Raw genomic sequence first — 55,292 nt, forward strand, 5'->3', positions numbered from 1 at the left:
TCGTGCCCGAATACGTGGTGAAGGGCGATCCGGCGCGCAACATCAAGCCGGTCGCGCCGGGGCTCGTGTCGATCGACGATCTGCCGAAGTACAAGCAGGTGTTCGCCGACGAGGAGGAACCGGACAAGGGGCGCTTCCTGAACTGCCCGACGGGCTGGGACTGCGAGCGCGTGAACACGCGCCTGTTGCGCGTGCTGAAGCTCGACCAGTCGTATACGAACTTCCATCCGGGCACGGGCGCGGCGCTCGACGCGGCGATCGCGTCCGCGTACCAGCGCGGCGCGCCGATCGTGTTCTATTACTGGGGTCCGGCCGCGCTGATGGCGAAATACAAGTTCGCCGCGCTGAAGATGCCGGCCTATAACGAAGCATGCTGGAAGACGCTGCGCGACGAGAGCAGCACGCACCAGTGCGCGTCGTCGTACATGGTGTCGCGGCTGACGGTCGGCGTGTCGAAGCCGTTCGCCGATGCGAACCCCGATCTCGTCGGCGTATTCGGCAAGGTGCGTTTTCCGATGGACTTCCTGAACCAGACGATCCTCGAGATGACGACGAAGAAGATCGACGGCGCGGCGATGGCCACGCAGTTCCTGAAGACCCGCCAGGACATGTGGAAGCAATGGGTGCCGGCCGACGTCGCGCAGAAGATCGCCGGCAGCCTGAAGGGCGCGTAACCTGCGCGCGGCGGCGGGCCCGTGCCCGCCGCCGCCGTCACGCGCCTGCGCGGCGCGACGGAGAATCAATATGAACGGCTTCTTTCTGCACCTGTCGATCGCCGACTGGGTCAACAGCGCGCTCGAGACTTTCGTCGCGCAATACGGCGACAGCTTCCATCACTTCAGCACGTTGCTGCTGCGCTACCTGCTCGTGCCGCTCGAAGGCGCGCTGCGCGTGGCGCCGCCGTGGCTCGTGCTGCTGGTCGTCGGCGCGATCGCGTGGAATGCGACGCGCCGCATCGGCCTCGGCGCGCTCTTCATGCTGCTGCTCTACGCGATCGGCTGCTTCGGCCTGTGGGACAAGCTGATGCAGACGCTCGCGCTGATGCTCGTCGCGACGGTGCTGTCGGTCGCGATCGGCGTGCCGGCCGGCATCCTCGCATCGCGCAGCGCGTGGCTGCGCCGGATGCTGCTGCCGGTGCTGGACGTGATGCAGACGCTGCCGAGCTTCGTGTACCTGATCCCGGTGCTGATGCTGTTCGGCCTCGGCAAGGTGCCCGCGATCCTCGCGACGATCATCTACGCGCTGCCGCCGCTGATCCGCCTGACCGATCTCGGCATCCGCCAGGTCGACCCGGACGTGACGGAAGCCGCGCGCGCGTTCGGCACGACGCGCTGGCAACTGCTCGTCAACGTGCAGTTGCCGCTGGCGCGGCCGAGCATCATGGCCGGCATCAACCAGACGACGATGATGGCGCTGTCGATGGTCGTGATCGCGTCGATGATCGGCTCGCGCGGGCTTGGCGAGGACGTGCTCGCGGGCATCCAGACACTCGACGTCGGCAAGGGCACGCAGGCCGGCCTCGCGATCGTGATCCTCGCGATCGTGATCGACCGGATCAGCCAGGGCTTCGGCCAGGAGCGGCGCACCCGGCGGCGGCTCGCGCAGCAGCGCCGGCAGAAGGGCGCGTCGCGCGTGCCGTACCGGCTGCCGCGCAAGGCGCCGTCGGCGGGCGTCGATTCGAATCAGGCGACGCAATCGTCGCGCGCATAGGAACGGAGGCAGACATGGCGACCATCGACGTCAAACACGTGTACAAGCTGTTCGGGCCGCAGGCGGCGCATGCGCGCGTGCTCGACCTGCTGCGGGCCGGCAAGCGCAAGGCCGACGTGCTGGCCGAAACGGGCTGCAACGTCGGGCTCAACGACGTGAGCCTCGGCATCGAGTCGGGCGAGATCTTCGTGATCATGGGGCTGTCGGGTTCCGGGAAGTCGACGCTCGTGCGGCATTTCAACCGGCTGATCGAGCCGACGGCCGGCGAGATCGTGATCGACGGCAGCGACGTGATCAAGCTCGACGCGCATGGGCTGCGCGAGCTGCGCCGCTTCAAGGTCAGCATGGTGTTCCAGAACTTCGGGCTGCTGCCGCACCAGACCGTGCTCGACAACGCGGCGTATGCGCTGCGCACGCGCGGCGAGAAGCGCCACGACGCGGCCGAAGCGGCGCGCAACTGGCTGACGAAGGTCGGGCTCGACGGCTACGGCGATCATTATCCGGACGAGCTGTCGGGCGGGATGCGGCAGCGCGTCGGGCTGGCGCGCGCGCTGGCGGCCGACACCGACGTGCTGCTGATGGACGAGGCGTTTTCGGCGCTCGATCCGCTGATCCGCACCGAGATGCAGGATCAGCTGCTCGAGCTGCAGGCGACGCTGTCGAAGACGATCGTGTTCATCACGCACGATCTCGACGAGGCATTGCGGATCGGCGACCGGATCGCGATCCTGCGCGACGGCACGCTCGTGCAGGTCGGGACGCCGGAGGACATCCTGTCACGGCCGGCGGACGACTACGTGCGAAGGTTCGTGGAGAAGCGCACGAGCATGAACTGACGCGCGTCGCGCCGCTTGCCCCGCTCAGGCCGCGCGGTGCACGGCCGTCGTCAGCACGATCTTGCCGATGTGGACGCCCGAATCGATCAGCACGTGCGAATCTGGATGGTCACGCACAAGGATCTGCGGCATACCGCGCGCATGAGCGCGATGATCGATCACATCGTGCGGGTGTTCGGCGACGCGTCGGCGTCGCGTCGAACGAAAAACGACGCACCGCGATGAGCGGTGCGCCGTTTTTCGTCGTGACTGGCTGTTTCGCCTGCAGCCGTCGCGTCAATGCGCGACGGTTGCCGGTTCGCTCGCGCGCACGCCGGCCATCTCGCCGCGCAACGCATCCGCCAGGATCAGATCCGCGCCTTTCTCAGCGACCATCATCGTCGGCGCGTTGACGTTGCCCGACGTGATGTTCGGGAACACCGACGCATCGACGATCCGCAGCGCCTGCAGCCCGTGCACGCGCAATGACGCATCGACGACCGACGTCGCCGCATCCGGCCCCATCGCGCACGATCCGCACAGGTGGTAGATCGAACCCGACTGCTCGCGGAAGTATTGCAGCATCGCTTCGTCGGAGTCGACCTGCGGCCCCGGCGAGATTTCCTCGACGGTCATCGACTTCAGCGCCGGCGCGCGCATCAGCGCACGGATCACCTTGCTGCCCTGCACGGCCTCGTCGAGATCCTTCCGCGTGGTGAGCGCGTTGATGCGGATCTTCGCGGCGTCTTCCGCGCGGTTCGACGCGATCTCGATCGTGCCGCGGCTCGTCGGCCGGCACGGGTTGAACGCGATCAGGAACCCCGAATACGGCTCGGGCTTGATGCTCGCGCGGTCGCTCTTCGGAATCCGGTACGACAGCGGGTTGAAGTAGATCTGGATGTTCGGTTCCCGCGCGTCGGCCGTGCCGCGGAAGAAGCCGCCGGCCTGGTTCACGCTCATCGCGAGCGGCCCGCGCTTGGTCAGCAGGTAGCGCAGCCCGATCTTCAGCTTGCCGACGAGCGTGCCCATCTCGTCGTTCAGCGTCGGCCGGTTCGCCCTGAAGTAGAAGCTCACGCACAGGTGGTCCTGCAGGTTGCGGCCCACCGCCGTCAGCGCATGCACGAGCGGCACGTGCATGCGTGCGAGCAGCGCCGGATCGCCGACACCCGACAACTGCAGCAGCTTCGGCGTATCGACGGCGCCGGCCGCGAGGATCACCTCGCGCGCCGCGACGAGCGTTTCGTCGCCGTTTGCGCCGGCCACGACCACGCCGGTCGCGCGCGTGCCGTCGAACGTCACGCGCCGCACCAGCACGCCCGAGCGCAGCGTGAGGTTCGCGCGGCCCAGCGCGGGCCGCAGGTACGCGAAGCTGCTCGAACTGCGTTCGCCGTTCTTCGTGTTCAGGTCGTAGATGCCCGCGCCTTCGAACTGCACGCCGTTGAAATCGTCGGTGCGCGGCAGGTTCAGTTGCGCGCAGCCCTTCAGGAATTCGTGGACGATCGGATGCACGTCGGCCTTCATCGACGTGATGTGGATCGGCCCCGTCGTGCCGTGATGCCGCGGATCGGTCGCGCCGGCCGCATGGGTTTCGAGCTTGCGGAAATACGGCAGCACGTCGTCGTACGCCCAGCCCGGATTGCCGGCTGCCGCCCAGTCGTCGTAGTCGCTGCGCTGGCCGCGCACGTAGACCATCGCGTTGATCGAGCCCGATCCGCCGACCACCTTGCCGCGCGGGCAGTACAGCTTGCGCCCGGCGAGCTGCGCTTCGGGCTCGCTGTAGTACATCCAGTTGTAGCGGCGGTTGTAATACGTCTTCGTGAAGCCGACCGGCACCTTGAACCAGAACGACGCGTCGCGTTCGCCCGCCTCGAGCAGCAGTACCGAATGCCTGCCCGATTCGCTCAGGCGGTTCGCGAGGATGCAGCCGGCCGAGCCCGCGCCGACGATGATGTAGTCGTAAGTCATGGTCGCGTTTGTCCTGGTCAGCCTTTCGCGGGGGCGAGATCCTTCACGTCGACGGGCTTCTCGCCCATCTGCAGGTGCAGCCGTTCGCCGGTATAGGGCGTGTGACGCTTCACGACGTCCATGTCGAGCTCGATGCCGAGGCCCGGCTCGTTCGACGGGACGATGTAGCCGTCTTCCCAGCGGATCGGCGTCTTCACGACTTCGGCATGGAAACCGCCCCACGTCATGATGCTTTCCTGGATCAGGAAGTTCGGCGTGCAGGTCGCGAGCTGGATGCTCGCGGCCGCGCCGACCGGCCCGTTGTACAGGTGCGGCGCGATCTGCGCGTAGTGCACTTCGGCGAGCGTCGCGATCTTCTTCGCTTCGAGCAGGCCGCCCACGCGCGCGACGTTCAGTTGCAGGATCGACGCGCCGCCCGCCTGCAGCAGCTTGTGGAATTCGTACTTGGTCGTCAGGCGCTCGCCGGTCGCGATCGGAATCGACGTGTGCTTCGCGACTTCCGCGATCGCTTCTTCCTGGCCCGGCGGCACGGGCTCCTCGAACCACAGCGGATCGTATTTCTCGAGCCGCTTCGCGAGCCGGATCGCCGACGACGGCACCATCTGCCCGTGTGTGCCGAAGAGCAGGTCGGCCTTGCTGCCGACGGCCTCGCGCACGCGGCGGCAGAACAGCTCGCAACGGTCGAGCACCTCGAGCGACAACTGGTGGCCCGAATAGGCCGTGTACGGGCCGGCCGGGTCGAACTTGACGGCCGTGAAGCCGAGCTTCACGTTCTCGGCCGCGCATTCCGCGGCCAGGTCGGGATCGTCGTAGTCGTATTCGCCGTTCGCGTTCTTCGGATACAGGTACGTGTACGAGCGCAGCCGCTCGTGGATCTTTCCGCCGAGCAGTTCGTACACGGGCTTGCCGGCCGCCTTGCCCATGATGTCCCAGCACGCCATCTCGAGGCCGCTGACGACGCCCATCATCGTCAGGTCGGGCCGCTGCGTGAAGCCGCTCGAATACGCCTGGCGGAACAGCCGCTCGACGTGGTGCGGATCGTGGTTCAGCAGGTAGCGGTCGAACACGTCGTCGATGATCGGGCCCATCGCTTTCGGATGGAACGTCGCCGAATAGATCTCGCCGACGCCTTCGATTCCGTCGTCGGTCTTCAGCTTCACGAAGATCCAGTACATCCCGCCGACATGCGGCGGCGGCACGGCGACGATGTGGGTTTCGAGCGAAACGATCTTCATGCGGACTCCTTGAGGCGGTTGAGGCGGTATTTGAGGAACGCGGCGGCGCCCGCGCCGCAGAGCGCGATCGCCGCGATATAGCCGAAGTAAAGCTGGTAGCCGTGCGCGCCCGGCCAGGTCTGCGTCACGTAGCCGTTGATCAGCGGCACGAACACGTCGGGCGAATAGCCGAGCACCGAGATCAGGCCGATCGCGAGGCCCGCGCAATGCGTCGGCACCTTGCAGTCGTCGAGCAGCGACCAGTACAGGCCGCGAATCGCATAGGTGAGGATGCCGATAAACAGCACGAGCACGACGAGCATCGCCTGCGGGCTGTGCGGCGGCGCGGCGATCAGCCCGACGAGCGCGAGCGCCGCGAGCACGAGCGCCCAGAACAGCACCGACAGCTTCGATACGCGGTCGCCGAGGAAGCCGCCGCCGATGCCGCCGACGGGGCGCATCCACAGCTTGAGCGTCGTGATGAAGCCGGCCGCCGTCGCGCTCAGTCCGAAGTTGCCTTCGTGCAGGTACGCCGAGAAGCTGTAAGTCGCCCAGAACACCTGATAGCCGCAGAACACGATCGCCGCGACGAGCCACAGCTCGGGAATCGCCGCGAGCGTCTTCAGGTCGGTCAGCACGTTGCCCGTTCGGCGCTGCGTGGCCGCCGCGCGATCGCCCGCGCGCGCCGGATCCTTCACCAGCGCAAGCAGCACGCCGAGCGCGATGCAGAAGAACGCATACAGGTGCACGACGAGCTTGAAGCCGGCCGCATCGGTGCCGCCGCGCGCTTGCGTCACGTACGCGAACAGCGTGATCGCGATCGTCGCGAGCAGCGCCTCGACGAGCCCGCGGCCGCCGTCGAGCAGCCCGAAGAAGCGGCCCTGTTCGTCGGGGCCCGCGATCATGTTCACGCGCTTGATCACGGCCGCCCAGAACGTGAGGCCGGTGGTCAGCCCCCAGCCGCCGAAGATCAGCACGAGCGTGTCGAACGACGGCCCGGTCGCGTAGACGAGCCCGAGCGCGCCGGTCGCGAGCAGCGAGAAGCAGATCAGCCAGCGCGGCGACAGGCGGTCGGCGAGCCAGCCGCTCGGCAGGTAGCTGACGAGGAAAATCGTGCCGAGCGACGAATACAGGTAGCCGAGCTGCACGTCGTCGATGCGGAAGAACTGCAGCATCGTCGGCTGGTACACCTGTCGCAGATACAGCATCGGGTAGATCGCGCCCGCGGCGATCACGAGCAGCAGCAGTTGCAGGTAGCGTTGCGGGCGCGAGTTTGGCGACGCGTGTGCGTCGTCGTGCAACGCGAGCGACGCGGCGTGCGTCGACGGTTGGGTCGGCATGATGTCTTCCTCCATCAGACTTCCTTCAGGCGGAGGTCTGTAGATTTGTTTTGTGTTCGATCGGATCAGAGGCGGCGCGCGCGGCGTGGTGCCGGGATGCGCGCGCCGGAAACGGTGTGTCGGTGTTGCGTCAGTACTTCATGACGACGAGGCGCGTCTGCGTGAATTCGAGCATCCCGTGCTTGCCGTCGTCGCCGCCGAGGCCCGAGCGCTTCCAGCCCGCGTGGAAGCCCTGGTACGGATCGGCCGGCGTGCGGTTCACGTACAGCTCGCCTGCCTCGATCGCGTTCGCGACGGTCATCGCGGTGCGGTAGCGCTCGGTGTACAGCACCGACGACAGGCCGAACTGGTGGTCGTTCGCGAAGCCGATGGCCTCGTCGATCGTCGTGTAGCGCAGCACGGGCATGATCGGGCCGAAGGTTTCCTCCTGCACGATCTCCATGTCCTGCCGGCAGTTCGTCAGCAGCGTGGCCGGGTAGAAGAAGCCGGGGCCGTCGGGGATCACGCCGCCGGTTTCGAGCGTCGCGCCTGCCGCGATCGCGCGTTCGACCATCCCGTGGATGTGCGCACGCGCCGACGCGCTGACGAGCGGGCCCATGTTCGACGGATCGGCCGCGCGGCTGCCGCTGCGTACGGCGCCCATCTTTTCCTTCAGCAGCGCGACGAAGCGGTCGTGCACGCTTTCGTGGACGTACACGCGCTCGATGGCCGTGCACAGCTGGCCGCAATGGGTTGTCTTCGACGCGACGAGTGCGGCGGCCGCGCGTTCGAGGTCGGCGTCGGGCTCGATGATCGCGGGCGTCTTGCCGCCGAGTTCGAGCGACGGCTTCGCGATGTTCGCCTTGCAGTAGTCGAGTACCTTGCGGCCGGCGTTCACGCTGCCCGTCAGCGTGATCATCCCGACCGCCGGATGCGTGCACAGCGCCTCGGCCGTCGCGTGGTCCATCGTCAGGATGTTGACGACGCCCGGTGGGAAGCCTGCGTCGTCGGCGGCCTTCGCGATCTCGAACGCCGATACCGGCGTGTGGTTGCTCGGCCGCACGACCACGGTGTTGCCGGCGATCAACGCGGGCGCGACCTTGCGCAGCAGCGTGTAGACGGGATAGTTGAACGGGATCAGGCACGCGACGACGCCGATCGGTTCGCGCTGCAGAAACAGGTTCTCGTCGGGCGTGTCGCTCGGGATGATCTCGCCCTCGATCCGGCGCGCCCACTCGGCGTGGTAGCGCGTGATCTGGCCGGCGTAAACGGCTTCGTTCGACGCGTCCTCGACGCTCTTGCCGGATTCCTGCGCGAGCGCCGCGCCGATGTCCGGCGCGCGCGCGGTCAGCGCGTCGGCGAAGCGGTGCAGGTACGTGGCACGCTCGGCGCTCGGCAGCTTGCGCCACGCCTTCTGCGCCGCCGCGGCGGCGTCGACGGCGGCGAGCGCGTCGGCCGGTGTCGCGGCCGGCACGCGCGCGAACGGCGCTTCGGTGGCGGGATCGTGGACGACGATGAACGCGTCGCTTTCAGGGGCGACGAAATGGCCGTTCACGTAGTTGCGTTCGGTACGCATGAAGAGACTCCTCCGATGATTGCGGGCGGATCGCTTCGGGCGGCGATCTCGCGTCACGGGACAGAGGTCATTCTGTTCATGCGTTTAGCGCACGACAAACGACTTATTTTCTCGTCGAGCATGAAAAAAACGCACGTTACTCGGCGAAACGGCCGGAATCGCCCGTCCGGCAAGGCGGCTGCGGTCGTGGCGCGGCGCGGCGCGGGCGGCGGCCCGGCCGCGTTTCACGACGGGTCGGAAAGACGGCGGGCGCGGGCGCCGGCAAGGTGTCGCCCGAGGTCGCGGTTCGGGGCGGGTCGGGGCCGGATCGCGCGCTAGGCCAGCGGCACCTGTGGCAGCGGCGACGAAGGTTCGAGGTGGCGCTTCGCGAGCCACACTTCCTGCTGCAGCCAGTCGCGAAACTGCACGATGTGCGGCAGGTTCGTCTGCTCGGGCCGCGTGACGAACCAGTACGACTGGTGGCCGTCGACGTGGACGTTGAGCACCTGCATCAGTTGCCCGGTCGCGAGCTCGCGCGCGACCATGTGGCGGTCGGCGATCGTGATCCCGAGGCCGTCGATCGCCGCGCGGATCGCGTGGTCGAGCAGGTCGAATTCGTAGCCGCCGCGCGTGTCGACGTCGGCGATGCCGGCTGCCTTCAGCCAGTGTTGCCAGGTCAGGTAGCGCTGGTCGTCGGTCGCGAGAACGTGCAGCAGCGTGAAGCGGTTCAGGTCGATCGGCGTGCCGTCCTGCCGCAGCCGCGCATACAGCGCGGGCGCGCAGACGGCAATATGCTGTTCCTGCATCAGCAGCGCGTTGTCGAAGCCGTCCCATTCGCCGTCGCCGAACCGGATCGCGCAGTCGAGCACGCGCGATTCGCCGAGGCTGTCGTGAATGCGGGTCGTGAGGCTCAGTTCGAATTCGGGATGCGCATCGCGCAGCCGGCCGAGACGCGGCATCAGCCAGCGCGCGGCGAAGGTCGGCGGCACGTTCGCGCGCAGGCGGTTCAGGTGGGTTTTCTCCTGCAGGCTGCGCACGGTCAGCTCGATCTTGTCGAACGATTGCTGCAGCGCGCGCAGCAACACGCGACCGGCCGCCGTCAGTTCGAGCTGGTGATGGCGGCGCTCGAGCAGGGTTTCACCGAGCTGGCCTTCGAGCTGGCGGACCTGGCGGCTCACCGCGCTCTGCGTCACGTTGAGCAGTTCGGCCGCGCGGGTGAAGCTGCCGGTGCGGCCGGCCATCTCGAAGGCTTTCAGCGCATTCAGCGCTGGCATCTTGCGTCTCACGGGGCGGTGTCGTGTTTGGTGCGGGATGCTTATTGTAGGCGGGCGGCCGGAAGCGAGGGGGCCGTGATGGCGTCGGCGGCCGATGGCCGGAATCGCGCGCGCCGGACATCGGGGTTTTCACGGCCTGCCGCGCGGCGAGCTTTTCTGCCATAAAGCTGCCCGCAAGCTTGCCGGCGGGGGTGGCCGGCTGCAACACGAACGAGAGGAACACACATCATGCGACGCCTGCCATCGTTGATCGCGCTGCGATTTTTCGAGGAGACCGCGCGTCACCTGAGCTTCAATCGCGCGGCGGTCTCGCTGTGCGTGACGCAAGGCGCGGTGAGCCGGCAGATCCGGCTGCTCGAGGACGCGCTCGGTGCGCGGCTGTTCGAGCGCGATCACAAGGGCGTGCGCCTGACCGATGCCGGCCAGCGGTTGCTGCCGTTCGTCGCGCAGGCGTTCGACACGATCGAGCGCGGCGTCGGCGAAATCGCTGCCGCGCGGCCGGGCGCGAAGCGGCGCCTGACGGTGTCGCTGCCGCCGACGTTCGCGACGCAGTGGTTTTCGCCGCGACTCGGCACGCTCGCGGAAGCGTTGCCGGACGTCGAGCTGTCGATCCGCACGGAGCCGGCCGACGATGGCCATTGCCACATCCGTTTCGGGCGCGCGGCGCGTCCCGGGATGCAATCGGAGCTGCTGATGATGGAGCGGCATGCGCTCGTCGGCGCACCGCGCTATCGCGGCGACGCGCTCGATGCGTTGTTCGGCCGGCTGCCGTCGCTGCACGTGCTGCACGAAGGCCAGCGCCTGACGCTGTGGGCCGACTGGTGCGAGCAGGCGGGCGTCGACGTCGAGCGGATCGGCGACGGCATCGAATTCTCGACGCTCGAACAGGCGATCCGCGCGGCGCGCAAGGGGGCGGGGCTCGCGGTGGTCGACCTGAACATGATCGAGGAGGAGATCGGCGAGGGCAGTCTCGTGCGGCTGTCGCCGGTGCAGCCGATCGGGCCGTTCGGGTATTGGCTCGACGTCGAGCCGGAGAGCGTCGCGGTCGAGCAGGTGATCGCGTTTGCCGCGTGGTTGCGGGAGCAGGCGGCGAGGAGGGGGTAGGGGGGCAGGCGGGTGGCCCTTGGATCGTGATGCGGCGTCGATCACGACGACGATGTTCGTTGACCGCTCCTGAGCGATTTCGCGAATCCCGTCCCGCCGGGCATGCGAAGAACTTCCGGCCAACATGCAAGAACCCGGCCCCTGCCGGGTTCGTTCAAATCGAATTCCGCATCGCCGCGGCGCGCGCGCTGTGTGTCGATACGAAAGCCACGAGCGCGACGCCGCGGGCAAGCACGAAGCCTGCCTCCATCGTCAATGCCCCGACGCCTCCTCCAGCGTCAGATGCTTCGTCTCCGGCGCCCATGCAATCGACACGATCGTCCCCACCAGCAGCACGCCCGCCAGCGCGAACATCGTCGCGTGAAAGCCGAGCGTCGCGATGCCGACCGGCAGCAGGAACGTGCCGATCGCCGAACCGAGCCGGCTGCACGCGATCGCCAGCCCGACGCCGCACGCGCGTACTTCGGTCGGGAAGCACTCCGGCGGGAACACGCCGACGAGGTTGCTGAACGCCGACATCGTCAGCGTGAAGATCGCGAACGCGACGATCATCGCGAGCGCGGCCGACGACGGCAGCACGGCCAGCGCGACGAGCGACGCGCACGTCACCGCGAACGAGCCGATCAGGAAGCCGCGCCGCGACAGCCGGATCGTCAGCCAGATGCCGATCAGCGCGCCCAGCACGAGGAACGCGTTCAGCAGCAGGTCCGCGCCGAAGCCTTCGGCGAGACCGATCGTCTTCAGGATCGTCGGCAGGAACGTGTAGATCGCGAAATACGGAATCACGAGACATACGAAGAACGCGCAGTTGAAGACCGTCCGGCGGATCAGGTCGCGCCGGAACAGCCGGCCAAAGCCCGCGTTCGCAAACGGCTCGGTGGCGCCATCGAGCATCACGTGCGGCCCGAAATGCTTCGCGACGATCGCGCGCGCCTCCTGCACGCGCCCCTTGCCGAGCAGCCAGCGCGGCGATTCGGGCGTGCCGATCCGCAGCACCAGCACGATCAGCGCGGGCAATGCGGCCGACGCGAGCAGCCAGCGCCATGCGTCGGGCGCCGCGTCGCTGTACGCGAGGCCGAGCACGTTCGCGGCGACATAGCCGATCGTCCAGATCACGCTGAACGAACCAAGCAGCGCGCCGCGATGCTTGCGCGGCGAGAATTCGGCGAGGATCGCATGGCCGACCGTGAAGTCGCCGCCCATCCCGAAGCCGATCAGCACGCGCAGCACGCACAGTTCGAGCGGCGAGCTCACGAAGCACTGCGCGAACGCGGCCGCGGTGATGATCACGAAGCTCGTCAGGAAGATCTTCTGCCGGCCCATCCGGTCGGACAGCCAGCCGAACACGAGGCTGCCGAAGAAGATGCCGATCAGCGCCGAGCTGCCGATCATCCCCATCCAGAACGCATCGATCGGCATTTGCCTGCCGAGCGCGGCGAGCGCGTAGCCGATCGTGCCGAGCGTGTAGCCCTCGGTGAAATGCGCGCCGAACGTGAGGCCCGCGATCTTCACGTGGAAGCGGTTGAGCGGCACGTCGTCGAGCGCGACGGGGCGATGCGGCGCATCGGCGCCGCGCGGGAGCGGCAACGCGTGCGCGGTGCCGGATCGAACGTTGGCTTGAGTCAAGCTGGCTCCGGATTTGTCATGCATGGGGCGCGCACGCGTCGAACGACGTCGCGAGAGCCGTGCGAGGCGCCGCGCGGCCGGGGGCGCGCGGCGCGGATCGACCGCGCAGAGCGGTCAGCGGTCAGCGGCCGAGGCCGGCCATCAGCGTGTACTTGAGTTCCACGTATTCGTCGAGGCCGTACTTCGAGCCTTCGCGGCCGAGCCCCGATTGCTTGACGCCGCCGAACGGCGCGACTTCGGTCGAGATGATCCCGTCGTTGATGCCGACCATCCCGCTTTCCAGCGCACCCGATACGCGCCACGCGCGGCCGAGGTCGCGCGTGTAGAAGTACGCGGACAGCCCGAACGGCGTATCGTTGGCCGCGGCGACGGCTTCGTCCTCGGTCGCGAAGCGGAAGCAGCCCGCGACGGGGCCGAAGGTTTCCTCTTCGGCGACCAGCATGTCGGGCGTCATGCCGGTCAGCACGGTCGGCTCGTAGAACGTGCCGCCGAGCGCGTGGCGCTTGCCGCCGGTGAGCACGTTCGCACCCTTCGCGGCTGCATCGGCGACGTGCCGCTCGACCTTGCCGAGTGCCGCTTCGTTGATCAGCGGACCCTGGTCGACGTCGCCCGCGAGCGCATTGCCGACGCGCAGCTTGCGCACGGCGTCCGCGAGCTTGCGCGTGAACGCGTCGTACACGCCGTCCTGCACGAGGAAGCGGTTCACGCACACGCAGGTCTGGCCCGTGTTGCGGAACTTCGACGCGATCGCGCCTTCGACGGCCGCATCGAGATCGGCATCGTCGAACACGATGAACGGCGCGTTGCCGCCGAGCTCGAGCGACAGCTTCTTCAGCGTGTCTGCCGACTGCTTCGCGAGCAGCTTGCCGACCTGCGTCGAGCCCGTGAACGACAGCTTGCGCACGACGGGCGAGCTCGTCAGCGTCTCGCCGATCGCGACCGCGTCGCCCGACACGACGTTGAACACGCCGGCCGGCACGCCCGCACGTTCGGCGAGCACCGCGAGCGCGAACGCCGACAGCGGCGTTTCCTCGGACGGCTTCAGCACCATCGTGCAGCCGGCCGCGAGCGCGGGGCCGGCCTTGCGCGTGATCATCGCGAGCGGGAAATTCCACGGCGTGATCGCCGCGACGACGCCGACCGGCTCGCGCGTGACGACGATCTGCGCGTTCGGCTTCGGGCTCGGGATCACGTCGCCGTACATGCGCTTCGCTTCTTCCGCGAACCATTCGAGAAAGCTCGCCGCGTACGCGACTTCGCCGCGCGCTTCCGCGAGCGGCTTGCCCTGTTCGCGCGTCAGCAGCTCGGCGAGCGCGTCGCGGTGTTCGAGCATCAGCTCGCCCCAGCGCTTCACGCGGGCGCCGCGCTCTTTCGCGGTCAGCGCGCGCCACGCGGGGAACGCGTGCGCGGCCGCATCGATCGCGCGCTGCGTGTCGTCGGCGCCGCCTTTCGCGACCTTCGCGATCGTCTCGCCGGTCGCGGGATTCAGCACCGGGTAGGTCGCGTCGCTCGCGCCATGCGATTCGTGCCATTCGCCGCCGATGTAATGGCCGGTCCTCAGAAATTCGTTCATCGTGTGTCGTTCCTTCCGTGCTTCAATGCTTCATTCGGCCGCGAAACTGCCCTGCGCCGGACGCGACGCGCGCGCGATGCGCTTGCCGGCCGTGTAGTCGTTGATCAGGTCGCACGGCGTGTAGTTGCGTTCCAGTTCATGCAGTTCTTCGTCGGTCAGCCGCGTTTCGAGCGCGCCGAGTGCGCTGTCGAACTGCGCGACGGAATCCGCGCCGACCAGCATGCTCGCGATGCCGGGCCGGCTCAGCACCCACGCCTGCGCGATCAGCGCGGGTGGCACGCCGCGCCGCTTCGCGACCTTCGCGACCGATTCGGCGATCGCGAGCGACGACGCGTCGCCGTACATCTGCGCGGTGAAGAAGTCGGTCTGGTTGCGCGTCGATTGCGGCTCGCAGGTCAGCAGGCCGCGCGCGAGCGGGCTGAACACCGACACACCGACGCCCTGGTCGATGCAGTACGGCACCATCTCGCGCTCTTCCTCGCGATAGGCCAGGTTGAGTTGCAGCTGCATGTTGATCGGCTTGTCCCAGCCGTTGCGCTCGCACGCCTGCATGATCTTCGCGAACTGCCACGTGTACATCGTCGACACGCCGATGTAGCGCGCCTTGCCCGCGCGCACGATGTCGTGCAGCGCGCTCATCGTTTCCTCGACGGGCGTGTTCACATCGAAGAAGTGCAGCATGAAGATGTCGACGTAATCCATCCCGAGGCGCTTCAGCGACCCGTCGATGCCGTCGAGCACGTGCTTGCGCGAATGGCCGCCCGCGTTCGGGTAGTTGCCCATGTCGTAGCCGACCTTGGTCGTCACGACGAGCTCCTCGCGGCGCGCGTTGCGCTTCAGGATGCGGCCGACCACTTCCTCGCCGACGCCCGTCGAATAGAAATCCGCGAGATCGATGAAGTTGACGCCGGCGTCGAGCGCGCGGCGCACGATCGGCTCGCTCTGCGCTTCGTCGAAGATCCACGGCTTCCATTCGGGGGTGCCCATGTTCATCGTGCCGAGACACAGGCGGGACACCTTCAGGCCGGACTGGCCGAGGCGGACGTATTCCATGCTTCCTCCTGGTGCGGCCTGACCGGCCGCGCGTTGTCCGTCAGTTCTTTTTCGGCGTGTAGAACGGGTTCGACACGTCGCGCGCGGCGGCGAACACGGCGTCGCGATGCGGCAGCCCTTCCATCGCGGCGACGATCGCGTTTCGGCACGCGCGGTAGTTGTTCTCGAACACGGCGTCGAGGTCGTCGGTCTGCGGGTTCACCCAGTTCGCCGACACGACGACCCAGTCGTTCTCCGCTTCGGGCGGCAGCGTGCCGTTCTCGAGCGCTTCGGCCACGGCCTTCGCGATGCCGGCCTGCGACGCGCCCCACGTGGCGTTGCCGTGGAAGTCGCCGGCGATCTGCGCCTTGTTCACGTACAGCGTGAGCGGCTTGGTCGGCACGCCCGGCTGCGCGATCACGACGAACGGCGCGTGGCCGGCCGACGGCGTCGCGAGCGCGGTCGCGAACGCCTGCCCGGCCGGGCCGTTGCGCGGGCCGACCAGCACGTTGATGTGCGCGAGGTTGACGCCGGGGCCTTCGAAGCCTTCGCCGATGTAGAGCTGCCTGGGTTGGGATGCGGTCATTGCGGTGTCTCGTCGATGAGGTTGGGTGTGAGGCGATTGTGGTGGGCCGCGGCGCGGCCGGTGAATCGATGTTTTCTGATCGAGGTATGCGTTTTCGTCGTCTCCGGGAAAGCCCTGGGCCCGGCGCGCGAACGCCCGCCGGGCGGGCCGCGGCCGTCGCCGTGACGGCATGCGGGGCGGGATCGGCGGGTGGGCGTTCGCGTACCGGCTCCGGGTTTGTCATACCCGGGCAGGGGTTGGAGGGCCGAGCGCATCTGGACAACAATCGGCGTACTCCGAGCGCTATCCGTACTCCGAGCTCTATCTTTCGTCTTCCCTTTTCTTTTCGAAAGCGAGTAATTCCGATGGCTGCCATTCAGAAGCCCGATTGGTCGAAGCTGAGTTCGCTCGATCCGGAGCTGATCCGGGCATTCGTCGCCGTCGTCGAAAGCGGAGGCTTCACCGCGGCGGCCCGGCAACTGCATCGCACGCAGTCGACGATCAGCCTGCGCATCCGCACGCTCGAGGAGCGGCTCGATACGCACCTGTTCATGCGCAACAGCCGGCGGCTCGAACTGTCGCGCGACGGCGAGAATTTCCTGATCCACGCGCGGCGGATCATCCAGGTGCAGAACGACGCGATCATCGCGTTGAAGCAGACGAGCAGCGACCGCGGCGTCGTGCGCTTCGGGCTGCCCGAGGACTACGCGGAGCTGTGGCTGCCCGACCTGCTGAAGTCGTTCTATGCGATGCGGCCGGGCGCGCGCCTGCACGTGCAATGCCGGACGTCGCTCGAACTGCTCGAACGGCTGCAGGCCGGCGAGCTCGACGTCGCGCTCGTCGTGCGGCACGGGCCGAACGCGGGCGGGCGGCTGCTCGGCCGTCACGACGTCGTGTGGGCCGCGCATCGGGACTTCGCGCTCGGCCCACATGCGTCGGTGCCGCTCGCGCTGTTTCCCGAGACCTGCTGCTACCGGCAGCGCGGGCTGCAGGCGCTCGCGGCGGCCGAGCGGCCGTATCACGTCGTCTATACGAGCCAGAGCCCGACCGGCATCAAGATCGCGGTGAACCACGGCGCGGCCGTGACGATGATCGATCGCTGTACGCTGCCCGAGAACTGGCGCGTGCTCGACGCAACGGACGGGTTGCCGCCGCTGCCCGCGGCCGATCTCGAACTGCATCGCTCGCCCGGCATCTGCGATCCGCTGACCGACGATCTGGTGTCGCTGATCGAATCGATGGTCGACGAGCGGCGGCGCGCATCGCTCGAGGCGTTCGCGTAGCGGGGCGAGCATGAAGCGGGTGGCGCGCGCCGCGCCCCGCATGCCGTTTTTTGCACCGACGTACCGTTTTTTTGCACGACGTTTATGCGGTCTCTTCTAAGCTGGGGACGTGTCGAACAGCCGAGACGGCTTCCGTCCGCTCCATGACCTTCATCCATCCCGCTCCCGCCTTCGATGTCGCCGGCCGCCAGTTGCGCGCCGGCGCACGCAACAACGTCATTCCGTTCCCGCCGCCGCGCCCGCGCCTGCAGTTGGCCGTCACGCTGACGGCCGACTCCGGCGAACGCGCGCGCGCACGCCTCGCGGCGCTGCTGCATTCGCCGCTCGGCGTGTATGTCGTCAGCGCGCGCACCGTGCGCGACGTGATCCATGTTCACTTCGAGATCGCGCCGGAGGATCTGGATTTCACGCTGCACATGCTGATCGCGCAGCAGGCCGATGCAGTGATCGGGCCCGTCGCGCGCCGGTTGCGCGTCGGGCCGCGGGCCCGGTGAGCCGGGGAACGGTTATTGCGCGTTCGTTGCTTGTTGCTCGTTTGATTCGCCGCCGGATCGCCGGTCGCGGTGCCGATCCTGAATACGGAGTATCCATGTACCTCACGGAAGAAGTGCATAGCGCGCGGCCGGCAAGCCGCCGCGCGCGGACGGCGTCGCTGCCGTCGGGCCGGCAGCTCGCGCGGCAGCTCGTGACGACGGTGCGCGTGGCCGAAATGTTGCTGCATCAGGCGATCGTCGTGCCCGACGGGCATCAGTGGTCGGTCGACACCGAGCGCGTCGATGCGGCCGGCGGGCCGCTCGCGGCGTGGGAAACCTGCGTGACGTTGCGGATCGGCAAGGTGTTCGCGCCGGCGGTCAACCCGGCCGCGCGGGTCAACGATCCCGATCAGGTCGCGGTCGAGATCCATCTCTGCCTGCCCGAGCAGGCGTATCTGGACGCGCGGCGCGTGAGCATCTTCGGCCGCCGTCACGGCAACCGGTTCGGCGCGACGCTGTCGGTCGCGTCGGGCGCGCAGTGGGGCTGGCGACGTGCGGAGCATGTCGCGCCGGAACACGCGCACTTGCGCGGCGATACGCTCGAGGCGCTCGTCGATGCGGTCGCGGCGAACGTCAACGCGGCGCTGGCCGCGGCGGGGTTCGGCGCGACGCGCTGATCACGCGTCGCCGGTTTGCCCGGTCTGCCGCTGCAGATCCTCCATCAACTGTTCCGCGAGAAAGTCGCACGGCGGCCGCTTCGATTTCGTGCTGCGCGCGAGAATCAGTTCGAGCGGCGGCAGGTCGGGCAGCCCGTGCGAGCGGCCAAGCATCGACAGTTGCGCGGGAATCGCGCAGCGCGCGAGCGGCGCGACCGCGAGGCCGGCCTCGACCATGCTGAGCAGCCCGAGCAGGCTCGGGCTTTCATACGAGGTGCGGTACGGCACCTTCGCGCGTTCGAGGCTGCGGATCGCGTTCTCGCGCGCGACGCTGCCCGGCATGAACACCGCGATCGGCAGCGGCCGCTCCTCCCACACGCGCGGCCCGTTCGTCATCGCGGCCCACGCCATCGGCTCGTGGCGGATGAAGTCGCCGGTCAGCCCCTTGATGCGCGTGCCGCACACGAGATCGACGGTGCCTTCCTTGATCAGCGGCGCGAGCGCGCTGCTCGGCAGCCCCATCACCTGGATCTCGACCTTCGGGTAGGTCGCCGAGAATTTCTTCAGGACCGACGGCAGCAGCGACGACGCATAGTCGTCCGGCACGCCGATCACCACTTTACCGGTCACTTCAGGCCGCACTACGGCCGCCCACGCCTCGTCGCGCAGCGCCAGCATTCGTCTGGCGAATCCCAGCAGCACCTCGCCCTCGCGCGTCAGCACGATGCTGCGCGGCTTGCGCACGAACAGCGGCCGCCCGATCGCGTCTTCCAGGCTCTTGATCTGCATGCTCACGGCCGACTGCGAGCGGTTCACGGCTTCGGCGGCGCGGGTCATGTTGCCGGTTTCCGCGACGGCGACGACGGTGGCCAGCACGTCGTGATCGAGCATCTTCATGGGTATCAGGAAAACTGAACGTAACGATCAGCATTATGCGTTTTTATTGTTGCTGTGTGTCTGCCATAGTGCAATTACGCTGGCGTTTTGCCCGGCACGCAGGCTTGAACAGGGAAAAGTGGTGTATCGATGATGGACCATCCGTTGCGCGCCGCATTGGCCGCGGAATTGCATGCGCGGCCGTTCCTGCGGCTTGCCGAAGCCGTGTCGCTCACGCATTACGCGATCTACGCGGACGGCCAGCCCGACATCCACGAAACGCTGCTGCACGCGCTGTGCCGCGATACCGGCATTGCCTCGCCGCACGAAGGCGCGACGCACTACGCGGTGCAGTCGCCGTGCGGCTGGCACCTGAAGTGGGAACGCCACACCGAATTCTCGACCTTTACGTTCGTCGCGCCGCGTCGCGACACCGGCTATTTCGACGATCTCGCGATCGAAGGCATTCCGGCCGCATGGTTCGCGCGGCTGGCCGGCATCCGTTTCGTCGCGGTGCGGATGGAACTGCTGTCGGGCGACGCCGCGCGGCTCGTCTGCGGCGACCTGCGCCGCTGGATCGACGGGCCCGCGCTCGTCGGCAGCAACGTGCTCGGCGGCGGCAAGGTGTTCTGCGACTGGCATGTGCGTGACGACGGCTTCATGCGCTTTCTCGTCGTCGACGAGGATTTCCGCGAGGAGCAGGGCGGCCGCCTGTTGCAGCGTCTGTACGAAATCGAAACGTACCGGATGATGGCGCTGCTCGCGCTGCCCGTCGCGCGCCGGATGAGCCGCGAACTCGACGAGATCCACGCGGCACTGCATGCGCTGATGCAGCGGATGGACGCGAGCGGCGCCGACGGCGACGACGCGGCGCTGCTCGTCAAGCTCACGCATCTCGCGGTGCGGGTCGAATCGCTGTCGGGTTCGGGTGCGCGTTTCAGTGCATCGCGTGCATACGAAAAGCTCGTGCTGGCGCGCATCCACGAATTGCGCGAGGAGCGTATCGAAGGAATGCCGACGATCGCCGAATTCATGGAGCGGCGTTTTGCGCCGGCGATGGAGACGTGCCGCAGCGTGTGGGCGCGCCACGAGCAGATCGCCGCGCGGATCGCGCGTGCGGTCGACCTGTTGCGCACGCGCGTGAACCTCGCGCAGGAAAAGGACGTGACGCGCCTGCTGGCCGGAATGGAGCGCACCGCGCGCAATCAGCTTCATCTGCAGCACGCGGTCGAAGGGCTGTCGGTGGCGGCCATTTCGTACTACGTGCTGTCGCTCGCGACGGCGGCGTTCAAGGCGCTGCACGTGATGAACCTGCCGGTCGATCCGGAGCTGGCGGAAGGCCTGCTGATCGCGCCGGTGGTATTCGCGGTGATTCACATCACGCGGCGCACGCGCGCGCAGCTTGCGCGATCGGAGGCCGTGCATGACGGCACGCATGTGCATGAGGCGGCGTTGAAGCAGGTCAGTTAGAACATCAACGACATATCAAAGGAGTGGAGATGACTTTTTCGCAGAAGCAGTCGGGGTTCTTCAGCGGTTTCGACGCATTCGACGAACCGGAACCGGAAGACGCGGGCGTCCCGGAAGAGGCGCGCGTGACGTCGTATCAGGCCGTGCTGCAGGAGCCGATGACGTCGCTCGTCGGGAATACGCACGATCGGCCGGACGTCGCGGCGGTGGCGATTCTTGGCTACAACTGACGCGTTTCTTCGCGTCGATTCGATGTAATTCAGGCGTTCATTTGCCGGCCGCCCTTTGGCGCGCCGGGTGTGAATCGCCTTCCCGCTTTCCCTTTCCCGCCCCTAGCGCGAGCGCCAGCTCGACGAACGCGCGCGCGGCCGCGCTCCGGTATGCGCCCTTGCGCTGCAGCAGCACCGCCGTGCGTCGCAGCACGGCCGGGTCGAGCGCGACGGCGACGAGATCGTCGTGCCCGGCCGCGATCGTCGCGGGCAGCAGCGTCGCGAGATCCGTGCGACGCACGATCTCGATCACCGCACCAAGCGAATTCGCCTCCATCAGCACACGCGGCCGCACGTCGTGCTCGCGGAAATAACGGTCGATCTGCACGCGCGTCGCGAACTCGGCCGTGAGCAGCACGAGCGGCGCGCCGTGCAGCGCGCGCAGGCCGGCCTTGCGTTTCCCGGCGAGCGCGTGCCGGCGGTTTACGACGAGCGCGAGCGTCTCGACCAGCAGCGTCTCCACTTCGATATCCGCCGTTTGCACCTCGTCGAACGCGATGCCGACATCGAGCTCGTCGTCGACGAGCAGCGCCTCGATGCGTTCCTGCGACATCTCGCGCACCGACAGCGACACTTCCGGATAGCGGCCGTGAAACGCCTCGACGAGCGGCCCGACGAGATAGCTCGTGAAGGTCGGCGTGACCGCGATCCGCAGCGAGCCGCGGCTGAGATCCTGCACGTCGTGAATGGCGCGCCGTCCTTCCGCGAGATCGTGCAGCGCCTGGCGCGCATAGCGGAAATACACGTCGCCGGCGTCGGTCAAGCGCGTGACACGCCCGGTGCGGTCGAACAGCTGTGCGCCGAGCGTCTCCTCGAGCTGGCGGATCTGCTGCGACAGCGCGGGCTGCGACACGTGCAGCGCGGCGGCCGCGCGCGTGAAGCTGCGGTGTTCGGCGACGGCCAGGAAGTAGTTGATATGGCGCAGCAGCATCGCGTTTCCTATAAATTTTGCTTATCCACTGGATCATAAATCAGTCTTTTACGTTATTGGAAGTCCGGCGTAACCTGCCCTTCATCGATTTCACCCACACCGGAGGACACGCGATGAAGGACATCATCGAAGGCTTTCTGAAGTTCCAGCGCGACGCCTACCCGGAGCGCGCCGCGCTGTTCCGCGATCTCGCGCGCAGCCAGAACCCGCGTGCGTTGTTCATCTCGTGCTCGGACAGCCGGCTCGTGCCCGAACTCGTCACGCAGCGCGAACCGGGCGATCTGTTCGTGATCCGAAACGCCGGAAACATCGTGCCGTCATACGGCCCCGAGCCGGGCGGCGTGTCGGCCTCGGTCGAATACGCGGTGGCCGCGCTGCGCGTGACCGACGTCGTGATCTGCGGGCATTCCGATTGCGGCGCGATGACCGCGATCGCGACCTGCCAGTGCATGGACCACATGCCGGCCGTCGGCCACTGGCTGCGCTACGCCGATTCGGCGCGCGTCGTGAACGAGGCGCGCACGCATTGCAGCGAACGCGAGCGGATCGATTCGATGGTGCGCGAGAACGTCGTCGCGCAACTCGCGAACCTGAAGACGCACCCTGCCGTGCGGCTCGCGCTCGAAGAAGGGCGTCTCGCGCTGCACGGCTGGGTCTACGACATCGAATCCGGCTGCATCGACGCCCATGACGGCGCGACCGGCCGGTTCGTCTCCCTGGCGGAACATCCCGACGTCCGCGCCACGCCCGCGACGCTTCCCGTCGCGGCCTGAATTGCTCCCACCCAACCACGAGGTATTGCCATGATCCAGTCCCAGCTCAGTCAGACCGCCCGCCACGCGCTTGCGGAGACCGTCGTCCTCGCGAAGGCGCGCAAGAACCTGTCGTTCGCGCAGCTCACCGAAGGCACGGGCCTGAGCGAAGCATTCGTCACGGCCGCGCTGCTCGGCCAGCACGCGCTGCCGGCCGGCGCCGCGCGCGTCGTCGCCGACAAGCTCGGCCTCGACGACGACGCGGTGCTGCTGCTGCAGACAATCCCGCTGCGCGGCAGCATCGACGACCGCGTGCCGACCGACCCGACCATTTACCGCTTCTACGAAATGCTGCAGGTGTACGGCACGACGCTGAAGGCGCTGGTTCACGAGAAGTTCGGCGACGGCATCATCAGCGCGATCAATTTCCGGCTCGACGTGAAGAAGGTCGACGATCCCGAAGGCGGTTCGCGCGCGGTGATCACGCTCGACGGCAAGTATCTGCCGACCAAGCCGTTCTGACTGTTCCGACGCCGGCGCGGTGCCGCAATGGCGCCGCCCCGCTGGTTCGCCCGACGTGCGTCGGCCGCCGGCCCGTGCACGTCGGGCCATTCCGTTTCTACGAGGACACAGCCATGGATTTTGTGAAACGCACGATCGATCTCGCGATGAAGAACGTGGAAGAGGGCGGCCGCCCGTTCGCGACGGTGATCGTCCGCGACGGCGAGATCGTCGCGCAGAGCCCGAACCTCGTCGCGCAGACCAGCGACCCGACCGCGCATGCGGAGATCCTCGCGGTGCGCGACGCGTGCCGCAAGCTCGGCACCGAGCACCTGACGGACTGCGAGATCTACATCCTCGCGAGCCCGTGCCCGATGTGCCTCGGATCGCTGTACTACTGCAGCCCGAAGCGCGTGATCTAAATCACGACGCGGGAGGATTACGCGCCGTTCTACCGCGACGACCGCAAGTACTTCGAACTCGACACGTTTTATGCCGAGTATGCGAAGCCGATCGGGGAACGCCGGCTGCCGATGGTGCAGCAGAAGCACGGCGACGCGATCGGCGTCTACCGGCGCTGGAAGGAACTGAACGCGAAGTGACGTGATCCGCGCGACACACAGGTCGCACGGCGCAGCCGCCTCGGCTGCTCGTTTCTCCATCCTTCGGTCCACCCGGCGGCTTTCGTGCCGCCGGGTAGATCGTGCGCGAGCGGCGCAGCGTGACCGACATGAAGGCGGCGTTCGCGATGGCGTGCGCCGACGCAACGCGACAACGTGCAACGAAGCGGCGGCCGCGCGATGCGCTCGCCGTTCGTGCTGTTGCAGCGGCAGCGCCGGTCGCACTCGATCCGAGCGCATGCCGGCGCGCGGGCGACGCGCTATAGTCGTGCGACGCCCGCAGCGGGTGCTGCACGCCCGGCGGCCTTTTCACGCACGCGTTCGCCCGATGACAACCCATCCCGACGTTACCCTTCGACTGACCGACACCGAGCAGCCGGCCGCACGAGACTTCATCAGCCGCAAGCTCGGCGAATTCAACCACGCGATGACGGGGCGCGCCGACGCGGCCGCGCTCGACGTCTACGTGACCGATCCCGCGACCGGCGAGGTATTGGGCGGCCTCACCGGCCGGACTTCGCTCGGCCTGTTCTTCATCGATCTGTTCTACCTGCCCGAATCGCTGCGCGGCGGCGGATTCGGCAGCCGGTTGCTGCGCGAGGCCGAAGCCGAAGCAAAACGGCGCGGGTGCGCACGCGCGGTGTTGTACACGATCTCGTTCCAGGCGCCTGACTTCTACCGGAAGCAGGGTTACGAGACCTTCGGCGAAGTGCCGTGCGAGCCGGAAGGGACCGCGCGCGTGTTCATGGTCAAGACGCTTTGAGCGCGTTGTCGCGGTTACCGGCCCGTTCCTGACATCCGCTGACATCGTGAGCGGGTGGCGGCAAGCGCAATGCCCATCCCGCTCGCGAATCGCCGCCCAGGCGTCGCGCGTTCGACGATCATGTCGTAGAGCGCCCGCGCCGCGGGCGACAGTTGCGCACTCTTGCGCGTGACAAGCACGAGCGTGCGCGATACCGACGGCTCGACGAGCTCGATCGTGCGGATCATCGGATATGCGTTCTTCTGGATCGCGAGCTTCGGCACCACGGCCGCACCGAGTCCTTCGGCGACGAGCCCGAGCGCCGTCGAGCTGCGCTGCACTTCGTAGAACGAATGCAGCGACACGCCGCTGGTTTTCAGCGCGCCTTCGAGCAGCCCGCGGTTGCCGCTCACTTCGCCGGCGAAGATCAGCGGATGCGGTTGCAGTGCCGCCCAGCGGATGCGCCGCCGCTTCGCGAGCGGATGATCGTCGCGGCAGACAAGCACATACGGGTCGTTCGTGAGCGGCACGCTGACGAGTTCGGGGTGCTGGTCGCCGGCTATGCTGATGCCGAATTCGGCTTCGCGCCGCAGCACGGCCTGCAGCACCGACGCCGATGCGTGATCGAGGATCTTCACGCGATCGTGCGGCCGGTGCCCGGAGAACGCGCGCAGAATGCGCGGCAGGTATTGCACGCCGACCGTCGGCACGCACGCGATCGTGACGTCGCCGCGCTGGCTCAGGCCCGTCTCGCGGATTTCGGTCAGCGCATCGGAAAGTTCGTTCAGCAGCCGCCGCGCCTGCGGCAGGAAACGCCGGCCGATTTCGGTCAGCGTGGTGCGGCGCGTCGTGCGTTCGACCAGCGCAACGCCGAGATACGACTCGAGCTTGCGCAGCCGTTGCGTGATCGCCGTCTGCGTCACGTGCAGCGCGTCGGCCGCCTGCCGGAAGCTGCCGCCGTCGGCGATCGCGACAAAAGCCTGGACACCGAGCGTATCGATTTTCATCAGAAATTTGAATCAATAACGATATTAAATTCATTTTACTGAAGTGCCGTGTCAGTCGCAGAATGCGCTGCATCGGCGGCCGCATGCGTCCCGCGCCCGGATGCGGCGGCGCCGCCCATGCCGACAAGGAGAACCATCGTGACGACCCCACTCGATCAATACGCGAGCCAGTACGTGCAATTCGAGGACGAGCGCACGCGGCCGGTGCGCGACCTGCTGGCCGCCGTGCCGCGCACGCCGATCCGCACCGCGATCGACATCGGCTGCGGGCCCGGCAATTCGACGGAAGCGCTGATCGCACGCGCGCCCGACGCGACGATCCACGGAATCGACGCGTCGGCGGACATGATCGCGGCCGCGCGCAAGCGCCTGCCGGCACTGCGTTTCGATATCGCCGATGTGGCCGCGTGGGACGATCCGGGCGGCTATGACCTGATCCTGTCGAACGCGGTGCTGCAATGGGTGCCCGCGCACGACACGCTGTTTCCGAAGCTCGTCGGCCGGCTTGCGCCGGGCGGCCATCTCGCGGTACAGATGCCCGACAATCTCGACGAACCCGCGCACCGGCTGATGCGCGAAGTCGCGGCGGCCGGGCCGTGGGCGGACAAGCTGAAAGGCGCGGCGCGCACCGAACGGTTCGACGCGCGTTATTACTACGCGCTGCTGTCGCCGCTGTGTTCGCGCGTGGACGTGTGGCGCACGACCTACTACCACCCGCTGCGCGGAGGCGCGGACGCGGTCGTCGAATGGTTCAAGGGCAGTGCGTTGCGGCCGTTCCTCGCGGCGCTCGACGACGGCGAACAGCGTGCGTTCCTCGCGCGTTATCGCGAGGCGCTCGCCGGTCCGAACGGTTATCCGGCACTCGGCGACGGCACCGTGCTGCTGCCGTTCCCGCGCCTGTTCGTCGTGGCAACGCGGAAGTGACGAGGCAACGACGCGATGGGCGGCGCCGCGTCAGCGCACCGGCCGCACCGATTCCGGGTCGACCGTGCGGCTCCGGGCGGTCTGCCCGTCGCGCAGGTCCTTGTACCCGAACAGCGCGACTTCGCCGTCGTTGTCGCCATCCGCGTACAGGAAGCGGTCGTGGCCGCCGAGCACGAAGCCTGAGCGTGCATACGTGCTGCAGGCCGCGACATTGTTCGCCTGCGTTTCCAGCCGCATGAAGCCGAACCCCTGGTTTCGTGCCCATGCCTCGGCAGCCGCCAGCAGGAACTGCCCGATCCCCTGGCGCCGGCAACGACGGTCGACGGCCAGCTCCGCAACTTCGGCCATGCCGTTCCAGCTTTGCGCGATCGCCACGAACCCGGCGAGCCGCCCGCCGGCCTGTGGATCCTCGAGATCCAGATCGCGCATCCGACGCGGCCGTTCGGCGCGTTCCACGAAGACCTGCTCGTGTAAGCGAGGTGCCCGGCGACGCGCAACATGCGTGCGCGCCGGCCGGGGCCCTTGGGCAACGGCGGGACCGCCGCGATCTCAGATGCTGATTGCGATCGGGCCCGCGAGCGGCGTATAGCCGTCGTCGAACAGATACCACGCGTCGTACTGGCCCGACGCGAGTGTGCTGTTCGCGGTCGACGAGAACAGCAGCGAGCCGGTGCTCTTGGGCAGGTATGCCCACGACTTGTAGCCGCCCTTGGTCGGCTGCGCGCCGCGCGCATAGATGCCCACCCAGTTCTTCGGGCTGTGGCGCCACGGCGGCACGACGTAGTCGAACCGCAGCGTGCCGTACGACGACCCCTGCGACGCCAGCGCCGCGACGAATTTTCCGTTCGTATTGCCGATCGCCGAATCCGTCAGCAACGTGCCGGATTGCGCCTGTACGCAGCCGGCGATACGGCGCAGGAAATTCGAATCGCTCGCGTCGCGGATGCTCGCGTCGTACCAGCCGGCGTCGCCGTACCACGTGACGGCCTGCGTCGCGCCCGCGGGCACGCTGACCGACTGCGCCGCGTTCATCCCGTACGCGTTGTCGACGAGCTGGAACGTGGTCGCGCTCGACCCGGCGGAGTTGTCGAGCGTGATCTGCACGTTGCCGTTCTGCACGTCGTAGCAGAGGCTGACTTCGGCCGCCGATCCCGTGTTCCCCGACGCGCCGATGTTGCCGCGGAACGTCTGCAGGAATCCGTTCGGGCCGTAGATCGAGTAGTCGTAGCCGCCGCCCGAATTCAGCGCGAGCGAATCCGACAGGTTCGTGCACGCGCTCGTGCCGGCGCCGATCGTGTATTGGCGCGGGATCGTGCTCGTGCCGTCGACCCACGCCTGCAGATGCACGCCGGCCGCGCCGGTGTTGGTCATCGTCAGCGCTAGCGTCTTGCCGGACCGGTTGACCTTGCCCTGGACGAAGAACTCGTACGGCAGCCGGCACGCGGTGTTGCGGCCGGCCGTTTGCGCCGGGACCGCGGTGGTGGTCGGGGCGGGGATCAGTACCGTCCAGCCGTTCGGGTCCATGTTGCTGGCCGCACCGGGGATCGCCGGAATCGTCTGGTCGGGATTCGTGAAGTCGAACGCCGACGTGAGATCGCCGCATACCGTGCGGCGCCACGGCGTGATGTTGGTTTCCTGAAGCCCGAAGCGCGCTTCCAGAAAGCGGTTCACCGACGTGTGATCGAAGACCTGCGAGTTGACCTTGCCGCCCTTCGACCACGGCGAGATCACGAACATCGGCACGCGCGGGCCGAGCCCGATCGGCACGTCGCCGCTGGCCGAGCCGTCCGATGCGCCGCCGCCGCTGGCGACGAATTCCGCCGCGGTCGACACCGTCGACTGGCCGGTGCCCGCGTAGGCGCCAGACGGGACGGCCGGCGGCACGTGATCGAACAGGCCGTCGTTCTCGTCATACATCACCAGCAGCACCGTGCTGGCCCACACCTTCGGATTCGACGTCAACGCATTGAGGACGTTGCTTACATACCATTCGCCACCGCTCGCGGCCCACGACGGATGCTCGCAATACGCATACGGCGCGGCGATCCACGACACCTGCGGCAGCGTGTCGTTCGCGACGTCGGTCTGCAACTGGCTGAAGAGGTTCGTATCGTATTCCTTGCCGCCGCCGGTGGGATCGATCTGCGTGCCGTTGAGCGCCGGCGCGAGCGGATCGCCGGCGCCGAGGTTCTGGTACTGCCTGAAGTTCAGGATGACGTTGTCGCCGTAGTTGCCGTTCCACCAGAGATCCTTGCTGGAACCGTTGTATTCGCCGTAGCCGTGGCTGGAATCCAGCCCGTTACCCTTGTCCTGGTAGAACTTCCACGTGACGCCTGCCGCGTTCAGTCGCTCCGGCATCGTGGTCCAGCCGGTGCCGGTCATCGTGTTCGTCGTGTACGGCGAATAGCCGGGGACATTGCCGCAGCAACCGGTCCACAGATACAGGCGGTTCGGGTCCGTCGGGCCGAGCATCGAGCAGTGGTAGCTGTCGCACACGGTGAATGCGCTCGCCAGCGCGTAATAGAAAGGAATGTCGTTCTGCGTGAAGTAGTACATCGTGCCGCTGGTCTTCGCCGCGACCCAGTTGTCGTAGCGGCCGTTGTTCCACGCGCTGTGCGTACCGCTCCAGCTGTGATCGAGATCGTTGTAATAGGTGTCGCCGTTCGCGACGCCGGAGACGGGCGGCGACGGGTTGAACGGAAACACGTACGACAGCAGCGAAGGCTGGCGCCATACCGGATAGCCGCTGGAAATCACGACCGGCCGCGGATCGCCGAAGCCGCGCGCGCCGCGCAGCGTGCCGAGGTAATGGTCGAAAGACCGGTTTTCCTGCATCAGGATCACGACGTGCTTGACGTCCTGAAGGGTGCCGGTGACGGTCGCCGCCGGAATCGACTGCGCGCGCAGGATGCTCTCGGGCAGCATGCCGGTGACCGCGGTGGCGCCGGCGAGCTTCAGCGCATCGGCGAGGAACTGACGTCGTGTCTTGGGTTGGTTTTGCATGATCGCTCTCTGTCTTGGATTGCCGGTCGGACTTGCCGGACGCTGCGGTTCGCCGCGCATCGCGCGGGCAGTCGGCCGGCCGAGGGGCCTGCGTCGGTCAGTGGCACGCGCTCGCGCAGTGCAGGACCGGCGTGGAGGCCGAATCCGGTGCCGACGCGCGGGCGGCGGCGACATTGCCCGCCGCACCCGAGCCGCCGTCGCCGCAAGCGGCCAGCGTGCAAAGAAACGCGATCATGAAAACGCCGCGCCAGTGCGGAAAGCGGCTTTCCGACCGTGGCGGCGGTACGACATCCTTTCGATCCGATTCGAATCGGATTCCTGATTGATCAGGATCGTTGCTGTTTACTCCGGATTTCATTTCCCCTCCGAACATGAAATGGACAGCAGAGCATATCGCCCGAATCAGAACAACTTCATGACAGGCCACCCGCGCGTACCTGCCACCTGCGAAAGCCGAGCGTCGGGATTGGTCGCGACCGGATGCGTGACGTAGTCGAGCAGCGGCACGTCGTTGATCGAATCGCTGTAGAAGTAGGTCCGCTCGAAATCCGCCGGCGCGTAGCCGAGCGAATCCAGCCACGCCGCCGTGCGCACGATCTTCCCTTCGCGGAAACTCGGCACGCCGGTGCTGCGCCCGGTGAATTTCCCGCCGGGCGTGCCGTCGTCGGTATCGAGCTCGATACCGAGCAAGTGCTCTATCCCGAACTCGGCCGCGATCGGCCGCGTGACGAACACGTTTGTGGCCGTGACGATGCAGCACAGATCGCCGTTCTCGCGATGCTGGTCGACCAGCGCACGCGCCTGCGGCGTGATCGCCGGCCGGATCACCTCGTTCATGAACTGCGCATGCCAGCGTTCGAGCTGCTCCCGCGAGTAGCGGGTGAGCGGCGCGAGCGTCACGGCGAGATACGCGTCCATGTCGAGCGTGCCGGCCGCGTAGTGGCCGTAGTGCTCGTCGATCAGCGCCGTGTGCGCGTCGTCCTCCTGCCAGCCCACCCGCGTGATGAAGCGGCTCCAGGCCTGGTCGCTGTCGAGCGGCAGCAGCGTGTGGTCGAGGTCGAACAGCGCGAGATTCTTGTGCATGGGTGGTTCCTTGTATTGCATGCTTACGCGCCGATGAGTTTCTCGATCGCGTCTTTGGCGTTCTTCCCGTCGATGGTCGTGACGCCGTCGAGCCACTTCGACAGCACGCCGGGATTCTTCTTCGCCCATTCCTTCGCAACTGCAACCGGATCCGCGTGATTCATGATCGGCACCATCAACTGGTTCTCTTCGTCGGTCGTGAATTTCAGGTTGGTCAGCAGCCGGCCGACGTTCGGGCAGCGCTCGAGATAGCCGGGCGTGACGAGCGTATAGACCTTCGCCGAGCCGTAGTTCGGGCCGAATACGCTGTCGCCGCCGTCGAGATAGGAAATCTTGTAGTTGATGTTCATCGGGTGCGGCTCCCACGCGAGGAACACGATCATCCGGTGCTCCTGCACGGCGCGCGTCACCTGGACGAGCATCCCAGCCTCGCTCGATTCGACCAGCTTGAAGCCGCCGAGCCCGAATTCGTTCCGGTCGATCATCCGCTGGACAAGCGCGTTGCCGTTGTTGCCGGCGCCGATCCCGTAGATCTTGCCGTCGAGCTGGTCGCGGAACCTGGCGATGTCGGCGAAGCTCTTGAGGCCCTTGTCCGACGCGTACTGCGGCACGGCCAGCGTGTAGCGCGCGCCGATCAGGTTCGGCTGCGGCAACTGGTGCACGGCGCCGGCATCGACGAACGGCTTCACCGTCGGCGTCATGCTCGGATCCCAGTAGCCGAGGAACGCATCGATCTGCGCCTTCTTCACGCCGGCCAGCACGATCGGCGGCGACGCGATCGTCTTGGTCGCCTCGTAGCCGAGCCCGTCCAGCAGCATCATCGCGACGCCGGTGGTGGCCGCGATGTCGCTCCAGCCGACATCGCCGAGCGTCACCTTCCTGCAGACGTCGCCTTCGGCCGCGTGAACGGGGGCTGTCGCAATCGCCGCCAGCAGTGTTGCAGCCAGCATCCATGCCTTCTTCATCATGTTGGTCTCCTAAGCAAGTATTCCGGAACGGGTTGCCTGAATGGTCCGACGATCGATCGTATTGATCGGATGAAACAAACGAACTTGGGTCTGGATTTGCAGTTTTTCGTACCGTATATTAGAAAGCACAAAATCGCAAGATCGCACAAAAATACAACTCGCCGGATGCGACGGCGAGCGGACGAGGGAAGGAAGAATCGGGCGGCGGTCCGGAAGGGCGGCGCTTCATCAAGCGGATCGGTAAGGTAAAAGAAAGGAAGCCTCGAATGATCAGTCAACTGGAAATCGTTTCCCGCCTGTTGCTGGCGGCATTGCTCGGCAGCATCGTCGGCATCGAGCGCGAGCGCCTGTCGTGGGCGGCCGGGTTGCGCACACACATGCTGGTGGCGGTGGGCGCCGCGCTGGTGATGGTCGTGTCGGCGTTCGGCTTCGCGGATATCCAGGACGCGAAGAACGTGTCGCTGGACCCGTCGCGGGTCGCCGCGCAGGTCGTGTCGGGCATCGGTTTTCTCGGCGCCGGGTCGATCATGCTGCGCGGTGAGATCATCCGCGGGCTGACGACGGCGGCGAGCCTGTGGGTCGTGGCTGCAGTCGGGCTGGCCGTGGGCGGCGGCATGTACGTGGCCGCGATCGCGGCGACGGCGATCGTGCTGGCGATCCTGGCCGGGCTGAAGCCGATCGAGAAACGCTTCTTCGCCGCGCGGCAGCGGCGGGGCGTGCGCATCCTCGCGAGCCGCGGCGCGGTGAAGCTGACGTCGCTGCAGGCGATGCCCGGCATCGACCAGGCGCGCATCGTCCAGTTCATCATCGAACAGGACGACGCCGAGCCGGACGACGACCGCATCCACGTGGTGTTTTCGAAGATGACGAGCGCCGAGTTCCAGGCTGTCCGTCAATCCCTGCAGACCCTCGTCGGCATCAAAAAGATGGAGGAGAGCGCAGCATAGATCGCCGTTCGAATAACATTGACGTTCACTCCGAGGACATTTCATGTGGCAAGAAGAGCGATATCAGAGGATTCGACTTCTGTTATCGAAGATGCAACGCGTTTCCACCGACCGGATCATGGCCGACCTGAACGTGTCGCGGGAAACCGTGCGGCGCGATCTCGTCGATCTCGAGGCGCTGGGCGAACTGAAGCGCGTGCATGGCGGCGCGGTGCAGGTGGGCGACGAAGCACCGATCGCCGAGCGCGCGCAGACGCACGTCAAGGCGAAGCTCGCGATCGCCCGCGCGGCGGCCCGGCTGGTCACGGGCTCGCAGACACTGTTCATCGACGCGGGCACGACCACCACGCTGCTGGCCGAGGAACTGTCGAAGCTGTCGGGCCTCACGATCGTCACGAACTCGATCGATGTCGCGCTGAAGATGCGTTCGAGCGACCCGGCGCAAGCGAAGAACGAAACGATCCTGCTTGGCGGGATGATCGGCAGCCGTGCGGCCGCGACGGTCGGCGACGGCACGGTCGCCGAAATCTTTCGCTACCGTGCCGATCTCGCGCTGCTGTCGCCGGTCGGCGTCGATCACGTCCGCGGTGCGACGAACTACGACCGGATGGAAACCGAAGTGGCGCGCGCGATGGTGAGCAATGCGGCGGAGGTCGCGATCCTGGCCGATTTCAGCAAGCTCGGCACCAACAGCCGGATCAGCTTCTGCGAACCGGCGCGGATCGGCGCACTCGTGACGGACCAGAAGGCGGAATCGGTCGACAGCTTCAAGAGCATCAGGAAGGTCATCAAGAACATCGTGCTGGCGTAGCGCGCGAGACGCGCGGGGCACGATCGGCCGCCGTTATGCCGTGCATGCGCACGACGGCTATGCGGTCACGTTTTCATGGCATGAGCTGTTCAACACGCCCGTCGGCGAACACGTGATCGTCGCGTTCGAGTGCGGCGATGCACCGCTGTCGATCGACGACGGTGCGCCGCTGCTGTTTTCCGGCGCCGACCTCCTGCCCGCGCCGCGCCACGTGAAGCGGCTGGCCGGCATCGTCGCGCGCGTGCTCGAGATCTGAGCGAGGCACGTGTGCCGCCGGCGTTTGCCGCGCCGGCCATCGTGTATGCTTGCCCGCATCGTTCTAACGGCAAACAACATGAAGACTTCGGCACACCCCAAGCCAGAGGTGCGGTTCAGGATGCGCATCCAGCAGGCCGATACGATCGCGCTCGGCCCGGGCAAGGTCGCGCTGCTGGAGGCCGTGCGCGAGCATGGTTCGATTTCGGCGGCGGCGCGCAGTTTGAAGATGTCGTACCGGCGCGCGTGGCTGCTGATGGATGAACTGAACCGCTCGCTGAAATCGCCGGCGACGGTGTCCGAGCACGGCGGACAGAGCGGCGGCGGCAGCGTGCTGACGCCGGTCGGCGAGGAGATCATCCGCCTCTATCGCGGGATCGAGGAGCGCGCGTACGCGGCCTGCGCGGACGAGATCGCCGCGCTCACTAAAATGGTGCGCCGCTGACGGCTTCTTCAGGTTGACGCTTGCTTGGGGCACGCTCCCCTGTTTGGAAAAATCGTTCGTGGGGCCAGCGCGAGCCAGTTATTCGCGGAAACAGGCCCTAGCCGTGCCGCAGGCAAAAGCGCGGCGTGTCGCCCGCGGCTGCGTCCGGTGCGACGACATCGCGCGCCAGCGCATCGAGCCGCCCGATCAGTTCGACGAAGCTCGCGACGCTGGCGGTCCGCAGCGGGTAGTACGCGATGTGATGGCGTTCGCAGATGCGCTTGAGCAGGTTCATCGAATCGTGATCGATGCAGTCGACCGGGAACACGACCATGTGCGCGCCCGGTAACGCCGCGGCCAGCAGGCCCTTGCGATCCTCGATACCGCCGTCGTGCATCGTCACCTCGCCGCCCGCCGTCTCGACGATCCGCCGGATCGCACGGTTCGAACCGGGCCGCCCGCCGACATAGACGACGCGCCTGTGCCGAAGCATCGACAGCAGGTCCACCGTCTGTTCGGCCGGATCGTCCGTCGATGCCTGCACCGCCTGTTCGATCGCGCTCGCTTCGGCGCGCAGCGTCTTCACCATCGCCATCAGGTCGTCGAGCCGCGCGCGCATCGCGCGGGCGCTTGCCTGTTCCGCGGCGATCCGCTGTTCGGCCGCCTCGCGGCGGCTCGTGTGCAGCGCGAGCCGTTCGTCGCGCGCGGCCAGCGCTTCGCGCAGTGCGTGCACTTCGTCGCGCAACACGGTTTCGGCAGCCGGCGGCTGCGCGCTCCGGCGCGCGTTGAGCGCCTCCAGTTCCTTCAGTGCCGCGTCGCGCTGCGTGCTCATCTCGTGCAGGCGTACCTGCTGCCGTTCGATCTTCGCATGCAGCGCCGCATTCTCTTCTTCCAGCGCGACCAGCCGCCGGATATCGGCGCGATTGGCCGCGCCGACCAGGTGCGACAGCATGTGCAAGTCGCCGAACGCGGCCTGGCGTACGCCCATCGTCGTGCGCGGATGCGTCATCAGCGCCCAGTACGCGGGCGGAATGTCGCCGCGCTTGAGCGCTTCCTTCCAGCGTGCGAGGAGTTCGTCCGCGTCCTTCGCGCTGTCGAACGCGCGTATCGCACCGGCATAACGCTCGTCGAGCGCCTTGTGCAATGCCTTGGCACCGGCCGCGCCGTCGATCGCGAGCTCGACGGCCGCGTGATGGATTTCGAGATCGGTGGCGCGCTGCCGGTCGAGATCGGTGAATTTCGGCACGAGCCGGCGCAGTTCGTGCGTGGTCAGGCAGGTGCCGATGATCGAGCAGTGCAGGTTCGCATCGAGTTCGGACAGGCGCGCGCGGCGCGTCAGTTCGGCCAGTTGCGCACGGGACGGCGCGCAGCATGCGTCGATCCGCGCGCCGGTTGCCGCGGACGGACGGCCGCCGGACGACGAAAGGCCCGCCGTGCGGGCAAGGCGAAAGGGCGGAGCGTGCATGTTGACCTCTATCCGGAACTGTCGGACCGGAGATGGATGCGCGAAAGATTCGCGAAATATACCACGGAATATAACGGTGGAAATTCCGCGGAAATCGCGGAGCAATGCGAGGTGCCCCGGTCAGCAGAGCGTGGCGGAGCGGTCGGGTTGAGGTAGTGCGGCCGGCGCCGCGGTCGAAACCGGGAGCGATGCCGGCGCATGGCACGCCATCACGTACTCGACGCACAGCCCGACGAGCAGCACGTCGACGCGCTCCAGCGCGGTGACCGCGTCGCGCATCGCGGCCAGATCGTTGCTGAACGAATCGGAGAACACATCGTCGCGCGTGCGTTCGAGGCCGCGCGCCTGCCTGATTGCACGTTCGAGTTCGGGCAGGCGCGTGAAGCGCGCGGTGCGCGCGTCGCGTTCGAGCATCGACAGCAGTTCGCGCAGACTCATCGCGGACAGCGTTTCGTCCGCGGCGGCCGAGAATAGCCGGATGAAGCGCGCGACGCTGCCGCGCAGGCGCCGGAACGTATCGACGACATCCGTGACCTGCTGCGCGCGCCCGTCGCTCGGCAACGGCCTGAGCGCGCTGATCTTGCAAGTCGGTGCCGACGTCTGGTCGCGTGCGGCGCGCAGCGGTGCGCGGTCCGTCGGCGTGCGGGGCATGGCGTGTCTCCGGTGGTGCAGATGTCGATATATTCTATGGGATATATCGGTCGCACAAAACGGCACATTCGCAAATCTCGGTAAATGCCGCTGATCGACCCGTCGTCGCCGTTCGTCCCCGCCGCGGAAACGGCGTTTTTCGGCATACGCCCGATGCCCGCGCCGTTCGCCAGTTCCGAAGCCAATCATGTATCGAGCCGACTTCGCGTCGGCATGCGCGACCACCTTCGCAGATGGTCGCCGGTGGCCGGCAAGATTCGGGCGCATGTCATCGTGGCGGCGGGATAGTGGCGTCCCGGATTGCTCATATCAAATCCGTGCCGCTCGATTGCTCGCCAACCCTAAGTGTGTCGCGCTGCGGTTCGACTATGCTGAATTGACTGCAGCCCGCGCTTCGCGTCGCAACGCTGCGAACCGGCGATGACGGGAGGTCACGATGACCGAGCAAAGCAACATTCAACTGGTGCAACAGGCGTACGCGGCGTTCGGCAGGGCCGATATCGACGGCATCCTGCAGACGTTATCCGAAAGCGTCGACTGGTTCATACCGGGGCCGACCAGCTTCATTCCGTTCGCCGGCAGAAGACATGGGCCTCAGGAGGTCGCGGCGTTTTTCGGGGCGCTTGCGTCGACGCAGACCGCGGAACGGTTCGAGCCGCTCGAATTCATTGCCAGCGGCAACCGGGTCGTCGTGCGCGGCACACAACGCTGGTATGTCCATTCGACCGGGCGCACGTACGAGGACGAGTGGGTGCATCTGATCACGATCGAAAACGGCAAGATTACGGCGTTTACCGAGTATCACGATACCGAGGCGGAAGCGGCGGCACATCGACAGTGACGGCGTCGCGCGTGGCCAGGTTGTACGGGCGCAGCAGCACGGATTCGGTGCGGATCTGGCGCGCGCCGAAGCGCGAACCCGAGCGGTTCGACGAGCCGAGGTCAAGCGGCACGCCGACGAAGCACGCGTCGTGGCCGTCGGGCGTCGCGGCCTGCGGCAGCCGCATCATCGTGGCGATGCCGCCAAAGCGCGGCACCTCGTTGCCGCCCATCGACTGGTTCAGTTCGCGGGCTTAGGGCCGTCTCCTCTTTCTGGTGTGAAGCGATCGGCCGCTGGTCGAGGAGAACGCCCGCGCGAAGATCTTGAAGTCGCAACGCTTACATCGACAGGTCCCGATGCGAGTGGCGCCGGCGCATCGACGCGGCGCAACCGTAGGCGGCCGCACGGCCGGGCCAGGTCAGCGGGCGATCGCGGGTGGCGCGGCGCCGCCGTGCGATCCGGCGGAAGGGAGCGCGGTGGTGGCCGAACCCCACGCGGCGAGTTCGCGTTTCGTGCGCACGCCGAGCTTCGCGAATGCGCGCTTCACGTACGACTCGGCCGACGCGACGCGCACGCCGAGGATCCCGGCGGTTTCCGGCACCGTCTTGCCGGAGATCAGGTGCTTGCAGGTTTCGTATTCGCGCTTCGACAGCTTCACGCCGTCGGCCGCGATCCGCGCATCGAACTGCGCGAGCGGATGGACTTCGGGCGTCGGGTGCGCGACGCGCCGCACGGCGGTGGTCGACGCATGCAGTTCGAGCAGCGGGAACAGCACGTCGCTGATGCTGCGAAAGCGATTCATCTCTGCAAGCGTGAACGGCGGCCGGTCGCGGCCGCGCTCCAGCGCGATCGAATGCTGCGAATAGCGCGTGCCGCGCGCGAGCACGCATTCGTGGCCGATATGCACGTCGTCGAACAGTCGCTGGCGGAATTCGCCGGGCGGGATCGCCGCGATGTCGCGCACGACGAGCATCGTGCCCGTCTTGCCGCGCAGCCCCGCGAACAGCGGGTCGCTGTCGAGAAAGCGCTCGTAGTAGAGCGTCATCACGTCCGAGATGTCCGACGTCGCGGTGCCGATGCCGCTGCTGCCGATCCATTCGCATCGGAAGCCGGTGGGCATCGTGCCGTCGACGCGCGAGCGTTCGACGTGCGCGACGTCGAGCGGCACCACGTCGTTCAGCAGTTGCGTGAGGCGCGGCACGAAGTGCGGCGTGCCGACCGTCTCGATCAGCTCGCCCAGCGCCTTGAACGACACGTTGAAGCGGTCGTTGTCGCGGTGGAGGGGGTTCACGTTCAGCGGCATGCGGTTCCCCGGTGAGAAGCGGCGGGATTGTAGCGATTGCGGTGAAAAACGTCATTAAGGGGAAACACCGGCAGGTGTCCTTGCGACGTCGCGCCCCGCGAAACATCGTTTGGCCCCCGAAGGGGGACATGCCGAGGCAGTGTAAGTGAGTAACTTTGTCTCTGCTTTGTTCAATCGAGAGACGAAAGATTCAGATGACCGAACTGATCAAGGATATCCTGCCGCTCGGCGCAGGCATCGGCGAATTCACGAAGTTCGACTTCGGCGCGGACGAAATCCGCACGACCTCGCGCGCGACGGGTTCTCGAGGTTCTGACGCGCAGCGCGGCACGCGCGTGCCGCCCGCGTAACGGTCAGGCGTCGATGCGCTCGACCTTGCCGACCAGCAGCCCGTATGACAGGCTGCCCGCGAGCGTCATCGCGGCGATGTAGGTGATTGTGCGCGAGAAGCCCGCGCCGGCGTACAGGCGATCGACTAACCGTGCGCGCTTTCGTCGCGATAGCCGCTCTTGCCGACGAAGATCTCCTTCAGTGCGGCGCGCAGCGCGACCGGATCGTACTGGCCGGCTGCGAGATGGATCACGTAACGCGTCTCGCCGTCGAGACGCGCGGCGATGCCCGGTTCGATCTCGACGTCGATCGTGTCGTCCGTCAGGCGCACCGACAGATCCTTGACGCGCAGGTTGATCTGGTCGCGCACCATCACTTCGATCAGCGTGTCGTCCGGAAAGCGCGACAGCGCGAAGCAATAATCCTGCTCCGCGTCGTGACAGTAGATGTTGGCGAAGCTTTCGTCGTCGTCGAGGTCGGACGTTGCCGCGCCGACGGTAGCGTGAAGGTCCATGAACGTAGGTTCCTGCGTAATAGGTTGTCGGGGTTATCGGCTTGTCGTTTCAATTGCCGCCGCCGCTTCGGGCGTCGCGCCGTTATCGCACGACGCATCGGCATCGCGCGCCTTCAGCCACAGCCCGAATTCGCGCATCACTTCGACCACCGGCCGCAGCCGGTCGCCGTCCGCGGTCAGATCGTACTCGACGCGCACCGGCACTTCAGGATAGATGGTCCGCCGCACGAGGCCCGCGTCTTCCAGCGCGCGCAGGTCGAGCGTCAGCATGCGCTGCGAGATGCCCGGCATGTCGCGGCGCAGGTCGCTGAAGCGCCGCGGCCCGTCGAGCAGATACGACACCAGCAACAGCCGCCAGCGGCCGCCGAGCATGCGCATCGCTTCTTCAACGGAACATCCTGTCGCACTCGTTTTCATCCTGCTGAACCCCGGTCGGTAAACTTTTTGTGACTACGGCACAAACGACTGCCGTCTTCCCGGCCATGCGCCGATGCGAGATATTAGCGCCCGCGTCGCGACGAATCGATACACGGACAACCAACGAAGGAAACGCATGAAGCTTTATCACGCTCCCGGCAGCTGTTCGCAGGCGATCCGCATCGTGCTGCACGAAGGCGACATCGACGCGGAGATCGTCAACGTCGACGCGCGCAAGCATGTCGTCGAAGGCGGCCGCAACTACTACGACATGACCGAACTCGGCTACGTGCCGCTGCTCGAACTCGACGACGGCACGATGCTGCGCGAAGGGCCGGTGATCGCGCAGTATCTCGCGGATCTGCGCCCGGAAGCCGCGCTCGCGCCCGCGTACGGCACGCTCGCGCGCTACCGGCTGATGGAATGGCTCAACTTCCTCGGCACCGAGATCCACAAGGGTTTCATCCCGCTGCTGTATGCGGTGCAGGCGGGGAGGTACGTGGAGCCGGCGCGGCAGAAGCTCGACAGCCGCTTTGCATGGATCGACCGTCAGCTCGACGGCAAGGCGTTCGTTACGGGCGACACGTTCACGGTTGCGGATGCGTACCTGTTCGCGCTGACCGGCTGGGGCAAGGCCGACTGGATGCGCTCGGTGTACAACGCGGATATCGACTTGAGCCGGTATGCGCATCTGCGGGCATGGTATGAGCGCGTGCTGGAACGGCCGGCGGTGCAGGCCGTGCTGGCGGCGGACGGCCTGTCGCGGTAGCGCGCGGCGACGGTCGCGGATATGGCGCGTCATCCTGCCGCACCGCGACCGTTTTGCGCTATCGAGGCGCCGCCACGCAGCAAAATGCCGCGCTATAATCGCCGCCATGAAACTGTTTCGGACCTTCATCCTGCTGCTGCTTTGCGCGGTGCTGCCCATCAGCGGGCTGGCAGCCAGCGGCCTGACCGGTGAATGTCCGATGCAGCACACGATGTCGATGGAAGCGGATACCGGCATGAAGATGTCCGCCGACATGAGCGATTGCGACTCGATGAAGTCGCCCGCCGCCGACAGCGCGAAAGCGAAGGCCAAAGCCAAGGCCATGGCCTGCAAGGTGACGGCCCAATGCCAGTTCGGCAGTCTCTATCACCCGGCCGCCCGCGCCGACGTCAGCCGCCCCGCTGCATTCGCCAGCACGATCGTCTTCCACTACACGCAGTCCGTCCCGGTCCGCGACCCGAGCGGGTTGTGGCGCCCTCCACGCATTAGCTGATCCCGATTCGACCGGTTCACCGCCCAGACGGTGAGGTTCGTCCTGTGCTCAGGACGTGGAATCCCTTTGGGTTCCGATGTTGGGGTTAAACCATGTCATTCGATTTCGGCACGCCGCGCACGCGGCGTGCGTGTCGGCGCGCGCCCGTGCTGTGGGCCGCGCTGCTGGTGGCGAGCGCCGTTCACGCGCAGCAGTCGCCATTCACGCTGGACGCAGCGCTGCAGTCCGCCACCGATCATTCCGCTTCGATGCAGGCCGCGCAGGCTTCGGTGCACGCGAGTTCGGAAGCAGCCGTCAAGGCCGGCCAGTTGCCGGACCCGATGCTCAAGGCCGGCATCGACAACCTGCCGGTCAACGGCGGGCAGCGCTTCACCGTCGGCCAGGACTTCATGACGATGCGCCGCATCGGCATCGAGCAGGAATGGGTGTCCGGCGACAAGCGGCGGCTGCGCACCGCGCTGGCCGACGAGCAGGTCGGCCGCGAACGCGCGGGGTATCTCGTGCAGCTCGCCGCCGTGCGCAGGCAGACCGCGACGGCTTGGCTCGACGCCGTCTACGCAAAGCAGGCGCTCGCGCTTCAGCAGGCGCTGCTCGCGCACATGAACCATGAACTCGACGCGACGCAGGCGTCATATCGCGGCGCAAAGGCGGGCGCGGGCGATGTCGTGCAGGCCCGCGCGATGCTCGCGCAAACGCAGGATCAGGTGCTCAAGGCGCAGCAGGCGTATCGCTCCGCACTCATCGCGCTTGCCCGCTGGACGGCCACGCCGGTCGCGGACGTGACGGGGACGCCGCCCGCGCCCGAATCCTTCGTGTCGTCGCTGCCGCCGGACGAGCTTCGTCTGTCGCAACCGGCGCTCGTCGCCGCCGCGGACGACATCGCGGTCGCCGAAGCCGACACCGCGGTCGCGAACAGCGAGCGCAGCCCGAACTGGACGTGGGAGATCGCGTACCAGCAGCGCGGCGGCGCGTATTCGAACATGGTGTCGGTCGGTGTCTCGATCCCGCTGCCGCTCAACCGCAAGAACCGCCAGAACCGCGACGTTGCCGAGAAGGCCGCGCTCGCGACGAAGGCGCGACTGATGTACGAGGACACGCTGCGTCAGGTGCAGGCCGATATCCGCACGCAGTCCGAAACGCTGGCGAACGGCCGCGAACGCATCGCGAACCTGAGCGCGGCGCTGTTGCCCGCCGCCGATCAGCGCGTGCAGCTCGCCAACGCCGCGTACCGGGCCGGCACAGGTTCGCTTGCGGACACGTTCGCCGCGCGGCGTGCGCAACTGGAAGCGCAGTTGCAGGTGCTCGATCTCAGGCGCGACGTGTCGCAGACCTGGGCGCAGCTCGAATATCAGGTCGTGCCGGCGATGCTGGCCGCCGCGCAGTGAAGGAGAACCTCATGACGAAGCAATCACTGGCGCGTGCGGCGCTATTGACGTTCGCTGCCGCGGCGCTGCTCGGCGCCGGCTATTTCGCGGGCGTCCGCCATGCGGCGAGCGGCGCGGGGATGGCCGCAACGGCCGCGGCACCCGCTGCCGCACCTGCGGCCGAGACCGATCCGAAGACGGGACGCAAGGTGCTGTACTGGCACGATCCGATGGTGCCGAACCAGCACTTCGACAAGCCGGGAAAATCGCCATTCATGGACATGCAGTTGCTGCCCGTCTATGCGGACGAAGGCGGTGGTTCTTCAGGTATCCGGATCGATCCGGGCCTGCAGCAGAACCTCGGCATTCGCTACGCGACCGTCCGACGCCAGCAGACGGCGGCCGGATTCGACGCGGTGGGCACCACGCAGTTCGACGAATCGCGCGCGGACGTCGTCCAGTCGCGTGTCACCGGTTACATCGACCGTCTCTATGCACGCGCGCCGATGCAGCGCATCGCGAAGGGCGCACCGGTCGCGTCGTTGTTCGTGCCGGACTGGCTCGCGCCGCAGGAGGAATATCTCGCGCTCAAGCGCGGCGGGATGGACGGCAGCCTGCTCGATGCGTCGCGTGCGCGGATGCGGGCGCTGTCGATTCCCGACGGCATGATCGCGAATCTCGATCGCACCGGCCGCGCGCAGACGCACGTCGTGCTGAGCGCGCCGGAAGACGGCGTTGTCAGCGAGCTGAACGTGCGGGACGGCGCGATGGTCGCGCCCGGGCAGACGCTCGCGAAGATCGCCGGGCTATCGACGCTGTGGCTCATCGTCGAGGTGCCGGAGGCGCTCGCGCTGAACGTGCAGCCGGGGATGTCGGTCGACGCGACGTTCGCGGGCGATCCGGCGCGGCACTTCACCGGGCGCATCCGCGAAGTGCTGCCCGGCATCAGCACGGGCAGCCGCACGCTGCAGGCGCGCGTGGAGATCGACAACGCAGCGCTGAAGCTCACGCCCGGCATGCTGATGCGCGTGCGTGTCGAAGCGAAACAGACGGTGTCGCGCCTGCTCGTGCCGTCCGAAGCGGTGATCGCGACCGGCAAGCGCACGATCGTCATCGTGAAGAACGGCGACGGCAGGCTTCAGCCGGTGTCGGTGACGGTGGGCAACGACGTCGGCGGCGACACGGAAGTGCTCGACGGGTTGAACGAAGGCGATACGGTCGTCGCATCGGGGCAGTTCCTGATCGATTCGGAAGCCAGCCTGAAAAGCGTGCTGCCGAAGCTGGAGCGGGCCGCGGGAGCAAGCGCGGCGGCATCGTCCGCAGCAGCAGCGGCGCCGATCTACGAAACCACCGGCAAGGTCGAGAAGGTCACGGCCGACGACATCACGTTCTCGCATCAGCCGGTTCCGGCGCTCGGCTGGGGCGCGATGACGATGGCGTTCGGCAAGCCGTCGGCACAGGCGTTCCCGGACGTGAAGCCAGGGCAGACCGTGCGCTTCGCGTTCACACAGACCGACGACGGCTACCGGCTGACGAAGGTCGAGCCGCAGGGAGGCGAACGATGATCGCGCGCATCATTCGCTGGTCCATCCACAATCGCTTCCTGGTGCTGCTCGCGACGGTGCTGATCGCCGCATGGGGCGTTCATTCGCTGCGGCAGACGCCGCTCGATGCGCTGCCCGACCTGTCGGACACGCAGGTGATCGTGAAGGCGTCGTATCCGGGCAAGGCGCCGCAGGTTGTCGAGGATCAGGTGACCTATCCGCTGACGACGACGCTGCTCGGCGTGCCCGGCGCGAAAACCGTCCGCGCGTACTCGTCGTTCGGCGACGCGTTCGTCTACGTGCTGTTCGACGATCGCACCGACCCGTACTGGGCGCGTTCGCGCGTGCTCGAATACCTGAGCCAGGTACAGAGCCGGCTGCCCGCGGGCGCGACCGTGTCGCTCGGGCCGGATGCGACCGGCGTCGGCTGGGTGTACGAGTACGCGCTGGTCGACCGCATCGGCCATCACGATCTCGGGCAACTGCGCGCGCTCAACGACTGGTTCCTGAAGTTCGAGCTGAAGGCGGTGCCGGACGTATCGGAAGTCGCGAGCATCGGCGGCATGGTGCGCCAGTACCAGGTCGTGCTCGATCCCGACAAGCTGCGCGCGTACGGGATCACGCAGGCGGCGGTTGCGGACGCGCTGCGCCAGGCCAATCAGGAGTCCGGCGGTTCGGTCGTCGAGCTGGCTGAGTCGGAGTACATGGTGCGTTCGTCCGGCTACCTGCGCACGCTCGACGATTTCCGGCACGTCGTGCTGCGCACCGACGACGCTGGTACGCCGGTGCTGCTCGGCGACGTCGCGCGGATCCAGGTCGGCCCGGCGATGCGGCGCGGGATCGCGGAGCTGAACGGGCAGGGCGAGGTGACGGGCGGCGTCATCGTGATGCGCTCGGGCAAGAACGCGCTCACGACGATCGACGCGGTGAAGGCGAAGCTCGCCGACCTGAAGCGTTCGCTGCCGCCCGGCGTCGAGATCGTCACGACCTACGATCGCTCGCAACTGATCGAGCGCGCGGTGGACAACCTGAAGGACAAGCTGATCGAGGAATTCGTGATCGTCGGTATCGTCTGCGCGGTGTTCCTGTTTCATCTGCGCAGCGCGTTCGTCGCGATCCTGTCGCTGCCGCTCGGCGTGCTGGCCGCGTTCATCGTGATGCGCTACCAGGGCGTCAACGCGAACCTGATGTCGCTCGGCGGGATCGCGATCGCGATCGGCGCGATGATCGATGCGGCGATCGTGATGATCGAGAACGCGCACAAGCATCTGGAAGCATACGACCACGCGCATCCCGGCGAACCGATCACGGCCGCGCGCCGCTGGGAACTCGTCGCGGCGTCGGCCGCGGAAGTCGGGCCGGCGCTGTTCTTCTCGCTGCTGATCATCACGCTGTCGTTCATTCCGGTGTTTTCGCTGGAAGGGCAGGAGGGCAAGCTGTTCGCGCCGCTGGCGTTCACGAAGACCTACACGATCGCCGCCGCCGCCGGGCTCTCGGTCACGCTGGTGCCCGTGCTGATGGGCTATCTCGTGCGCGGCCGCATTCCGCACGAGAACGCGAATCCGATCAACCGCGTGCTGATCCGCGTGTACCGGCCGCTGCTCGAGGCGACGCTGCGGCGCCCGTGGTTCGCGATCGGCGTCGCCGTCGTCGCGCTGGTGCTGACGGCCGTGCCGTTGTCGCGGCTCGGCGGCGAATTCATGCCGCCGCTCGACGAAGGTGACCTGCTGTACATGCCGACTGCGCTGCCGGGCATCTCGGCCGACAAGGCGAGCGAGCTGCTGCAGCAGACCGACCGGCTGATCAAGACCGTGCCCGAGGTCGACACCGTGTTCGGCAAGTCGGGCCGCGCCGATACCGCGACCGATCCTGCGCCGCTCGAGATGTTCGAAACGACGATCCGCTTCAAGCCGCGCAGCGCATGGCGGCCCGGCATGACGCCGGAGAAGCTCGTCGACGAACTCGATCGCACGGTGAAGGTGCCGGGCCTGTCGAACGTGTGGGTGCCGCCGATCCGCAACCGGCTCGACATGCTGTCCACCGGCATCAAGACGCCAGTCGGCGTGAAGATCTCCGGGCCGGACCTGAAGGGGATCGACGCGATCGCGACGCAGGTCGAGGCGGCGGTGAAGCGCGTGCCGGGCGTCACGTCCGCGCTCGCGGAGCGGCTGAACGGCGGCCGCTACATCGACGTCGATATCGACCGGCTCGCCGCCGCGCGCTACGGGCTGTCGGTCGCCGATATCCAGTCGGTGGTGTCGTCATCGGTCGGCGGTGACGATGTCGGCGAAGTGATCGCGGGGCGCGAGCGCTTTCCGATCAGCATCCGCTATCCGCGCGAGATCCGCGATTCGCTCGAGAACCTGCGGCAACTGCCGGTCGTCACGGCGCGCGGCGCGCAGATCCGCCTCGGCGACGTCGCGCGCATCGCGATCGCCGATGGCCCGCCGATGATCCGCAGCGAGAACGCGCGGCTGTCCGGCTACGTGTATGTCGACCTTCGCGGCACGGATCTGCGCACGGCGGTTCGTGCGATGCAACAGGCCGTCGCGCAGCAGGTCGCGTTGCCGCCCGGCTATTCGATTGCATGGTCGGGGCAGTTCGAGTATCTCGAACGCGCGGCGGCGACGCTGCGCACCGTCGTGCCGGTGACGCTCGTCGTGATTTTCGTGTTGCTGTTTCTCACGTTCGGCTCGGCGGCCGACGCGCTGCTGTTGATGTCGACGGTGCCGTTCGCCCTGGTCGGTGGCTTCTGGCTCGTGTGGGGGCTCGGCCATGCGGTGTCCGTCGCGACGTCGGTGGGTTTCATCGCGCTCGCGGGCGTGGCCGCCGAATTCGGCGTCGTGATGCTGCTGTACCTGAAAGGCGCGCTGACGCGCCGGCTCGACGCCGGCGAACCGCTGACCGACGCGCTGCTGCTCGATGCGATTCGCGAAGGCGCGGTGCTGCGCGTGCGACCCAAGGCGATGACGGTCGCCGTCGTGCTCGCCGGCCTCGTGCCGATCATGGTCGGGCACGGCGCCGGTTCCGAAGTCATGCAGCGCATCGCCGCGCCGATGGTCGGCGGCATGGTCACCGCGCCGCTGCTGTCGATGTTCGTCATTCCCGCCGCGTGGCTTCTGCTTCAGCGCCGTCGTGTGCGGCGCGCGAGCGATGCGCGGCATTCCGATGCAGTTCCTCACGGCATGAACGTGCCATCCACCCAAACCGGAGAATCCCGATGAAGAAATTGATTGCTACCGCCGCTGCCGTTCTCGCGATCGGCGTTTCCGCACCCCCCGCTTTTGCCGCCGGCGACATGTCGGGCATGGACATGTCCGGCATGAAGATGTCGTCGGACGGTTCGGCCGAGTCGCATGCCGCGCTGACCGATGCGGAAGTGAAGAAGGTCGATGCCGCGAGCGGCAAGGTCACGCTGAAGCACGGCGCGCTCGACAACGTCGGGATGCCGCCGATGACGATGGCGTTCAAGGCGAAGGACCCGGCCATGCTCGAGCAGGTGCATGTGGGCGACAAGGTCAAGGTCCGGATCGAGAACGTCAACGGCACGATGACGATCGTCAAGCTGGTGAAGGCATCCTGATCGTCCGGATGCGGGCGTTGCTTTAGCCCGCGTCAATGCAGTGAAGCGCATCGCGCGGACGCGGCGGACGTTGCCGCGTCCGCGCGCGTGTGCGTGTCGGGCAATGCGCCCGATCCTGGCTTCAGCGCGCCAGCGTCAGGAACAGATACACCACATAACCCGCGCCGTTCGCCAGCAACGCCCAGATCGCGAGCCCGCGCTTGCGCGCATTGATGCGCAGCCAGGCCGCCGCCGCGAGCGTGACGATCACGCCGGTCAGCACTTCGGGGCGCGGCTCCCACGGCGTCAGCATGATGCCGATCGCCGGCAGCAGCGTGCCCTGGAACACCATCGCGCCGGTGATGTTGCCGAACGCGAGCGTGTCCTTCTTGCGGCGGATCCACAGCACGCTGTTGACCTTCTCCGGCAATTCCGTGGCGATCGGCACGATGATCAGCGACAGCAGCAGCGCCGATATGCCGAGCACGTGCGACACGCCCTCCACGCCGTGAATGAAGCCCTTCGCGCCGCCGACCAGCAGCGCGACGCCGAGCAGCAACTGCAGCGCGATGGTCGCCAGGTTGGTCGGCAGGCCCGTGCGCGCCAGGAACATCGTGTGCGGCGCCTCGGTGCCGTGCCCGGCATCGACGAGCTGGCTCGACGCGCGGAACGTCATCACGACGTACATCGCGTAGATGCCGACCAGCATCGCGGAAAGCAGCGCGCGCACGGCCCAGTTGTGATGCGGGACGAACATCGCCGCGGTCGCCAGCGAGAACGCGGCGAGGAAGTAGTTCATGTCGCGCACGAAACCGGTGCGCTCGGGCGCGATCGTGCCGCGCAGCCCGCGCGAGCGGATCACGGCGAGCGTCATCAGGAAGGTGGTCAGCGTCGCGAGCATCAGCGGCGCGCCGAGAATCGCGCCGACGCCGATTTCCTCGTTCACGGCCTGGTTCGCCGTACCGCCGGCCAGCGCGAGCAGCGGCACCATCGTTTCGGGCAGCGCGGTGCCGACGGCCGCGAACAGCGAACCGGTCACGCCTTCGGAAATCTTCAGACGTTCGCCGAGATGTTCGAGCGCATTGGTGAAGACTTCGGCGGCCACGAGGATCACGAGCAGCATGAACGCCAGTTCGACGAACATGAAAGTCATGCGGCACCTCCGCAGGCTGGTGCGTAGCGGGCGATGGGGCGCGGGGGAACGGCTGGGAGGAACATGGGGACTCCGTGGTCGGACGCTGACGAACCATGGCACATCCGCCGACGTCCGACCAGGAACGACGCGATGTGCCCATGGTCTCGCCAGACCGAATCGGCCGAACGCGCCACGGCCGAAAGCCGAGTGTGTTGACGCGTTCGCTTTCCGCGGGGCGGAAAGCAGGCTACTCCCCAAAGACGAAGGGCAGTCTAGCGGAGCGGATTTCTTTCGACAAGCCTTCGTCTCGAAAAATGTTTCTTCGCGGATTTCCGTGGATGTCGCCGTCCGACCATGAGCCGCCCTTCATGCCAACTATCGTGCATGACCGTTACCCGATCGTGAACGGCCGTCGGCACGCCTATTGGTCCTTGGCGCATTGATTTGTCACGCAGAATGTGCAGGAATCCACCAGGCGCTGATCGTCTCCTGTCCGCTCCCTCGAGCGAGCTCCAGTTCCGGCGCCCGGCATTTTTCTTCCGCGGCGCCCGCGCCGGCTCATATCACATATCGGCAACGGGAATTTTGCAATTTCCAGAAGGGACTGCTCCAGAATCGACTGCTAATCGCGATCGATCTCGGGCCGTTATCTGCAAGTATTCCGTCGAAGCTGCACTCTGCAGAGTGCGGCTTCGCACCTTCTCCTACCCATTGGTCAATCTGCAAGGTCGGTAAGCACATGAAGCTGTCATTTGCGCAGAAACTCTGGTTGCCACTCATCCTGAGCCTGCTGTGTCTCGCCGGCATATCGGTCTACAACGCTTACCAGACTCGAGAAATGCGGCTGGAGGAGCGCAAGGCGGACCTGAAACATGCAGCGGAGATCGCCGTGAGCGTGGTCAAGACCTTTGGCGATCAGGCTGCCGCCGGCGCCATGCCGGTAGCGGAAGCCCAGAAGCGGGCCTTGGACAGCGTCCGGAACATGCGGTACGGCGAAGACGGTTATTTCGTGATCCTCAATTCGCAGCCGACGGCGCTGATGAACCCTGCAAGACCGGAACTGGAAGGCAAGGACGTCGGCGATTTCAAGGATCCGAACGGCGTCTACTTCTTCAGGGACACGGTCGCCGTCATCAAGCATGCCGGCCGGGGTTTTACTGCATATTCCTTTCCGAAACCGGGGAGAACCGAAGCCTCTCCGAAAATCGTCTACAACCTGACCTATCAGCCGTGGGACTGGATTCTCATGACGGGGCTTTATGTCGACGACCTCGATGCCGCATTCCGCTCGACGCTGTACCAGAGTCTCGGGATTCTGGTGGTACTGGCCGTCGCCCTGTCGGTTGTCGTGTTGCTGCTCAACCGCGGCATCATGCGCTCACTGGGCGGTGAGCCGTCCTATGCCGCCGAGATTGCAAACCGGATCGCCGGCAACGATCTGACCGCCGTGGTGAAGACCGCAGCGGACGACCGCTCGAGCCTGCTTTTTTCGATGAAGCGCATGCAGGAGCAGCTCACGCAGACGATCGGTACGATCAAGGTTTCGGCCGACTCGATCGCTACCGCCACGCACCAGATTGCGGCGGGCAACCAGGACCTGTCGCAGCGCACCGAAGAGCAGGCCGCCTCGCTCGAGGAAACGGCGGCCAGCATGGAGCAATTGACCTCTACCGTCACCCAGAATGCCGACAATGCCAGTCAGGCCAGCCAACTCGCCGCGCAGGCTGCCCAGGTGGCGGAGCAGGGCGGCACCGTAGTGTCACGCGTGGTGGAAACCATGGATGGCATCAACGCCAGCTCGGACAAGATCGCCAACATTGTCGGTATCATCGAGGGCATCGCGTTCCAGACCAATATCCTCGCGCTGAATGCGGCTGTCGAAGCGGCGCGGGCGGGTGAGCAGGGACGGGGTTTCGCGGTGGTCGCCTCGGAAGTACGTTCGCTGGCACAGCGCTCCTCGGCGGCGTCCAAGGAAATCAAGGAGCTGATCCACGATTCCGTGGAGCGCGTGCAGGCAGGTGCCGGCCATGTACGGGAAGCGGGTGCGAAGATGCGCGAGATTACGTACGAGATCAGGCGCGTGACGGACATCATGGGGGAAATCACAGCCGCATCGCAGGAACAGAGCAAGGGTATCGGCCAGGTCAACCAGGCCGTCACGCAGATGGACGAAGTCACGCAGCAGAACGCGGCGCTGGTCGAACAGGCGGCGGCCGCCGCCAGCTCGCTCGAGTTGCAGGCGAACGATCTGAAAGCGTCCGTTTCGATGTTCAGACTGAACGCCTCGCGCGACGCCGAAGTCAGCCGCCCCGTCACGCAAACGCACACGACCGCGGCTCCGACGCGCGCCCGGACCCCGGCAAGGTCAGCTCCGGATCGGCCCACACCGCAGCCCGTTCTGGCAGCGCAAACCGCCGCGGCTGGAGAATGGGACAGCTTTTAGGCGGCCATCCGCGTCACGAGTGACCGACAGGCGGAGCAAACCGCACGGGTCGGCGCCGGCACGGAAGGTTATGATGCGTCTTCGTGAGCGTTGAAGAAGCCGGAGACGACGCCAGCCATCAGCGCAACGAACTCCCCGGATGCGACGGATACCCGCTTGGCATCCGCGAGACCTCAACTCAAAGGGAATCGTTCAAGATTGAATACAAGAGCACCGTTGCCCGGGCCCGCCGACGATCAACCGACGTCGGACAGCAAAGCCGCCACACCGGAATACGTCTACCTCGGGCGGCAGCCGATTCTGGACCGCAGCGGAGTATTGAACGCATTCGAACTGCTGTTCCGCTCCGGGACAGCCAATCTCGCCCGAATCACGGATGACGCTGCTGCCACTGCGCAGGTCATCGAGAGACTCATCGGCGATATTGGCCTCAACGCCGCACTGGGGGATCGCACCGGCTATGTGAACGTCGACCGGACGGTGCTGATGTCCGACATCGTCCGGTTGTTGCCGCGTGAACGCTTCGTACTCGAAATCCTCGAAACCGTGACGTTCGACGAGGCGCTCGTCAGGCGCTGTAACGAACTGCGGCGCGCGGGCTACCGGCTCGCACTGGATGACGTTTCTCGGGTTTCCCCGCGCCTGCTCGAGTTTCTGCCTTACGTCGATATCGTCAAGATCGATTTTCTCGAATGCCCGCACGAACACCTTGCCGAGCTGATCGACGCCGTCAGGCAGCACGGCAAGGTTTCGATCGCCGAGAAAGTCGAAACACCGGAGGACCATGGTGCCGCCATGCGCGCCGGCTTCGAACTGTTTCAGGGCTACTACTTTGCGAAGCCGCAGGTGCTGACATCGCGGCGCATCAAGCCATCGCGCGACGCGCTGCTGCGGCTGCTCGTGCTTCTGGGCGGCGAACCGGAGATTGTCGAACTCGAAGCCGAACTCAAGCGGATTCCGAACCTCGTCATTCAACTCCTGATGCTGCTCAATTCGAGCGCGGTCGGGCTTAGCCAGGCAGTTTCATCACTGCGTGAGGCGATCATGCTGGTCGGCACGCGGCAAATCACGCGCTGGGCACAGTTGCTCCTGTTTGCAGACGAACGTCTGGACGCGTTGCGCACCGATCCGCTGGCGCAGCTGTGTGGCACGCGTGCGCGATTCATGGAACTTGCCGCTGGCCGGCTGTGGCCCGATGACGATCGGTCTGCCGAGACCGCGTTCATTGCGGGCGTGTTCTCGCTGGTTCATGTGCTGTTCGGCAGCACGATCGAGGACGTCGTGACTACGCTGCCGATTCAAGCCGATATCCGGCGGGCACTGCTCGAACGGCATGGCGAGCTGGGTCTGCTATTGAACGCCAGCGAGGCGGCCGAATCGGGGGAGTTCAACGCAATCCGCGCAGCGTGCAATGGATTGCCGAGCTTCACCCCCAACGACCTGACCATGCTCTGGCTTGCCGCCGCTGCCTGGTACGACGATCAGGTGCGTGGGCTACCCGCACACCGCCCGCAGCGAGCCTCGCAATAAGGGGGGGCGATGGCCGCGCCGTCGGCCTCACCCTGCCCGCAGCCGCTCGACTTGCCGCCGCGCAACCCGGATGTCGTCGTGGCACTCAACTCTTGTCCGAATCTGCCGTTAACTCAGGGCGGCTGCCCCTGAGAGGGCGGTGCTCCGGCATGTGGATTCGCCGGACAAGGGGGCGTCGACCGTGGCCTCGGGGCCAAAGTGCCGCGCGCGTCGCCACGACGCCTCAAGCGATGGGTCAATTCCCCGTTTGCGAGTTCGATGAGTACGCAACCATTCGAGGCAAGTGAGATCGTATCTTGCCTGCCGCCGCAGGCGAGCCCGAAGGTTGCCGGATCGACGTGCGCCGGCGAGGATTTTTCGTCTTGGTTAGAGAATGTATCCGAACAGCTACGATGTTCCGATTGCGCGCCTCGTCGCGCGTCAGATTCTGTCCTGCGCGCCCGCCACGCCGGTGCGGGAGGTCGCGCGACGCATGTTCGCCGAACGTTGCAGCTCGATCGTCGTGATGCATGATGAACAGGTCGTCGGGATCTGGACCGAGCATGATGCACTGTCGGCCGGCGACAGTTCGCGCGAACTCGATCGACCGGTCAGCGAGGTGATGAGCCATCCGGTGCTGACGCTCGAGGCCGATACGCCGCTGGGCGAAGCCGCGATGAAGTTCAAGCAGTCGGGCGTGCGGCACTTCGTGGTGGTCCGGGATGGCGCCGCGATCGGCGTGCTGACGCAGACCGACGTCGTCGTGAACCAGGGGCCGGAATTTTTCCTGCACCTGAAGCCGATCGAATCGATCTGCGTCCATCCGCCCGTTGTGGTGCCCGAGCAGGCCGCACTGCACGAAGTCATCGCGCGGATGCGCGCGCAACGGCTCGATGCGATCCTCGTCGGCTACGACGACGGCGAGCACGGCATCCTGACCGAACGGGACATCGTCCGGCTCCTGGCAGACGGCGGGGCCCACGGCGCGGTCGGGGCCTACGCGAGCAAGCCGCTGCAGATGCTGACCGCCAAGCAGAGCCTGTATGCGGCGCAGCGCTTCATGACCGAGCACAATATGCGGCATGTCGGCGTCCAGGACGACGATGGCAGGCTGACCGGGCTGCTCTGTTTCGCGGACGTGCTCCAGAGCATCGAGCACGAATACGCGAACGAGCTGCGCAGCGCCTTGCGCGAGCGCGACGAAGCGCTTGGCCTCGCGCGCTTCAACCTGCGCATGGCGGATCGGGTGTTCGAATCGGCACTCGAAGGCATCATGGTGACCGACCGGCACGCGAAGATCGAGCGCGTCAACCAGGCCTTCACGCGCCTGACCGGGTACACCGAGGACGAAGTGATCGGGCGCAACCCGGGCCTGCTGAGTTCCGGGCGCCAGACGCCCGATTTCTACAAGCAGCTGTGGCATTCGCTGACGACCGATGGCCACTGGCAAGGCGAAATCTGGAATCGCCGCAAGACCGGCGAGCTGTTTCTCGAATACCTGACGATCACCAGCATTCGCGACAGCGAAGGCGAGATCTCTCACTACGCGGCGATCTTTTCCGACATCACGCAGCGGCGCCAGGCGGAGGAGCGGCTGGGCTATCTCGCCACGCACGACGTGCTCACCAATCTCGCGAACCGGATGCTGTTCGAGGAGCGGCTCGCGCACGCGATCGTCCACGCGAAGCGGCTCGGTCGCAAGGTCGCGGTGATGTACCTCGATCTCGACCGCTTCAAGCTGGTCAACGATACGCTCGGCCACAACGCCGGCGACGAGGTGCTGAAGATGGTCGCGGAGCGCATCGTCGCGAAAGTGCGCGCGAACGACACGGTGGCGCGCATGGGCGGTGACGAATTCGCGCTCGTGCTCGAGGAGGTCGACGATGTCCGCGACGTCGGGCGAGTTGCGCGCAAGCTGCTGGACGAAGTGGGACGGGCGATCGATATCGGCGATCGCGAGATCTTCGTGACGCCGAGCATCGGCATCAGCATCTATCCGGACGACGGCACCGAGGCGGAGGACTTGATCCTGCTCGCGGACCAGGCGATGTACGGCGCGAAGAGCCGCGGCAGGAACGTGTTCCAGTTTTTCGAGAGCAAGATGACGTCGTCGGCGATCGAGCAGCTGGAGACGCTCGGCGAGTTGCACCGCGCGCTCGAGCAGAATGAATTCCGCCTGTTCTATCAGCCGCAATACGATCTGGCCAGCGGCCGGATCGTCGGCGTGGAGGCGCTGTTGCGCTGGTTGCATCCACGCAGGGGCCTGGTGCCGCCGGGCGATTTCATCGGGCTGGCGGAGCGGTCCGCGCTGATCGTCCCGATCGGCAGGTGGGTGCTGCACGAAGCCTGCCGGCAGGCGCGCCGCTGGCTCGACGAGGGCTTCGAGTTCGGGCGTGTGTCGGTGAACGTGTCGGCACGGCAGTGCTTTACCGATCACTTCCTCAGCGACCTGACGACCATTCTCAGCGAAACCGCATTGCCGGCCGAATACCTGCAGCTCGAGTTGCTCGAAAGCATGGCGATGAACACCCGCGAGGAAATGGGCATCCTGCTGCGCGAACTCGCGACGCGGGGGATCAGCCTGGCGATCGACGATTTCGGTACGGGCTATTCGTCGCTGGTGTATCTGAAGGATCTGCCCGTCGATACGCTGAAGATCGATCAGTCGTTCCTCGCGGACTGCGGTTCGGGCAGCACGGACGACGCGATCGTGCGCGCGATCGTTGCGATGGGGCGCGCACTGGGGCTCGATGTCGTGATGGAGGGCGTCGAGACGGCAAAGCAGCTGGCCTTCCTGCAGGAGATCGGTTGCCACCAGGGGCAGGGCTTCCTGTTCGCGCGGCCGCAGCCCGCCGACCAGCTGGTCGGCATCTCGTCGCGTCGCGGCGCTGAATTGCTGGCGGAGTGAGCCGGTCGCGGGCGCGCCGCGGCGCGTTCACGCGCCGGCGGGTTGACTGACGCATGCGGCGCGGACCGGCTGCCGCGCGGCACGTAACCGGTCGAAGTCGTTACCGTTCCAATGACACTTCAGCTGGTGGATGAGGGGCAAATGACGATTTGCCGTCATTTTCGCCTGCATGACACGATTTGAGGGATATCCGTAAAATACGCCTTCTCAGGGTATTCGGCTAACGACTCCGTCATGCATCGAATCGGGTTTTTTGTTTGCAGTGGCCACGACGCGCTCGATCTTGGCGGGCCGCTGTCGGCTTTCAATCAGGTGGCC

The 55,292-nt window shown here is 66.6% G+C and carries 52 protein-coding genes, 4 pseudogenes and 1 riboswitch (2 of these 57 only partly in view); of the genes and pseudogenes, 32 read left to right on the forward strand and 24 right to left on the reverse strand.

Annotation, left to right across the window (positions count from 1 at the left end):
• The 3 genes from OEJ37_RS06380 to OEJ37_RS06390 all read left to right on the forward strand — a co-directional run.
• Window positions 1-674, forward strand: the 3' portion of a protein-coding gene (locus OEJ37_RS06380) for an ABC transporter substrate-binding protein (protein ID WP_174416727.1). Its footprint begins 364 nt before the window's first position; only the last 674 of its 1,038 coding nucleotides appear in the window; the start codon falls outside the window, past its left edge; it ends in the stop codon at window positions 672-674.
• A gap of 70 nt (window positions 675-744) precedes the next feature.
• Window positions 745-1,710 carry an ABC transporter permease gene (locus OEJ37_RS06385; RefSeq protein ID WP_263343580.1) on the forward strand — a complete coding sequence of 322 codons (966 nt, stop codon included), beginning with the start codon at window positions 745-747 and terminating at the stop codon, window positions 1,708-1,710.
• 14 nt (window positions 1,711-1,724) lie between these two features.
• Window positions 1,725-2,546 (forward strand): glycine betaine/L-proline ABC transporter ATP-binding protein, encoded by an 822-nt coding sequence (locus tag OEJ37_RS06390; protein WP_263343581.1) that lies wholly within the window; start codon window positions 1,725-1,727, stop codon window positions 2,544-2,546.
• A 276-nt stretch (window positions 2,547-2,822) separates the two neighbouring features.
• Here OEJ37_RS06390 and OEJ37_RS06395 read toward each other — a convergent pair whose 3' ends face one another.
• The 5 genes from OEJ37_RS06395 to OEJ37_RS06415 form a co-directional block, all read right to left on the reverse strand.
• Window positions 2,823-4,490 carry a GMC family oxidoreductase gene (locus tag OEJ37_RS06395; RefSeq protein WP_263343582.1) on the reverse strand — a complete coding sequence of 556 codons (1,668 nt, stop codon included), beginning with the start codon at window positions 4,488-4,490 and terminating at the stop codon, window positions 2,823-2,825.
• A gap of 17 nt (window positions 4,491-4,507) precedes the next feature.
• Entirely contained in the window at window positions 4,508-5,725 is a 1,218-nt protein-coding gene (locus OEJ37_RS06400) for a mandelate racemase/muconate lactonizing enzyme family protein (protein WP_263343583.1), read from the reverse strand.
• The gene (locus tag OEJ37_RS06405) at window positions 5,722-7,044 is read right to left on the reverse strand and encodes an MFS transporter (RefSeq protein WP_263343584.1); all 1,323 of its coding nucleotides are present in this window, start codon (window positions 7,042-7,044) and stop codon (window positions 5,722-5,724) included. The genes OEJ37_RS06400 and OEJ37_RS06405 overlap by 4 nt, the downstream gene beginning before the upstream one ends.
• Window positions 7,045-7,174: 130 nt before the next feature.
• Window positions 7,175-8,599 carry an aldehyde dehydrogenase gene (gene aldA, locus OEJ37_RS06410; protein ID WP_263343586.1) on the reverse strand — a complete coding sequence of 475 codons (1,425 nt, stop codon included), beginning with the start codon at window positions 8,597-8,599 and terminating at the stop codon, window positions 7,175-7,177.
• 314 nt (window positions 8,600-8,913) lie between these two features.
• The gene (locus OEJ37_RS06415; protein ID WP_175016719.1) at window positions 8,914-9,852 is read right to left on the reverse strand and encodes a LysR substrate-binding domain-containing protein; all 939 of its coding nucleotides are present in this window, start codon (window positions 9,850-9,852) and stop codon (window positions 8,914-8,916) included.
• Between the two features lie 228 nt (window positions 9,853-10,080).
• Here OEJ37_RS06415 and OEJ37_RS06420 point away from each other — a divergent pair, with 228 nt between their 5' ends.
• Window positions 10,081-10,956, forward strand: a complete 876-nt coding sequence (locus tag OEJ37_RS06420; RefSeq protein WP_175917352.1) for a LysR substrate-binding domain-containing protein — start codon at window positions 10,081-10,083, stop codon at window positions 10,954-10,956.
• A gap of 252 nt (window positions 10,957-11,208) precedes the next feature.
• On the opposite strand, the gene OEJ37_RS06425 is transcribed toward OEJ37_RS06420, so the two are convergent.
• The 4 genes from OEJ37_RS06425 to fae form a co-directional block, all read right to left on the reverse strand.
• Entirely contained in the window at window positions 11,209-12,543 is a 1,335-nt protein-coding gene (locus OEJ37_RS06425; RefSeq protein ID WP_263343860.1) for an MFS transporter, read from the reverse strand.
• 160 nt (window positions 12,544-12,703) lie between these two features.
• Complete coding sequence (locus tag OEJ37_RS06430; RefSeq protein ID WP_263343587.1) at window positions 12,704-14,155, reverse strand: NAD-dependent succinate-semialdehyde dehydrogenase; 1,452 nt, start codon at window positions 14,153-14,155, stop codon at window positions 12,704-12,706.
• Between the two features lie 30 nt (window positions 14,156-14,185).
• Complete coding sequence (locus OEJ37_RS06435; protein ID WP_263343588.1) at window positions 14,186-15,208, reverse strand: aldo/keto reductase; 1,023 nt, start codon at window positions 15,206-15,208, stop codon at window positions 14,186-14,188.
• A 40-nt stretch (window positions 15,209-15,248) separates the two neighbouring features.
• The gene (gene fae / locus OEJ37_RS06440) at window positions 15,249-15,773 is read right to left on the reverse strand and encodes a formaldehyde-activating enzyme (protein WP_031397394.1); all 525 of its coding nucleotides are present in this window, start codon (window positions 15,771-15,773) and stop codon (window positions 15,249-15,251) included.
• 344 nt (window positions 15,774-16,117) lie between these two features.
• Here fae and OEJ37_RS06445 point away from each other — a divergent pair, with 344 nt between their 5' ends.
• The 3 genes from OEJ37_RS06445 (at window position 16,118) to OEJ37_RS06455 (ending at window position 18,185) form a co-directional block, all read left to right on the forward strand.
• Complete coding sequence (locus tag OEJ37_RS06445; RefSeq protein WP_174416715.1) at window positions 16,118-17,035, forward strand: LysR family transcriptional regulator; 918 nt, start codon at window positions 16,118-16,120, stop codon at window positions 17,033-17,035.
• Between the two features lie 143 nt (window positions 17,036-17,178).
• Window positions 17,179-17,529, forward strand: a complete 351-nt coding sequence (locus OEJ37_RS06450) for a hypothetical protein (protein ID WP_263343592.1) — start codon at window positions 17,179-17,181, stop codon at window positions 17,527-17,529.
• 95 nt (window positions 17,530-17,624) lie between these two features.
• On the forward strand, window positions 17,625-18,185 hold the full coding sequence (locus tag OEJ37_RS06455; protein ID WP_263343593.1) for a hypothetical protein: 561 nt from the start codon (window positions 17,625-17,627) through the stop codon (window positions 18,183-18,185).
• On the opposite strand, the gene OEJ37_RS06460 is transcribed toward OEJ37_RS06455, so the two are convergent.
• The gene (locus OEJ37_RS06460; protein WP_027782171.1) at window positions 18,186-19,061 is read right to left on the reverse strand and encodes a LysR family transcriptional regulator; all 876 of its coding nucleotides are present in this window, start codon (window positions 19,059-19,061) and stop codon (window positions 18,186-18,188) included. It abuts the gene before it with no gap.
• A 129-nt stretch (window positions 19,062-19,190) separates the two neighbouring features.
• Between OEJ37_RS06460 and OEJ37_RS06465 the strand changes: the two genes are divergently transcribed.
• The gene (locus OEJ37_RS06465; protein ID WP_263343599.1) at window positions 19,191-20,510 is read left to right on the forward strand and encodes a DUF3422 family protein; all 1,320 of its coding nucleotides are present in this window, start codon (window positions 19,191-19,193) and stop codon (window positions 20,508-20,510) included.
• Between the two features lie 29 nt (window positions 20,511-20,539).
• Window positions 20,540-20,740, forward strand: a complete 201-nt coding sequence (locus OEJ37_RS06470) for a hypothetical protein (protein WP_263343601.1) — start codon at window positions 20,540-20,542, stop codon at window positions 20,738-20,740.
• Window positions 20,741-20,777: 37 nt separating this feature from the next.
• Here OEJ37_RS06470 and cynR read toward each other — a convergent pair whose 3' ends face one another.
• Window positions 20,778-21,710: a transcriptional regulator CynR gene (gene cynR / locus OEJ37_RS06475; protein WP_263343602.1), complete on the reverse strand. Its 933-nt coding sequence runs from the start codon at window positions 21,708-21,710 to the stop codon at window positions 20,778-20,780.
• A 113-nt stretch (window positions 21,711-21,823) separates the two neighbouring features.
• Here cynR and OEJ37_RS06480 point away from each other — a divergent pair, with 113 nt between their 5' ends.
• The 4 genes from OEJ37_RS06480 (at window position 21,824) to OEJ37_RS06495 (ending at window position 24,346) form a co-directional block, all read left to right on the forward strand.
• Window positions 21,824-22,483 carry a carbonic anhydrase gene (locus OEJ37_RS06480; RefSeq protein ID WP_263343603.1) on the forward strand — a complete coding sequence of 220 codons (660 nt, stop codon included), beginning with the start codon at window positions 21,824-21,826 and terminating at the stop codon, window positions 22,481-22,483.
• Window positions 22,484-22,513: 30 nt separating this feature from the next.
• Window positions 22,514-22,984, forward strand: coding sequence for a cyanase (cynS, locus tag OEJ37_RS06485; RefSeq protein ID WP_174416708.1), 471 nt, complete (start codon window positions 22,514-22,516; stop codon window positions 22,982-22,984).
• 113 nt (window positions 22,985-23,097) lie between these two features.
• Entirely contained in the window at window positions 23,098-23,385 is a 288-nt protein-coding gene (locus tag OEJ37_RS06490) for a nucleoside deaminase (protein WP_263343605.1), read from the forward strand.
• 526 nt (window positions 23,386-23,911) lie between these two features.
• A complete protein-coding gene (locus tag OEJ37_RS06495; RefSeq protein ID WP_175942531.1) occupies window positions 23,912-24,346 on the forward strand; it encodes a GNAT family N-acetyltransferase in 435 nt (144 codons plus the stop codon).
• A 14-nt stretch (window positions 24,347-24,360) separates the two neighbouring features.
• Here OEJ37_RS06495 and OEJ37_RS06500 read toward each other — a convergent pair whose 3' ends face one another.
• Window positions 24,361-25,332 (reverse strand): LysR family transcriptional regulator, encoded by a 972-nt coding sequence (locus tag OEJ37_RS06500; RefSeq protein WP_263343609.1) that lies wholly within the window; start codon window positions 25,330-25,332, stop codon window positions 24,361-24,363.
• A gap of 138 nt (window positions 25,333-25,470) precedes the next feature.
• On the opposite strand from OEJ37_RS06500, the gene tam reads away from it, so the two are divergent.
• Window positions 25,471-26,256: a trans-aconitate 2-methyltransferase gene (tam, locus tag OEJ37_RS06505; protein WP_174416704.1), complete on the forward strand. Its 786-nt coding sequence runs from the start codon at window positions 25,471-25,473 to the stop codon at window positions 26,254-26,256.
• A gap of 30 nt (window positions 26,257-26,286) precedes the next feature.
• Here tam and OEJ37_RS06510 read toward each other — a convergent pair.
• Window positions 26,287-26,655: pseudogene (locus tag OEJ37_RS06510) on the reverse strand (GNAT family N-acetyltransferase); the annotation flags it as partial.
• On the opposite strand from OEJ37_RS06510, the pseudogene OEJ37_RS34895 reads away from it, so the two are divergent.
• Window positions 26,644-26,730: pseudogene (locus tag OEJ37_RS34895) on the forward strand ((Fe-S)-binding protein); the annotation flags it as partial. The pseudogenes OEJ37_RS06510 and OEJ37_RS34895 sit on opposite strands and share 12 nt — an antisense overlap.
• 75 nt (window positions 26,731-26,805) lie before the next feature.
• Here OEJ37_RS34895 and OEJ37_RS06515 read toward each other — a convergent pair.
• The 4 genes from OEJ37_RS06515 to OEJ37_RS06530 form a co-directional block, all read right to left on the reverse strand.
• Entirely contained in the window at window positions 26,806-29,259 is a 2,454-nt protein-coding gene (locus OEJ37_RS06515) for a phosphocholine-specific phospholipase C (RefSeq protein WP_263343611.1), read from the reverse strand.
• A 97-nt stretch (window positions 29,260-29,356) separates the two neighbouring features.
• The gene (locus OEJ37_RS06520; protein ID WP_244130618.1) at window positions 29,357-29,494 is read right to left on the reverse strand and encodes a hypothetical protein; all 138 of its coding nucleotides are present in this window, start codon (window positions 29,492-29,494) and stop codon (window positions 29,357-29,359) included.
• A 167-nt stretch (window positions 29,495-29,661) separates the two neighbouring features.
• Complete coding sequence (locus OEJ37_RS06525; RefSeq protein WP_174416701.1) at window positions 29,662-30,342, reverse strand: HAD family hydrolase; 681 nt, start codon at window positions 30,340-30,342, stop codon at window positions 29,662-29,664.
• Between the two features lie 23 nt (window positions 30,343-30,365).
• Window positions 30,366-31,310, reverse strand: a complete 945-nt coding sequence (locus tag OEJ37_RS06530; RefSeq protein ID WP_174416700.1) for a choline ABC transporter substrate-binding protein — start codon at window positions 31,308-31,310, stop codon at window positions 30,366-30,368.
• Between the two features lie 266 nt (window positions 31,311-31,576).
• On the opposite strand from OEJ37_RS06530, the gene OEJ37_RS06535 reads away from it, so the two are divergent.
• From OEJ37_RS06535 to OEJ37_RS06550, 4 genes and pseudogenes are all read left to right on the forward strand, one after another.
• Window positions 31,577-32,257 (forward strand): MgtC/SapB family protein, encoded by a 681-nt coding sequence (locus OEJ37_RS06535; RefSeq protein ID WP_174416699.1) that lies wholly within the window; start codon window positions 31,577-31,579, stop codon window positions 32,255-32,257.
• Between the two features lie 43 nt (window positions 32,258-32,300).
• Window positions 32,301-33,068 carry a DeoR/GlpR family DNA-binding transcription regulator gene (locus tag OEJ37_RS06540; protein WP_174416698.1) on the forward strand — a complete coding sequence of 256 codons (768 nt, stop codon included), beginning with the start codon at window positions 32,301-32,303 and terminating at the stop codon, window positions 33,066-33,068.
• A gap of 40 nt (window positions 33,069-33,108) precedes the next feature.
• Window positions 33,109-33,324, forward strand: a pseudogene (locus OEJ37_RS06545) (molybdopterin-binding protein); the annotation flags it as partial.
• Between the two features lie 120 nt (window positions 33,325-33,444).
• The gene (locus OEJ37_RS06550) at window positions 33,445-33,768 is read left to right on the forward strand and encodes a winged helix-turn-helix domain-containing protein (protein ID WP_047901809.1); all 324 of its coding nucleotides are present in this window, start codon (window positions 33,445-33,447) and stop codon (window positions 33,766-33,768) included.
• A gap of 97 nt (window positions 33,769-33,865) precedes the next feature.
• Here OEJ37_RS06550 and OEJ37_RS06555 read toward each other — a convergent pair whose 3' ends face one another.
• Window positions 33,866-35,212: a DUF2325 domain-containing protein gene (locus OEJ37_RS06555; RefSeq protein ID WP_263343862.1), complete on the reverse strand. Its 1,347-nt coding sequence runs from the start codon at window positions 35,210-35,212 to the stop codon at window positions 33,866-33,868.
• A gap of 120 nt (window positions 35,213-35,332) precedes the next feature.
• Window positions 35,333-35,863, reverse strand: coding sequence for a hypothetical protein (locus OEJ37_RS06560; protein ID WP_263343616.1), 531 nt, complete (start codon window positions 35,861-35,863; stop codon window positions 35,333-35,335).
• A gap of 84 nt (window positions 35,864-35,947) precedes the next feature.
• Between OEJ37_RS06560 and OEJ37_RS06565 the strand changes: the two genes are divergently transcribed.
• Both OEJ37_RS06565 and OEJ37_RS06570 read left to right on the forward strand, forming a co-directional pair.
• Window positions 35,948-36,151 carry a hypothetical protein gene (locus OEJ37_RS06565; RefSeq protein ID WP_174416696.1) on the forward strand — a complete coding sequence of 68 codons (204 nt, stop codon included), beginning with the start codon at window positions 35,948-35,950 and terminating at the stop codon, window positions 36,149-36,151.
• 148 nt (window positions 36,152-36,299) lie between these two features.
• Window positions 36,300-36,704 (forward strand): nuclear transport factor 2 family protein, encoded by a 405-nt coding sequence (locus OEJ37_RS06570; RefSeq protein WP_174416695.1) that lies wholly within the window; start codon window positions 36,300-36,302, stop codon window positions 36,702-36,704.
• Window position 36,705: 1 nt separating this feature from the next.
• On the opposite strand, the pseudogene OEJ37_RS06575 reads toward OEJ37_RS06570, so the two are convergent.
• Both OEJ37_RS06575 and OEJ37_RS06580 read right to left on the reverse strand, forming a co-directional pair.
• Window positions 36,706-36,915, reverse strand: a pseudogene (locus OEJ37_RS06575) (arginase family protein); the annotation flags it as partial.
• Window positions 36,916-37,101: 186 nt separating this feature from the next.
• Window positions 37,102-37,986 carry a helix-turn-helix transcriptional regulator gene (locus OEJ37_RS06580; protein ID WP_263343618.1) on the reverse strand — a complete coding sequence of 295 codons (885 nt, stop codon included), beginning with the start codon at window positions 37,984-37,986 and terminating at the stop codon, window positions 37,102-37,104.
• 194 nt (window positions 37,987-38,180) lie between these two features.
• On the opposite strand from OEJ37_RS06580, the gene OEJ37_RS06585 reads away from it, so the two are divergent.
• Window positions 38,181-38,336 (forward strand): hypothetical protein, encoded by a 156-nt coding sequence (locus OEJ37_RS06585; protein ID WP_263343619.1) that lies wholly within the window; start codon window positions 38,181-38,183, stop codon window positions 38,334-38,336.
• A 125-nt stretch (window positions 38,337-38,461) separates the two neighbouring features.
• Here OEJ37_RS06585 and OEJ37_RS06590 read toward each other — a convergent pair whose 3' ends face one another.
• Both OEJ37_RS06590 and OEJ37_RS06595 read right to left on the reverse strand, forming a co-directional pair.
• Window positions 38,462-38,830 (reverse strand): hypothetical protein, encoded by a 369-nt coding sequence (locus OEJ37_RS06590; protein WP_263343620.1) that lies wholly within the window; start codon window positions 38,828-38,830, stop codon window positions 38,462-38,464.
• 33 nt (window positions 38,831-38,863) lie between these two features.
• Complete coding sequence (locus tag OEJ37_RS06595) at window positions 38,864-39,247, reverse strand: winged helix-turn-helix transcriptional regulator (protein WP_174416692.1); 384 nt, start codon at window positions 39,245-39,247, stop codon at window positions 38,864-38,866.
• A gap of 136 nt (window positions 39,248-39,383) precedes the next feature.
• Between OEJ37_RS06595 and OEJ37_RS06600 the strand changes: the two genes are divergently transcribed.
• The 6 genes from OEJ37_RS06600 to OEJ37_RS06625 all read left to right on the forward strand — a co-directional run bounded on the left by OEJ37_RS06600 (window position 39,384) and on the right by OEJ37_RS06625 (window position 47,000).
• A complete protein-coding gene (locus OEJ37_RS06600; protein WP_263343621.1) occupies window positions 39,384-40,016 on the forward strand; it encodes a glutathione S-transferase C-terminal domain-containing protein in 633 nt (210 codons plus the stop codon).
• Window positions 40,017-40,122: 106 nt separating this feature from the next.
• Window positions 40,123-40,509 carry a hypothetical protein gene (locus tag OEJ37_RS06605; protein ID WP_174416690.1) on the forward strand — a complete coding sequence of 129 codons (387 nt, stop codon included), beginning with the start codon at window positions 40,123-40,125 and terminating at the stop codon, window positions 40,507-40,509.
• Window positions 40,510-40,601: 92 nt separating this feature from the next.
• Window positions 40,602-41,894 (forward strand): TolC family protein, encoded by a 1,293-nt coding sequence (locus OEJ37_RS06610; protein WP_263343622.1) that lies wholly within the window; start codon window positions 40,602-40,604, stop codon window positions 41,892-41,894.
• Window positions 41,895-41,905: 11 nt separating this feature from the next.
• Window positions 41,906-43,438, forward strand: a complete 1,533-nt coding sequence (locus OEJ37_RS06615; RefSeq protein ID WP_263343624.1) for an efflux RND transporter periplasmic adaptor subunit — start codon at window positions 41,906-41,908, stop codon at window positions 43,436-43,438.
• Window positions 43,435-46,641, forward strand: coding sequence for an efflux RND transporter permease subunit (locus OEJ37_RS06620; protein WP_263343625.1), 3,207 nt, complete (start codon window positions 43,435-43,437; stop codon window positions 46,639-46,641). The genes OEJ37_RS06615 and OEJ37_RS06620 overlap by 4 nt, the downstream gene beginning before the upstream one ends.
• Window positions 46,632-47,000, forward strand: coding sequence for a copper-binding protein (locus OEJ37_RS06625; protein ID WP_174416951.1), 369 nt, complete (start codon window positions 46,632-46,634; stop codon window positions 46,998-47,000). Before OEJ37_RS06620 ends, OEJ37_RS06625 begins: the two co-directional genes overlap by 10 nt.
• A gap of 121 nt (window positions 47,001-47,121) precedes the next feature.
• Here OEJ37_RS06625 and OEJ37_RS06630 read toward each other — a convergent pair whose 3' ends face one another.
• A complete protein-coding gene (locus OEJ37_RS06630) occupies window positions 47,122-48,132 on the reverse strand; it encodes a sodium:calcium antiporter (protein WP_263343626.1) in 1,011 nt (336 codons plus the stop codon).
• A gap of 112 nt (window positions 48,133-48,244) precedes the next feature.
• Window positions 48,245-48,382: riboswitch (yybP-ykoY riboswitch) on the reverse strand.
• 471 nt (window positions 48,383-48,853) lie between these two features.
• On the opposite strand from OEJ37_RS06630, the gene OEJ37_RS06635 reads away from it, so the two are divergent.
• The 4 genes from OEJ37_RS06635 to OEJ37_RS06650 form a co-directional block, all read left to right on the forward strand.
• Window positions 48,854-50,557: a methyl-accepting chemotaxis protein gene (locus OEJ37_RS06635; protein WP_263343627.1), complete on the forward strand. Its 1,704-nt coding sequence runs from the start codon at window positions 48,854-48,856 to the stop codon at window positions 50,555-50,557.
• 216 nt (window positions 50,558-50,773) lie between these two features.
• The gene (locus OEJ37_RS06640; RefSeq protein WP_174416684.1) at window positions 50,774-52,087 is read left to right on the forward strand and encodes an EAL and HDOD domain-containing protein; all 1,314 of its coding nucleotides are present in this window, start codon (window positions 50,774-50,776) and stop codon (window positions 52,085-52,087) included.
• Between the two features lie 373 nt (window positions 52,088-52,460).
• Entirely contained in the window at window positions 52,461-54,974 is a 2,514-nt protein-coding gene (locus tag OEJ37_RS06645; RefSeq protein WP_263343629.1) for an EAL domain-containing protein, read from the forward strand.
• Window positions 54,975-55,208: 234 nt separating this feature from the next.
• Window positions 55,209-55,292, forward strand: the beginning of a protein-coding gene (locus OEJ37_RS06650; protein ID WP_174416682.1) for a GlxA family transcriptional regulator. It continues 864 nt past the right edge of the window; only the first 84 of its 948 coding nucleotides appear in the window; the start codon lies at window positions 55,209-55,211; the stop codon falls past the right edge of the window.

Source organism: Burkholderia sp. BKH01 (genome assembly GCF_025685725.1).
GTDB lineage: Bacteria > Pseudomonadota > Gammaproteobacteria > Burkholderiales > Burkholderiaceae > Burkholderia > Burkholderia pyrrocinia_C.

Excerpts from the sequence above, each read along its gene's own strand:
- OEJ37_RS06535 (WP_174416699.1), top strand. The coding sequence starts at position 31,577 with ATGATCAGTCAACTGGAAATCGTTTCCCGCCTGTTGCTGGCGGCATTG.
- OEJ37_RS06620 (WP_263343625.1), top strand. The coding sequence starts at position 43,435 with ATGATCGCGCGCATCATTCGCTGGTCCATCCACAATCGCTTCCTGGTG.
- OEJ37_RS06395 (WP_263343582.1), bottom strand. The coding sequence starts at position 4,490 with ATGACTTACGACTACATCATCGTCGGCGCGGGCTCGGCCGGCTGCATC.
- OEJ37_RS06605 (WP_174416690.1), top strand. The coding sequence starts at position 40,123 with ATGAAACTGTTTCGGACCTTCATCCTGCTGCTGCTTTGCGCGGTGCTG.
- OEJ37_RS06580 (WP_263343618.1), bottom strand. The coding sequence starts at position 37,986 with ATGCCGCTGAACGTGAACCCCCTCCACCGCGACAACGACCGCTTCAAC.
- OEJ37_RS06585 (WP_263343619.1), top strand. The coding sequence starts at position 38,181 with ATGACCGAACTGATCAAGGATATCCTGCCGCTCGGCGCAGGCATCGGC.
- OEJ37_RS06445 (WP_174416715.1), top strand. The coding sequence starts at position 16,118 with ATGGCTGCCATTCAGAAGCCCGATTGGTCGAAGCTGAGTTCGCTCGAT.
- OEJ37_RS06385 (WP_263343580.1), top strand. The coding sequence starts at position 745 with ATGAACGGCTTCTTTCTGCACCTGTCGATCGCCGACTGGGTCAACAGC.
- OEJ37_RS06430 (WP_263343587.1), bottom strand. The coding sequence starts at position 14,155 with ATGAACGAATTTCTGAGGACCGGCCATTACATCGGCGGCGAATGGCAC.
- OEJ37_RS06500 (WP_263343609.1), bottom strand. The coding sequence starts at position 25,332 with ATGAAAATCGATACGCTCGGTGTCCAGGCTTTTGTCGCGATCGCCGAC.
- OEJ37_RS06480 (WP_263343603.1), top strand. The coding sequence starts at position 21,824 with ATGAAGGACATCATCGAAGGCTTTCTGAAGTTCCAGCGCGACGCCTAC.
- OEJ37_RS06495 (WP_175942531.1), top strand. The coding sequence starts at position 23,912 with ATGACAACCCATCCCGACGTTACCCTTCGACTGACCGACACCGAGCAG.
- OEJ37_RS06570 (WP_174416695.1), top strand. The coding sequence starts at position 36,300 with ATGACCGAGCAAAGCAACATTCAACTGGTGCAACAGGCGTACGCGGCG.
- OEJ37_RS06415 (WP_175016719.1), bottom strand. The coding sequence starts at position 9,852 with ATGCCAGCGCTGAATGCGCTGAAAGCCTTCGAGATGGCCGGCCGCACC.
- OEJ37_RS06530 (WP_174416700.1), bottom strand. The coding sequence starts at position 31,310 with ATGATGAAGAAGGCATGGATGCTGGCTGCAACACTGCTGGCGGCGATT.
- OEJ37_RS06540 (WP_174416698.1), top strand. The coding sequence starts at position 32,301 with ATGTGGCAAGAAGAGCGATATCAGAGGATTCGACTTCTGTTATCGAAG.
- OEJ37_RS06600 (WP_263343621.1), top strand. The coding sequence starts at position 39,384 with ATGAAGCTTTATCACGCTCCCGGCAGCTGTTCGCAGGCGATCCGCATC.
- OEJ37_RS06460 (WP_027782171.1), bottom strand. The coding sequence starts at position 19,061 with ATGAAGATGCTCGATCACGACGTGCTGGCCACCGTCGTCGCCGTCGCG.
- OEJ37_RS06390 (WP_263343581.1), top strand. The coding sequence starts at position 1,725 with ATGGCGACCATCGACGTCAAACACGTGTACAAGCTGTTCGGGCCGCAG.
- OEJ37_RS06565 (WP_174416696.1), top strand. The coding sequence starts at position 35,948 with ATGCCGCTGATCGACCCGTCGTCGCCGTTCGTCCCCGCCGCGGAAACG.
- OEJ37_RS06525 (WP_174416701.1), bottom strand. The coding sequence starts at position 30,342 with ATGCACAAGAATCTCGCGCTGTTCGACCTCGACCACACGCTGCTGCCG.
- OEJ37_RS06615 (WP_263343624.1), top strand. The coding sequence starts at position 41,906 with ATGACGAAGCAATCACTGGCGCGTGCGGCGCTATTGACGTTCGCTGCC.
- OEJ37_RS06590 (WP_263343620.1), bottom strand. The coding sequence starts at position 38,830 with ATGGACCTTCACGCTACCGTCGGCGCGGCAACGTCCGACCTCGACGAC.
- OEJ37_RS06455 (WP_263343593.1), top strand. The coding sequence starts at position 17,625 with ATGTACCTCACGGAAGAAGTGCATAGCGCGCGGCCGGCAAGCCGCCGC.
- OEJ37_RS06610 (WP_263343622.1), top strand. The coding sequence starts at position 40,602 with ATGTCATTCGATTTCGGCACGCCGCGCACGCGGCGTGCGTGTCGGCGC.
- OEJ37_RS06435 (WP_263343588.1), bottom strand. The coding sequence starts at position 15,208 with ATGGAATACGTCCGCCTCGGCCAGTCCGGCCTGAAGGTGTCCCGCCTG.
- OEJ37_RS06630 (WP_263343626.1), bottom strand. The coding sequence starts at position 48,132 with ATGACTTTCATGTTCGTCGAACTGGCGTTCATGCTGCTCGTGATCCTC.
- OEJ37_RS06555 (WP_263343862.1), bottom strand. The coding sequence starts at position 35,212 with ATGCACGCTCCGCCCTTTCGCCTTGCCCGCACGGCGGGCCTTTCGTCG.
- aldA (WP_263343586.1), bottom strand. The coding sequence starts at position 8,599 with ATGCGTACCGAACGCAACTACGTGAACGGCCATTTCGTCGCCCCTGAA.
- cynR (WP_263343602.1), bottom strand. The coding sequence starts at position 21,710 with ATGCTGCTGCGCCATATCAACTACTTCCTGGCCGTCGCCGAACACCGC.
- OEJ37_RS06465 (WP_263343599.1), top strand. The coding sequence starts at position 19,191 with ATGATGGACCATCCGTTGCGCGCCGCATTGGCCGCGGAATTGCATGCG.
- OEJ37_RS06450 (WP_263343592.1), top strand. The coding sequence starts at position 17,179 with ATGACCTTCATCCATCCCGCTCCCGCCTTCGATGTCGCCGGCCGCCAG.
- cynS (WP_174416708.1), top strand. The coding sequence starts at position 22,514 with ATGATCCAGTCCCAGCTCAGTCAGACCGCCCGCCACGCGCTTGCGGAG.
- OEJ37_RS06400 (WP_263343583.1), bottom strand. The coding sequence starts at position 5,725 with ATGAAGATCGTTTCGCTCGAAACCCACATCGTCGCCGTGCCGCCGCCG.
- OEJ37_RS06405 (WP_263343584.1), bottom strand. The coding sequence starts at position 7,044 with ATGCCGACCCAACCGTCGACGCACGCCGCGTCGCTCGCGTTGCACGAC.
- OEJ37_RS06490 (WP_263343605.1), top strand. The coding sequence starts at position 23,098 with ATGGATTTTGTGAAACGCACGATCGATCTCGCGATGAAGAACGTGGAA.
- OEJ37_RS06595 (WP_174416692.1), bottom strand. The coding sequence starts at position 39,247 with ATGAAAACGAGTGCGACAGGATGTTCCGTTGAAGAAGCGATGCGCATG.
- OEJ37_RS06560 (WP_263343616.1), bottom strand. The coding sequence starts at position 35,863 with ATGCCCCGCACGCCGACGGACCGCGCACCGCTGCGCGCCGCACGCGAC.
- fae (WP_031397394.1), bottom strand. The coding sequence starts at position 15,773 with ATGACCGCATCCCAACCCAGGCAGCTCTACATCGGCGAAGGCTTCGAA.
- OEJ37_RS06635 (WP_263343627.1), top strand. The coding sequence starts at position 48,854 with ATGAAGCTGTCATTTGCGCAGAAACTCTGGTTGCCACTCATCCTGAGC.
- OEJ37_RS06470 (WP_263343601.1), top strand. The coding sequence starts at position 20,540 with ATGACTTTTTCGCAGAAGCAGTCGGGGTTCTTCAGCGGTTTCGACGCA.
- OEJ37_RS06645 (WP_263343629.1), top strand. The coding sequence starts at position 52,461 with ATGTATCCGAACAGCTACGATGTTCCGATTGCGCGCCTCGTCGCGCGT.
- OEJ37_RS06550 (WP_047901809.1), top strand. The coding sequence starts at position 33,445 with ATGCGCATCCAGCAGGCCGATACGATCGCGCTCGGCCCGGGCAAGGTC.
- OEJ37_RS06515 (WP_263343611.1), bottom strand. The coding sequence starts at position 29,259 with ATGCAAAACCAACCCAAGACACGACGTCAGTTCCTCGCCGATGCGCTG.
- OEJ37_RS06420 (WP_175917352.1), top strand. The coding sequence starts at position 10,081 with ATGCGACGCCTGCCATCGTTGATCGCGCTGCGATTTTTCGAGGAGACC.
- OEJ37_RS06520 (WP_244130618.1), bottom strand. The coding sequence starts at position 29,494 with ATGATCGCGTTTCTTTGCACGCTGGCCGCTTGCGGCGACGGCGGCTCG.